The following is a 57671-nucleotide window of genomic DNA, read 5'->3' as shown; positions in this document are numbered from 1 at the left end:
GGAGCAGGCGCCCGGCACGCAGGTGCAGATACCGGAGGCGAAGGCACAGTCCGGACAGAGCGCGCCGGCGGCCAACCAGCAAGGCGGCGACGGCGTGCAGCAGGTGAAGGTGGTGGCCACCCGCGCCTCCCAGCAGTCCAGCATCGACCGCAAGAAGAATGCCGCCACCGCGATCGATTCGATCGTCGCCGAGGACGTGGGCAGCCTGCCGGACCGGAACGTCGGTGAGGCGATCTCGCGCATCGCCGGCATCGCGCTGGACCGCGGCGACTTCGGTGAGGGCGTCACCGTGTCGGTGCGCGGCAACGGCCCGGACCTGACGCGGGTAGAACTGGACGGCCAGGCGGTGCAGTCCGCCGGCGGCAGCGACATGGCCGGCGGCGGCGACGGCCGCGCCGTCGAATTCCGCCAGCTGTCCGCCGACCTGATCAAGAGCGTCGACGTGGTCAAGGGCTCGACCGCCGACATGACCGAGGGTTCGCTGGGCGGCGGCATCCAGATCAAGACCCGTACCGGCCTCGATTTCAAGAAGCCCTTCGCCTCGCTGCGCGTGGCCGGCAGCCAGAACAGCCTGAACAAGAAATGGCAGCCGGACGCCAACCTGATCCTGGCGAACAAGTACATGAACGGCCGCCTGGGCCTGCTGCTGAACGCATCGAGCACCACGCTGGACAACGAAGGCCACAAGACCGAGGTGTCGGGCGGCGGAAACAATGGCTGGCAGGGCTACTACCGCCTGTTCGACTTCGACAATTCGCCCGAGAAGACCTTCAGCTACCAGCCGGGCACCGTCAACACGGCCGATGCGACCAGCACCACCCCGCTGCTGCGCTCCGCCTTGGCGAACGGCGGCTTCTTCAACTCGGCCACGCCCCTGGAAATGGTCACCCGCTCGGCCGGCGCGCAGAGCAAGGACGAATGCCGTGCGATCTTCGCGCCGATCCCGGCCGCCCAGCTGAACCTGATCTCGTCGTCGGCGCGCACCGCCGCGCAGAACCAGCGCACCAACGAGCTCAATACCTGCCTGAACCAGTGGAACGACTACACCCCGTCCGGCCCGCGCTACGTGGTGCGGCGCGAGATCGACCGCCGCAAGAATCTCGACCTGCGCGCCGATTTCAAGCTCACCGACGAGCTGACCCTGTACTCGAAAGGCAGCTACAACAAGCGCCACAACGACATCAACACCCTGGCTTTCTCGCTGGGTAACATGTCGGTGCAGAACGGCAGCAGCAACGTGCAGCCCGGTTCCGCCGTGGTCGACGCCAAGCACCACCTGACCTCGTATACCTTCAACAATACCAACAGCAATGGCGTCGCCAAGACCAACCAGAGCCACGGCATCGGCGAGACCACCGCGCGCTACCTGCAACTGGGCGGCAATTTCAAGCGCGGCGGCCTGAACGTCGACTTCTTCGCCGGCGACGCTCAGTCCGACTTCAGGAAGGGCATCAAGGAACTCACGCTGAACGACTACTACGGCACCGGCTCGATGAGCGTGATGCCGAACGGCCTGTGGACCTACAGCTTCCCGAACGTCAATCCGATCACCTCGGCCGATCCCTCGCGTTTCGCCGCGCTGTTCCCGCGCGGCGCCAGCGCGGCCATCGTGCCGACGGTCTACACCACCAACTCGGCACCCGCCTACACCGCCGCCCAGCAGAATGCAGGTACCTCCTCGCCGAACCTGACCTGGGTGCCGACCGAGTACCACACCTCGGAGCGCACCGCCAAGGTGGACGCGACCTGGAACACGCCGGACCGCATCCCCTTCTTCAAGCGCTTCAAGACCGGCTACAACATGCGCGACACGCGCAACGACAACTGGAACCTGAACAACGGCGGCTATAACCTGCGCGACCCGCAAGGCACTTTCGGCACGCCGGGCTTCGTGGCGCCGATCGTGATGCCTTCGCCGACCCTGCGCAGCACCATGTACGGCTGCGCCGACACGCCGGGCTCGCTGGCGCCGGGCGGCAACAAGTGCCAGTACGGCTGGATTCCGAAAGGCGACATCCGCCAGTCGCTGGATGGCGCGATGGTCTACACCATCCCCCAGTTCGTCGACATGCTGAGCCAGGTCATGACGCTGAAAGCCACGCCGACCCAGTTCTTCAACGGCGCCAAGGACCGTCCCGCCGGCCTGATCGAGAACTGGACGCAGGTCGACGTGGAGAAGCTGTTCGCCATTTCCCAGGTCGGCAACACCAACTTTGATTGCGTGAAATCCTGCACCGCCAGCGACGGCAAGGTCTACGCGCAGCCGGCGAACCACCTGAAGGAACGCACCGACGCCTTCTACCTGATGGGCGACTTCGGCCTCGACCACCTGCCGTTCACGGATCGTTCGCTGCCCTTCGGCCTGGAACTGGAAGGCAACGTGGGCGTACGCTACGTGCGCACCAAGGTGCACGGCACCGGCATGATGAGCTTCACGGCCATCATGAAGACCCCCAGCTTCGACCCGAGCTTCCCGGATGCGGAGGGCGGCACGACCAGGATGCGGGTGCAGCAGGCCACCGCCATCAGCGCCAAGACCAGCGATCTCCTGCCGAGCCTGAACCTGGCGACCTGGCTGGTGCCCGACAAGCTGGTGCTGCGCTACAGCGCCGCCAAGACAGTGGCGCGGCCGCCGGTCTCGCGCCTGCTGGCCTCGGGTTCGTGCACCTACGATCAGGTAGCGGCCGACCTGGGCGAAGACGGGCAGTCGTGCTCGGGAACGGTCGGCAATCCGGAACTGGCCGCGCAGAAGAACTTCAACCAGAACCTGTCGATCGAGTGGTATCCGAACCGCGACACGATGCTGACGGCGACGGGCTTCCGCCAGGACGGCAAGATCGGCGGCGCGATCGCCCAGGGCGTGTCGCAGTCGCCGCTGTTCGCCAACTCGGACATGGTCAATCCCGTTACCGGCGAGACGCTGGCCGGCCAGCTGTTCGACTACTCCACCTGGATGAACGGCGCCACGACGGGCCGCCGCGGCGTGGAATTCAGCGGCAAGACGGCCTTCACCTTCCTGCCATGGCTGCTGCGCTACACCGGTTTCGACGCCAACTACTCGAAGATGCATTCGTCCACCTCGAAGGCGAACATCGTCGACCTGCTGACCGGCACGCCGCTGCCGCCGCAGAACGAGCCGAAGTACACCTACAACGCGGCCCTGTGGTACGACGACGGCAGGCTGTCGGCTCGCATCGCCCTGCAGGCCGTGGGTTCCTACTTCAACTGCATCGCGGCCTGCGGCAAGTCGACCAGCATGTACAACTACCCGAACGTGGGCGGCGGGCGTACCAACACCACCTACAACCCGGGTTCGCCCAACTTCACGGACGCCACCCGCTTCATCGACGCCAAGATCTCGTACCGGTATTCGCCGATGATCGAAGTGTTCGTCGAAGGACGCAACATCGGCAACGCAACCGTTTCGCACAGCCAGGGCCCGTACGCGCCGTTTGCCGACGGCACGCCGAACATCCTGGACTACGCGTATTCGGGTCGCCGCATCATGTTCGGGGTGAATTTCCGGACGATGTAATCAGGCCCCGAAGCAGGAAAACCGTCACTCCGCGCAAGCGGGCTGACGGTTTTTTTGTAGGGTGGGCGGCTACACCTTGCAATGGAAAGACACGCGACTTCAATGCCGCCCACCCTACGGGTTATAGCGACGGCAGGATGCCTTCGACCTTGACCTTCCACCCGGTTTTCGGGAAGCCGGGCGCGCTGCCGCTCTGCCCATCCCAGCCACCCGCCATCAGGGCCACCGCCAGCAGCAGGCCGCCGTTCGACGGGAAGTAGGTCTCGGCGGCGCGCTGGTAGCCTGGGCCGTCCGGACCCGCACCTGGCTGGGCGCCGGCGCCGGTGGCGGTGGGCACGAAGTGTGCAGCATGGGCGTCCAGGTGCACGCGCGGCGTCATGCCGCTTCTGCCGAACTGGTTGTTCCTGGCATCGAAGAACAGCCAGTCGACCGCTTCCTGCGGCGCGCCCAGGCGGGCCGCCGTCATGGCCATCATCGGGTAGTCCCAGCCCCAGGTCTGGCGCAGGTCCCAGTCGCGCTTCATGCGGTCGAGCGTGGCGCGCATGGTGGCCCGGTCGACGTCGCGGCCGGGCAGCCAGCCGAGCGGCATCAGGAACGACATGTGGTCGCGGTTCTGGCAGCGCTCGTCCAGCGCGTTGGCGCGGCAGCTGCCGGCCGCCTGATCCCAGAAATCCGGTGCCGAACGCACCGGCAGGTACAGACCATCCTTCTGCGGCAGCGCGGGCCACTTCGCCAGCAGCGCGTCCCAGTCGGCGCGACGGGGCTTGCCGATGCGCTCGCGCCAGGCCTGGGCCGTCTCGATGCCCCAGCGGTAATAGGCGATTTCGAAGGCAGGATCGAAGGTGTCGAGCGGCGCGAAGTTCTCCTGCACCGGGATGATCGGCGGGCCGAGGCGCAGCTTGCCGCTCGCCTCGTCGATCCGGGGGAAGCAGGCCAGCAGGTTCGCGGTCTCCTCGACCAGCTCGCCGTAGGCCTGCAGCACCCGTTTCCCGCCGCCGGCGCGGTACAAGAGCTCGCTCATGTAGATCGGGTGCGGCTGCTGCCACATGATGAAGGGCGAGACCTTGGACGGGCTGTCGACCCCGTCCGGGCCGATCATCTTCGGCCACCATGCGCCCTTGACACCCTGCTCCTGCGCCCTCGCCTTCGCCTTCGGGAGGAAGCCCACGTACCAGCCCAGGCTGCGCTCCAGCAGCTGGGGCCGGCCCCACAGGGCGAAGTGGGCCGCATGCCAGGGATGCATCTCGAGGTGCGACTTGCCGTTCCAGCTGTTCGAGAACAAACCTTCTTCCTGGGGCGCGAAGCTGCCGGCAGCGTTCACCGCCATCAGGTACTGCGACAGGATCACGCGGCGTTCCAGTTCCGCAGCGCGCGGGTCGGTGGAGCCCGAGAAATCGACCATGCCGCCCTGGGTCCAGTAGCCGGTCCAGTGGCGCGCGACGGCGGTGGCGCCCGCCGCCGGGGCGGGCAGCGCAGGGCCGGCCTGGCTGGAGAACTGCAGCATCACGCTCAGGGTCGCGGCCTTGGTCGCCACCCGATAGGCATGCGGGCCATTCTCTTCGATGCTCGCGCCCGGTGCGCCGATGGCCGCGTGGTAGACGGTGGCGTCGACCTGGCGCCGCAGGCGCAGCTCGCCGGCCTTGCGCGACAGCGCGGTCGTACTGTGGGCGCCGGGATTGCTCCAGTCCGATGGATCGGGGTTGAGCGTCTTCGACACTCCCGGGAAGCGTACCGCCACGGCCAACCGACCCTGCGCCAGCAGCGCCGAGCTGAGCTCGGCCATGATGGTGTCCTGGTCCGGCAGCACGCGGGTGACGACCTTGACCGGCACGCCGTCGTAGACGAAGCGGCTGGTGAGCGTTCCGGTCCACAGGTCCAGCGTCTGCTGCGTGTCGCGGATGTCTTCGAAGCGTGCGGGCGAGCCGTCGCGCGCGCGCAGGTCGAGCGCCAGGCGGCCCAGCGAGAAGCGGTGCGGGTTCTCGCGGATCCAGGCCACCGCCGGGTTGTTCGCGGCGTCGGCCCAGTCCTTGATGTAGCCGTAGCGGCGGGTGTGGCCGCCGACCGCGATCTCGACCTGGGTGTCGCGCACGGTGTGGCCGTCCGGGTTCGGGAAGCTGTGCCAGGCCCATTGCGCTTCGGTCAACAGCGGCGCGATCTTGCTGTAGGGCTCAGTAAAGGTCTGCAGGCCGGTGATGTCGGCGGTGAAGCCGATGTTCCCGTTGCCCAGCATGAGCGGCGCGTGCGGATCGACCTGGCGCAGCACCGGGTTGTGGCCCGTGACCAGGGCCTTGCGGTCGATCCGGTCCCTGGCCGGCGCAATGCCGGGTACGGCCAGGGCCGCGCCGGTGGCGGCGGCGGTGAGCATCATGCGGCGGCGGGATAACAGAATCGGACCCATGGCGGTGAACTCCCCTTCATTGATTGGAATGGCGGGAAATTCAACCATACGCCACACCAAAAAGCGACGCTTTCCATGCGCCGCGCACCCATTCAGTCATCCGCGTGCGCGTTTTTTGTTTTTCGCCTCCGGAGCCGAGGAAAAAGGCGCGTCAATAGTCATAGTCCTTACGGGGCCGCACAGCTTCGCATAACACCAACGATGGAGACAGCATGAAAACTACCAAAGGGACGGCCCTGCTGGGCGCCGTGTGTCTCGCGCTCGCCGCATCCGCCACGCCCGCCCACGCCACGGTCATCGGCACCAACACGCCCGCGCTGCAGGTCAGCCTGGAGCGCCTGGCGGAGCTGCCGGCCGCGCAACGCGCCGCCTGGGCCGGGTACATCGCCCGCTCGGAGAAGCAGCGGCAATACGACCGCGACATCCTGGCCGCCGAGCTCAGGGCAGGCGAAGCCGCCCCGCCGGCGCCGACCGCCGGCAGCGGCAAGATGCCGCTGAATAAGGAAGCTGCGTGGTACGCCACGCCTGAAGCGCGCGCCATCGCCGACACCATCGTCAGCTTCCAGACCCCGTCCGGCGGCTGGAGCAAGAACCAGGACCGCAGCAAGCCGCCGCGCCTGCGCGGCCAGCGCTATGCCAACGATGCCGAGACCATGGTGGCCGACCCCACCAATTTCGACGTCCCGCAAGACCGCTTCTGGACCTTTGTGGGCACGCTCGACAATGGCGCCACAACCACCGAGATGCGCTTCCTCGGCAGGGTGCAGGCGCAAGCGCCCGGCAAGGAAGGCGAGGGCTACCGCGCCAGCATCGTCAAGGGTGCCCAGTACCTCCTGATGGCGCAGTACCCGAACGGCGGCTGGCCGCAGAACTATCCGCTCGAGGGAGGCTTCCATGACGGGATCACCTTCAACGACAATGCCGTCGCCGAAGCCGCGATGATCCTGGAAGACATCGCCGAGGGCCACCCGGACTTCGCCTTCGTGCCTCAAGCGCTGCGCGAGCAGGCCGGCGCCGCCAGCGCCCGCGCGGTCCGCCCGATCCTCGATGCCCAGGTGGTCGTGAACGGCAAGAAGACGGTGTGGCCGCAGCAGGCCGACGCCATCACCCTCAAACCCATCTCCGCGCGCAACTACGAGATGCGCTCGCTGGCCAGCGCCGAAAGCGCCGAGGTGTTGATGTTCCTGATGCGCCAGCCCGAGCAGACGCCGGAGATCCGCGCCGCGATCGAGGCCGGCATCGCCTGGCTGAAGGCCAGCGCCATCTACGGCAAGGCCTTCACCAAGCTGAGCGAGGAAGAAGGCCGCAAGCTGGTCGACCGCCCGGGCGCGGGCCCGATCTGGTCGCGCAACTATGACATCCAGACCGGCAAGCCGATCTTCGGCGATCGCGACAAGTCGATCCACGACGACGTCAACTACATCTCGAAGGGCCGCCGCAACGGCTACTCCTGGTACACCAACGCGCCGCAGAAGGCGCTCGACGCGTATGCCGAGTGGTCGCGCTCGGGCAAGCTCGCCGTGGGCGCACGCGGGGCCGCAGCGCTGGAAAGCGCCCAGAACGTCAGCGGCAAGCCTTGATCCGAGCGACCAACCTACCAGGATACCGATCGATGACCTATCCCGTCCTACGCAAGGCCGCCCTGCTGGGCGCCCTGTCCTGCCTGCTGGCCCTGCCCGTGCTTGCCGCCGAGCCGTCCCAGGTGGCAGGCATCGAAGCCAGCTGGCTCACGCCGCCGCCCCGTCCCGCCATGGATTTCGATCCCGGCAGGCTGCCCAGCCGCGCAGCGGTGCTGCCGGTGCTCGACTACGTGGCCATGTCGCAGATCGCCGACATGAGCCGCCGTCCGATCCAGATGGCGACCGGCTCCAACTTGTCGGAGATCTCCTCGAACTGGGTCGCCGCCACCTTCTACGTCGGCACCGCGCGCCTGGCACGCGTGACGCAGAACCGCGAAGTGCTGCGCTTCCTCACCGCTACCGCCGAGCACTACAACTATTCGCTGCGCGGCGCCCGTTCCGAACGGACCCTGCTCAATGCCGACGAAGTCGCCATCGGCGACCTGTACCAGGAGCTGTATGCGCGCCGCGGCCAGGTCGGCACCATCATGCCGCTGCAGCAGCGCCTCGACTTCATGCTGCCGCACCTGAACCGCCAGCAGGAAACGCCGACCCTGGTCTGGTGGTGGTGCGACGCGTTGTTCATGGCGCCGCCGGTGCTGGCACGCCAGGCCAGCCTGACGGGCGACTTGAAGTACCTGCAGGCCATGGACAAGGAATGGCGCCGCACCGCGGCCCGCCTGTGGGTGGAACAGGACCGCCTGTTCCTGCGCGACGAGCGCTTCAAGGACCGCGACCACCTGGGCGCCGGCGGCAAGCCGGTCTACTGGGCGCGCGGCAACGGCTGGGTGATGGGCGGCCTGGCGCGCACGCTGGAATCCATGCCGGCCGGCTTCGAGGGACGCAGCTTCTATACCGACATCTTCCGCAAGATGGCCAGCCGCATCAATGAACTGCAACAGCCGGACGGCCTGTGGCGCAGCGACATGAACGACCCGAACAGCTTCCCGGAAGCGGAAACCTCGGGCTCTGGCTTCTTCGTCTACGCACTGGCCTGGGGCATCAACCATGGGCTGCTGGACCGCCAGACTTACCTGCCGGCGGTCACGCGGGGCTGGGCGGCGCTCAACCGCCAGGTCCTTCCGAACGGCCTGGTCGGCGCAGCCCAGAAGACCGGCGACCGTCCGGTGCCGACCCGCGCGGACGACGTCGGCCCCTATGCCACTGGCGCCTTCCTGCTGGCCGGCCTGGAAGTGATGGACCTGCACGGCCCGGTGCAGGCGCTCCCGGAGCCGGCGCCGGCGCGCGACGACGAGGCGACCATCGCCGCCACCACACCGACCCCGCCGCCGCCGAAAACCATCGTCGGCGACGCCGAGAAGGCCAGGCGCGAGCAGGAAATGCGCGCGACCCGGGCGCTCGCCTACGACCCGGCAACCCTCAAGACACCCGCAAGGAGCAGCAAGTGAGCCAGACCAGCCGCCGTACCGTATTGAAGCGCCTCGCGGGCGCATCCGCCCTGCTGCCGCTGGCGATCTCGTCCACGGGCGCCCAGGCACAATCTCAGCCGGCGCCGGCCCCGTTCAAGGGCCCCGCGCCGAAGGAATGGACCGACCCGAAGACCGGGCGACGCATCGTCCGCATCTCGGAAGAATCGGGCTCCGGCGTGCTCTACTTCTACCGCCATGCCTACACGCCCGAAGGCGACGTCATGGTGATCAAGTCGCCTTCCGGGATCATGGGCGTGCGCCTGAAGGACTGGAAGCCCACGCTCCTGGTGCCGGGCCGCGAGAACGACCTGCTGTTCATGATGCGCACCACGCGCGAAGCCGTCTACTCGGTGACCGACCCCGGACAGGGCGAAGCAGCCGACCGGCCGAAGACTATCTACGCCGTCAACGTCGACACGAAAAAGGTGCGCCAGCTGGCCCGCATCGCGGCCGGCGGCGTGACCGCCTCGAACGCCGACGACAGCCTGCTGCTCGGCCAGGTCGCCTACGGCGCCAAGCCGCTGCAGCCGAAGGATGCCGCCAGCGTCGCAAAATTCGGCAATACCGAATACGCCGCCCTCGGCCCGGACGGCAAGCCGCTGAACTTCGCCAAGGCCAAGGGCGTGCGCATGCTCGAGCGCTGGTCGGCGCGGGTGCCGGCGGAGCTGTTCACCATCGACCTGAGGAGCGGCAAGCGCAAGGTGATCTACAAGACCGAGGAATGGATCGGCCACGCGCAGTTCTCGCCGACCGACCCGAACATGATCCGCTTCTGCATGGAAGGCCCGTGGCACCGCGTCGACCGCATCAAACTCATCCAGGCCGATGGCAGCGGCCTGCGCAGCGCCCATACGCGCACCATGAACTTCGAGATCTGGGGCCACGAATTCTTCAGCCACGACGGCAAGTGGCTGTGGTACGACCTGCAGACCCCGCGCGGCCAGGTGTTCTGGGTCGCCGGTTTGGAACTCGCCACCGGCCGGCGCATCTGGAAGCGCATGGAAGCGAACGACTGGGGCGTGCACTTCAACATCGCCCCGGACAACCAGACCTTCGCCAGCGACGGCGGCGACGCCGACATGGTGGCCCACGCCCCCGACGGCAAGTGGATCTCGCTGCTGCAGGCGGAAGACATCGTCGACGCCGACAAGCCGTCCTATGACGACAAGCTGATCACAGTGGAAAAGTTCAAGGCGACGCGGCTGGTCGACCTGTCAAGCCACGACTACCGGCTCGAGCCCAACCTGCGCTTTACGCCGGACGGCAAATGGTTGGTGTTCGCGTCCAACATGCACGGCGCCCAACACGTCTACGCCGTCGACGCCTCGCTGCCCAAACCATAAGAACCAAGGAGGAGACATGCTCACCACCGCAATCGCGGGCGCCGGCGTGCGTCCGCCCCGGCTGCGCCGCATCGCGCTGGCCGCCGCCGCACTCGCAGCCGCGACCCATTCGCATGCCCAGACCCAGCCCGCCAGCACCGAGCCGGCCGCCGAGAACACCGTGGTGGTCACGGGTTTTCGCGAGAGCCTGAACAGCGCGCTGAACATCAAGAAGAATTCCGACGGCATCATCGACGTCATCAAGGCCGAGGACATCGGCAAGTTCCCGGACGCGAACCTGGCCGAATCGATGCAGCGGGTGCCTGGTGTGTCGGTGGCCCAGGGCGACGGCGGCGAAGGCAAGCAGATCACCGTGCGCGGCCTGAACGCCGGCTTCACCCGCGTCCGCATCAACGGCATCGAGGGAACCACTGCCACCGGCGCCTCCGACATCAACGGCAGCACCAACCGCGGCAGGGCTTTCGACTTCAGCGTCTTCTCGGCCGAGCTGTTCAATAGCCTGGCGGTGCGCAAGACCTCGGAGGCGAGCGTGGAGGAAGGCTCGCTCGGTGCCACCGTCGACCTGCGCACCGCGCGCCCCTTCGATTTCAAGGGTCGTACCGTCAGCTTCGGCGCGGAGGGTTTGTACAACACCGTGTCGGAGAAAACCCAGCCGCGCCTGACCGCGCTGTATTCGAACCGTTGGGATACCGGCATCGGCAAGGTCGGGGCCCTGGTCTCGGTGGCCTACGCCAAGCGCGCCGCGATCGAGGAAGGCTACGAGGCCGTGGACATCGTCGCCTCGACCGTCAACGGCGGCTTCTGCTCGCCGATCGGCGCCGCCGTGCAATACCCGGCGACCAATGCCGCCAAGGGCATCGATGCACGCAACTGCGGCTATGGCGTACCGCGCTCGGGCGACCTGGGCGTCTACAACCGCATCCTCGGGCGCCGCGACGACTTCGGCGGCACCGTCGCCAACCCGCTGGCCGGCTCGGGCGCTTTTCACCCGCGCATTCCGCGCTACCGCCGCTCGCAGACCGAGTACGAGCGTGCCGGCCTGACCGGCACCGTGCAATGGCGCCCGGACCGCGACACCGAACTGAATCTCGACCTGATGGGCGGCCGCTACAGCAACAAGCGCTATGACAACTACATCCAGGCGATCTCCTTCGGGCGCGACATGGTCGAAAACGGCAAGGGCCAGACCTCGATCGTGGACGCGCGCTTTGACGAGAACGGCAGCTGGACCTACGGCAAATTCAACGGCGTCGACATCCGCAGCGAAGGCCTGCTCGACGTCTACACCACCCTGTTCCGCCAGGGCGTGCTGTCGGCGCGGCGCGACATCAACGAACGGCTCACGGTGGACGCGATGATCGGCGTGTCGGATTCGCGCCTGAACAACCCGCAGCGCACTACGGTGCAGATCGACGCGCCCAACGTCAACGGCTTCTCCTGGGACTTTTCGAAGGGCGGCTTGCCGGTGCTGGACTTCGGCATGGATGTGTCGGACCCGAACCGCTTCTCCTTCGGGCCGCAGGATGCCGACGGCACCGTGCACGGCAACTTCGTCGGCCGCTACCTGCGCACCTCGAACCGCCTCAAGACCAGCGCCGTCAACCTCAGCTACCAGCTGAGCGACAACTTCACGGTGCGTACCGGCCTGTCGGCGCGCCGCAACAGCTGGTTCAACTACGAGGTTCCCTCGGGCGGCATCCCGACCAGGGGCCTGCCTGCGGGTGTCAGCCTGGCCAGCCTCACGCGCCAGCTACCCGGCTTCGGCGGCGCACCCAACTCATGGGCCGCGATCGACCTCGACAAGTTCCTGAACATCTACAACATCGAATGCCACTGCAGCGAGGTGCCGCTGTCGGAGTATGTGCTGGCGAACCAGGTCAAGCGCCAGGTCGACGAGAGCATCGATGCGCTCTACCTGTCGGGCGACTTCAAGTTCGATGCCTGGGGCCTGCCGCTACGCGGCAATGTGGGGGTGCGCGGCGCGGATACCTCGACGCGCGCCATGCAGCTGATCCGCGATCCGGCCGGCCAGCTGGTGCCGCGCCTGGTCGAGCACTCCTACCGCGACTGGCTGCCGGCCTTCAACATCACGGCGACGCTGCCGAAGGACCTCTTGGTGCGCTTCTCGGCCAGCAAGAACCTGTCGCGCGCGGAGTACGTTGACCTGTCGCCCTCGGCCTCGATCAACATGAACGCGCAATCGGTCTCGGTCGGCAACCCGACCCTCGACCCGATCCGCGCGAATACCTTCGACCTGCAGGCCGAATGGTATTACGCGAAGAACGCGATGATCTCGGTCGGGTACTTCCACAAGGACATCAAGACCTTCATCCAGCGCACCAACGAGCTGATGCCCTACACGGAGACGGGCCTGTCGAACGCTTATCTCACCGCCACCGGCTGCTCGATCACGGGCGGCACGCCGGCCTGCCTCATCCAGCCGGACACCCAGGTGAGCGTCAGCCGCATGGTCAATACGAAGGGAGGGCCGCTGGATGGCGTGGAAGTGAACTGGCAGCTGCCCTTCACCTTCCTGCCTGGGGTATGGAGCAATTTCGGCGCGCTGGCCAACTACACCCACGTGAAGTCGCGCATCACCTACATCACCCGGGTGGACAATCCGCGCACGCCGGCCAACGAGCAGCTGACCCAGGAAGCCAACTTCATCGGCCTGTCGCCGGATGCCTACAACCTGACCTTGTATTACGAGGACAGGAAATTCAGCGCGCGCGTCTCCGCGACGCACCGCTCGAGCTTCATCCGCGACGTGCTGCGCAATGCGAACGGCAGCGACCATTCCTTTGCCGTGCCGATGACCCGGGTCGGGCTGTCGATGTCGTACAACGTGACGCCGCAGTTGCGGGTGTCCTTCGAGGCGCAGAACCTGACCGACGAGCCGCTACGCTACGGCAAGGACACGGAGCGCGACGACACGCTCCTGTACGGGAAGTCCGGGCGGACCTATGTGCTGGGGGCGAACTACAAGTTCTGAGACCGGAGTTTCATCACTGCGCATACCAGCGCAGTCTCCTTTGTGCGCCCTGCGGGGCGCACTTTTTTTTTACAGGTAGCGGTAGCCGATGTCGCTGTACGGAGCGCCGGAAAGCTCGAATGCGCGGCGCAGCACGGCTTTGATGCGGCGGGCCAGGTGGCGGAAGGTGTCGGATGCGTCAGGACGGCTGGCGTTGATGGCGATGGCGTTCATGCTGGTTTCCTTCGTTTGATGGTGCGTTGAGCGATGAAGACAGCATAGACCAGCAGCAGATATAAATCCAATTTAGAATTCCGATTTCACTGATAAGCTAAGCCAATATCTTGCGCGCAGAAGACATGACGCCCTGAATGCAAGATATGAGCTCAACTTATATTAGGGGCAAGCGCTATGCGGCACGGCGCACCCGTTGCCCCCGCGCGAAATCGCGCAGCACCTCGCGCGCCGCATTGTGCCCCGGCGCACCGGTGACGCCCCCGCCAGGATGAGTCCCCGAGCCGCAGGTGTACAAGCCGGCCACCGGGCCGCGGTAATCCGCATGTCCCAGCATCGGTCGCGCCGCGAACAGCTGGTCGAGTCCCAGCGCGCCGTGGAAGATGTCGCCGCCCACCAGGCCGAAGGTCCGTTCAAGGTCCAGCGGAGTCAATATCTGGCGGCCCAGCACCGAGCGCCTGAAGTTGGGCGCATAGCGGTCGACGGTCGCGATCATCAGGTCGGCCACCTCCTCGCGATGCGCGTCCCAGCTGGCGCCGTCCGGCAGCTGCGGCGCCACGTGCTGGCAGAACAGGCTGGCCACGTGCTGGCCTGGCGGCGCCAGGCCGGGATCCAGCGTGGACGGAATCAGGAGCTCGACGATGGGTTCGCGCGACCAGCCGTGGGCGCGGGCGTCATGGTAGGCGCGCTCCATGTACTGCAGGCTCGGCGCGATGATGATGCCGCTGCCGTGGTGCTCGGCGGCTTGCGTGCCCGGCAAGCAGCTGAAGCTCGGCAGCTCCGACAGCGCCACGTTCATGCGGAAGGTGCCGGAGCCGCAGCGCCAGGCCTGCATGCGCCGCAGGAAGTCGCCCGGCAGCGCACCCGGGTCGACCAGCCGGGTGTACAACAGGCGCGGATTCAGGTTCGACACGACCACCCGGGCATCGACACGCTCGCCGCCCGCGGTGACGACGCCGCAGGCCCGCCCCTTGTGCAGCAACACCTCTTCTACCCCACACCCGGTGCGGATCTCCACGCCTTTCGCCTGCGCGGCCTTGGCCATCGCCTGCGTGATGGCGCCCATGCCGCCGATGGCGTGGCCCCAGGCGCCCTTCTTGCCGTTGACCTCGCCGAACACATGGTGCAGCAGCACGTAGGCCGATCCGGGCGTATAGGGGCTGGCGTAGTTGCCCACCACGCTGTCGAAACCATAGGCCGCCTTGATCGGTGCGCTCTCGAACCAGCCGTCCAGGTAGTCGCCGGCCGATTTGGTGAACAGATCGAGCAGCTCCCGCTGGCTGGCGAGGGACAGCCCGCGCATCCGGTTGCCCAGCTTGCCCGCCTTGATGAGCTCCGGGAGTGCCGTGAGCCAGCTGCCCTGCACCCGGTTCGGCGGGGTCTGCAGCACCAGTTCGCGCAGCAGGTCGGCCGCACTGTCGAGATGACGGTTGTAGTCCTCGAGGCGATCGGCGTCGCGCTGCGAGAATCGGGCGACTTCAGGCGCGGTCCTGCCGGCGCCGAGCTTCAGGTAGCGGCTGTCGTCGAGCGGGAGGAAGTTCGAGAGGGGCCGCTCGACGATGCGCAGGCCGTGTCCGGCCAGGTGCATGTCGGCCATCACCTTGGGGTTGAGCAGCGACACCGTATAGGCGGCGACGGAATTACGGAACCCGGGATAGAATTCCTCCGTGACCGCGGCGCCGCCCACGACCGTGCGGCGCTCCAGCACGGTGACTTTCAGCCCGGCGCGGGCCAGGTAAAAGGCGCATACCAGGCCGTTATGGCCACCCCCGATGATGATCGCGTCGCGCATCTGCTGTCTCCCCGGATAACAGGACCATTATGTCCCAAGGGCACGACGGATGCACCTCGCAGATGTACAAGGGTTTGGGGCGCATCGAAGGAAGCGGGCGAAGCCCGCCGGCTTCAGCAGCCGGTCTGCTTCACGCGCTCGACTTCGAGGCCGAACAGCGGACGCAGGCGCGTCCCGAACACGTTGCCGGCGAAGGCCGCGACGAGCCAGAGCCAGCCATGCACGCTGCCGGACAGGATGCCGCTGAAATAGGCGCCGATATTGCAGCCGTAGGCCAGGCGAGCGCCATAGCCGAGCAGCAGGCCGCCGACCACCGCCGCAACCAGCGAGCGCAGGGGCAGGCGCCATACCGGGGCATAGCGGCCGGCGAGCGCCGCGGCCAGCATCGCCCCCAGCACGATCCCGATGTCCATTACGGACGTGACGTCGCGCCACAGCGGCGCGGCCAGGGCGGCGGCGTTGGCCTTGGTCGACCAGTAGGGCCAGCTGGCGATGTCAACGCCGACCGCCGCCAGGGTCTTCGCGCCCCACAGGGCAAAGGCCGAGGTCACGCCCCAGGGACGCCCGGCCAGGGCCAGGGTCGCGAAATTCAGGACCACCAGCGCGACGGCGCCGGCCACCAGGGGCCAGGGGCCATGCAGCCAGCGCGGACCAGCCGCCTTCTGCAGCTGCGGCGCCACCAGCCGTCCGTGGCGGCGCTTCTCGACCGCCACCGTGATAGCGGCGATCAGCGCGAACACGCCCAGGTTCAGCAGCAGCGCGGGAACGAGGCCCAGCGCGCTCACCAGCGACAGCGGCGCAAGCTGCGGCTGTGCGGTCCAGAATGGCATGTGCGCGGTGGCGATCACCGAGCCGGCGATGAAGGCCGCCAGCGTCACCAGCATGCGCGTGCTGCCGCCGCCGACCGTATACAGTGTGCCGGACGCACAGCCGCCGCCGAGCTGCATGCCGATGCCGAAGATGAAAGCGCCGACGATGACCGAGGTGCCGGCCGGCGACACCAGTCCGGTGACCGGGGCGCCGAACAGGGTGCCGCTGGAGAGCACCGGGAAGAACAGCAGCACGCCGAGCGCGAGCATGAGCATCTGCGCACGCAGGCCGGCGCCGCGCCCGTCGGCGATGAACACCCGCCATGCCGAGGTGAAGCCGAATGCCGCGTGATACAGCGTGACGCCAAGCAGCGCGCCGACGGCATAGAGCGCGGACTGGCGCCAGCCGGCAGCCTGCGCCAGATACCAGCACCCCGCTGCGATGAGCAGGAGCGAAATGGCGAAGGGCTTCAGGTTGATGTCCGCGCGCGGACGAGGAGACAGGGAAGACAGGGATGCTGGACCGGACATGGCGAATCGATGACAGAGTCAGGAAGCCTGCCATTGTCGCGCGTTTTCGTGGTTCCTGCAGAGGACTGCGCAATACGGAAAGGGGCGCATGCTATGCTGCTTGCCTCTTTATCCATAGGATGGGCGATGCTTGCAAAATTCAGTGTGGCGGTGACCGGACTGGCAATGCTCCTTCCAGCGTCTGCCGCCCAGCAGCAGCCGGATCCCAAGGCGACCGAGGTGTGGGCGCCGGAGCCTGCGCGCGTCATCCCCGGCTCCCCGGCGTCGGCGCCGTCGGACGCGATCGTGCTGTTCGACGGGAAAGACCTGCGCGAATGGGTGTCGGCTGCGGCGCCCGACCAGCCGGCCGGCTGGACCGTCGCCGGCGGCAGCTTCACCGTCCGCGGCGGCAGCGGCGACATCCAGACCAGGCGCCTGTTCACCGACTACCAGATCCACCTCGAATGGCGCGTGCCCACGACGCTCGTCGGCGCCGGCCAGGCCCGCGGCAACAGCGGCCTGTTCCTCGCTTCAACGGGCAAGGGCAGCGGCTACGAGATCCAGATCCTCGACTGCGCCGACAACAAAACCTATGCCAACGGGCAAGCCGCGAGCATGTACAAGCAGCACATCCCGCTGGTGAACGCTTGCGCCGCGCCGGGAGAATGGCAACGCTATGACGTGATCTGGACCGCGCCGCGCTTTGCCGCCGACGGCACCCTGGTATCGCCCGCCTACGTGACTGCCCTGCACAACGGCGTGCTGGTGCAGAACCACGTCGCCCTGCAGGGCGAAACCGTGTACGTCGGCAAGCCGGCCTACCGCAAGCATGGACCCGCACCGATCATGCTGCAGGACCACGGCGACGCGGTCAGCTTCCGGAATATCTGGGTGCGGCCGCTCTGACGGCCGCGGCTCAGGACACCATGCCGGCGACCGACCCGATCAGGAAGGCCACGACGTCGGCCATGAGCTTCGCGCCGATCGCTCCGAGCACGACCAGCACGGCCAGTTGCACCAGGCGCAGCGCTAGTTCGTGACCGCGCCAGGCGCGGCCGAAACGCAAGGGACCATGGAAGCGGCTCGCAAAGGCAGGGGTTGCCAGTCGAAGTTTCATGATTGTCTCCGTTGTATGCATGTCTGTTGTGACTCCAGCATACTCTTCGACCAGCCTGCCTGCAAATGCGGCAGGCCATGCGTGTGCGCGGCCTCTTATGCGGCGGCGGCGCGCGCCTTGTGCAGCTTGCGATAGCTGTCGATCAGGCGCTGGTGCCGCTCGAGGCCTTCCAGCTTCATGCTGGTCGGCGTCAGGCCGGAGAAACGCACGCTGCCGTCCACCGAGCCGAGTACTGCATCCATCCGCTCATTGCCGTACATGCGGCGGAAATTGGCGACGTAGTCCTCCAGCTCCAGCTCGTCGTCGAGCACCACCTCCAGCACCACGCTCATCGCCTGGTAGAACAGGCGGCGCTCGACGGTATTGTCGTTGTACTGCAGGAAGGCGCCCACCAGTTCCTGCGCATCCTCGAAGCGCTGCAGCGCGAGGTTGATCAGCAGGCGCAGCTCGAGCACCGTCAGCTGACCCCATTCCGAGTTCTCGTCGAACTCGATGCCGATCAGGCTGGCGATGTCCGAATACTCGTCCAGCTCGTTGTTCTCCAGGCGCTCGAGCAGGGCCGCGAGCGCGTCGTCGTCGAGGCGGTGCAGGTTCAGGATGTCTTCCCGGAACAGCAGGCTCTTGTTGGTGTTGTCCCAGACCAGGTCTTCCACCGGATAGATCTCCGAGTAGCCGGGCACCAGGATGCGGCAGGCATTGCTGCCCAGTTGGTCGTACACCGCCGTGTAGACCTCCTTGCCCATGTCCGTCAGGATCCCGAGCAGGGTGGCGGCTTCCTCGGCATTGGAATCCTGGCCCTGGCCTGAAAAGTCCCACTCGACGAAGTCGTAGTCCGCCCTGGCGCTGAAGAAGCGCCAGGACACCACGCCGCTCGAATCGATGAAGTGCTCGACGAAGTTATAGGGCTCGGTGACGGCCTCGCTGGCGAAGGTCGGCTGCGGCAGGTCGTTCAGGCCCTCGAAGCTGCGCCCCTGCAGCAGCTCGGTCAGGCTGCGTTCCAGCGCCACCTCGAAGCTCGGGTGCGCGCCGAAGGAGGCGAACACGCCGCCGGTGCGCGGGTTCATCAGGGTGACGCACATCACCGGGTAAGTGCCGCCCAGCGAGGCATCCTTGACCAGCACCGGGAAGCCCTGCTCTTCCAGGCCCTGGATGCCGGCCACGATGCCGGGGTATTTGGCCAGCACTTCCTGGGGCACGTCCGGCAGCGCGATCTCGCCTTCCAGGATCTCGCGCTTGACGGCGCGCTCGAAGATCTCGGACAGGCACTGCACCTGGGCTTCGACCAGGGTATTACCGGCGCTCATGCCATTGCTGGCATAGAGGTTTTCGACCAGGTTGGACGGGAAATACACGGTTTCCCCATCCGAATGCCGGACGAAAGGCAGCGACACGATGCCGCGCTCCACGTTGCCGGAATTGGTATCGATCAGGTGCGAACCGCGCAGTTCGCCATCCGGATCGTAGATGCCCAGGCAATACTCGTCGAGGATCTCGCCCGGCACCGCATCGTCCGGGCCGGGCTTGAACCAGCGCTCGTTCGGATAATGGACGAAAGGCGCGTTGGCGATATCCTCGCCCCAGAACACGCCCGCATAGAAGTGGTTGTTGTTCAGGCGTTCGATGTATTCGCCCAGGGCCGAGGCCAGCGCGCTTTCCTTGGTCGCGCCCTTGCCGTTGGTGAAGCACATCGGCGAATGCGCGTCGCGAATATGCAGCGACCAGACATTCGGCACGATATTGCGCCACGAGGCGATCTCGATCTTGATGCCCCAGCTGGCCAGCATGCCCGACATGTTGGCAATGGTCTGCTCCAGCGGCAGGTCCTTGCCCGGAATATAAGTCTGCGCAGCGGCGTCCGGCTGCAGGGTCAGCAGCGCCTGGGCGTCGGCGTCGAGGTTGTCCACCTCTTCGATCACGAATTCCGGTCCCTGCTGGACCACCTTCTTCACGGTACAGCGCTCGATCGAGCGCAGGATGCCCTGGCGGTCCTTGTCGGAGATATCGGCCGGCAGCTCGACCTGGATCTTGAAGATCTGCTTGTAGCGGTTCTCGGGATCGACAATATTATTCTGCGACAGGCGGATATTCTCGGTCGGGATATTCCGGGTATTGCAGTAGAGTTTGACGAAATAGGCCGCGCACAAGGCCGACGAAGCCAGGAAATAGTCAAATGGCCCGGGCGCGGAGCCATCGCCCTTGTAGCGGATGGGTTGGTCGGCAATGACCGTAAAGTCGTCGAACTTCGCTTCCAGACGAAGCTTGTCGAGAAAGTTGACCTTGATTTCCATAATAAATCCTTCACACCTGCTTGAAAAAACATGGCCAACGCCGACCATCCAAATAACAAGGCCCTGTAAGAACAGGGCCTTTACCGACATTATCCGCGACGTTCGAAGTGCGCGCAATCGACGTTGACGTTGCGTGATACACGACGGTATTATGAAATCGATTTCACAACAATATCAGGAGACAGCATGCACCACCCTGCGCCACAGTCCGGCACTCCCCTATCCTTGCCCCCGCTCCGCCTGGCCGCTGCCTGCGCCGCGCTGCTGCTTGCCGGCGGCGCGCATGCCGCCGGCCCGGCGGCGAGCGTCAAGCTGAACCAGGTAGGCTACCTGCCGGCCGCGCAAAAGCTGGCCGTGGTGCCCATGTCCTTGCCGACCGACGCGCAGGTGCGCTTCGCCGTGGTGGAAGCAAGCAGCGGCAAGCAGGTGTTCGAGGGCAGCCTGGGCAGCGCCGCCACCTGGGATGCGTCCGGCGAACGGGTGCGCCTGGCCGACTTCACGGCCCTGCGCACGCCCGGCAGCTACCGTCTGCGCGTGGCGGGCCTGCCGGACTCGGCGCCCTTTGCCATCCAGCCCGGCGTCTACCGTGAGCTCGACATCGCGGCGATCCGCAACTTTACCCTGAACCGCACCGGCATCGCCCTCACGCCGGCCATCGCCGGCCCCTACGCGCGCCCGCTGGCGCACCCGGACACGCGGGTGCTGGTGCACGCCTCGGCCGCATCGACAGCGCGTCCCGCCGGCACCGTGATCTCGAGCCCGAAGGGCTGGTACGACGCCGGCGACTATAACAAGTACATCGTCAATTCGGGCATCAGCACTTACACCCTGCTGGCGGCCTACGAGCACTTCCCCGAGTGGTTCGCCAAGCTGCCCCTGAACCTGCCGGAGTCCGGCAACGGCCTGCCCGACATCCTCAACGAGACCCTGTGGAACCTCGACTGGATGCTCACCATGCAGGACCCGAACGACGGCGGGGTCTACCACAAGCTGACCAACAAGGTCTTCGACGGCATGGTCATGCCCGAGAAAGCGCTGGCTCCCCGCTACGTGGTGCAGAAGACCACCACCGCCACGCTCGACTTCGCGGCCGTGATGGCAGCCGCCAGCCGCGTGCTGAAACCATTCGACAGCCAGCAGCCGGGACGCTCGGCGCGCTACCTGGCCGCGGCCGAACAGGCCTGGCGCTGGGCCGAGGCCAACCCGAAGCTCTTGTACGAGCAGCCGGCCGACATCCAGACCGGCGCCTATGGCGACAAGAGCACCGAGGACGAATTTGCCTGGGCCGCCGCCGAGCTCCTGATCACGACCGGCAAGAGCGACTACCGCAGCCGCGCCTTTGCCCATGCGGGGGGCGCCGCCAAGGGCACCGAGCCGGGCTGGGCCGACGTCGGCATGCTGGGCTGGATCTCGCTCGCCCAGCACGCCGGACGCCTGCCGGCGGGCGTGGAGGCCGCCCCCGTGCGCAAGCAGCTGCTGGAGGTCGGCGACCGGCTGGTCGAGCGCTGGCGCGCTTCGCCCTACCGCGTCAGCATGGGCGCCAAGGATTTCGTGTGGGGCAGCAGCTCGACCATCCTGAACCAGGCCATGATGCTGGTGGCGGCCTACCGCGTCGAGCCGCGGCCGGACTACCTGAACGCGGCGCAATCGGCGCTCGACTACGTGCTCGGCCGTAACGGTCCGGGCATGTCCTTCGTCACCGGCTTCGGCGCACGTTCGCCGATGCATCCGCACCACCGTCCCTCCGAGGCGGACGGCGTCAAGGCGCCGGTGCCGGGCATGCTGGTGGGCGGCCCCAACCCGGGCCAGCAGGACGCCAAGGATTGCCCGGTCCCCTATCCGTCGAAGCTGCCGGCCCTGTCCTATATCGACCACGTGTGCAGCTACGCCAGCAACGAGATCGCGATCAACTGGAACGCGCCGCTGGTGTACGTGGCGGCGGCGATGGAGTCGCTGCAGCGATAAAACAGCGCAGCAACACCGATTGTTAGGCGCAAACATTTTTGTTGCCTGGCAATCGGAACCTGCTCTACACTTCCTGTCGTATGGACGCCTACTGCGCGGGCACGTGACAGCAAAAGAACAGGAGACAGAATGAATGACAAGCCGATCCGCCGGATCGTGATCGTGGGCGGGGGCACCGCCGGCTGGATGGCGGCGGCCCCGCTGGCGCAGCGCCTGCTGGGCCGCCCTGAGGCTCCCTGCGAGGTGATCCTGGTGGAGTCGCCCGACATCGGCACCATCGGAGTCGGAGAAGCGACCCTGCCGACCATCCGCTACTACAATGCCGCGCTGGGCCTCGACGCCGACGACTTCGTACGGCGCACCAAGGCCAGCTACAAGCTCGGCATCGAGTTCAAGGACTGGGGTCACCTCGGCAACCGCTTCTTCCACGGCTTCGGCGATTTCGGCCCCTCGCTCGACCGCCACCCGTCGCACTTGTTCTGGCTGCGCATGTCCACGCAATTCGACAACATGCCGGCGCTGGAGAACTGGTCGGTGTCCTCGATCATGGCGCGCAAGAACAAATTCGTACCGCCGCACAAGGGCACGCCCTCGATCACCGACGCGTATTCCTACGGCTACCATTTCGACGCCGGCCTGTACGCGAACTACCTGCGCGACTACGCCGTGGCGCACGGTGCGCAGCGCCTCGAGGGTACGGTGGTGGAGGTCGAACAGCATCCGGAGAGCGGCTTCATCACGGCGGTCAAGCTGCGCGACGGCCGCCGGATCGAGGGCGACCTGTTCGTCGACTGCTCCGGATTCCGGGGCTTGCTGATCGAAGGGGCATTGAAGGCCGGCTACGATGACTGGAGCGAGCAGCTGCCCTGCAACAGCGCGCTCGCCGTGCCCTGCGCCAGCGCGCCTGCGCTCACGCCCTATACCCGCTCCACGGCCAAGGAGGCGGGCTGGGTCTGGCGTATCCCGCTGCAGCACCGCACCGGCAACGGCCACGTCTACAGCAACGCCTTCACCAGCGACGCGCGGGCACGCGAAGTACTGCTCGACTCCCTCGACGGCGCCGCGCTCGACGAGCCGCGCCAGCTCCGCTTCGTCACCGGCCGCAGGCGCAAGTCATGGGTCAAGAACTGCGTCGCGGTGGGCTTGTCGGCCGGCTTCGTCGAGCCCCTGGAATCGACCAGCATCAGCCTGATCGAGACCGCGGTCGGCAAGCTGGTCGAGCTGTTCCCGGACCGCGACTGCCGTCCCGAACTGGCCGATGAGTTCAACCGCTACATGGGCGTGCGCTACGAATCGGTGCGCGACTTCATCGTCCTGCACTACAAGCTGACGGAGCGCGACGACTCGGAGTTCTGGCGCTACTGCGCCAACATGCCGATTCCCGATACGATTCGCCACCAGATCGAGCTGTTCCGCGAGACCGGGCGGGTCACGATCCTGGACCCGCACGGCTTCGCCGAACCTTCCTTCGTGGCCATGCTGATGGGGCTGGGCGCGGTGCCGAAGCGTTACGATCCTTTCGTGGATACGGTGGATATCCGCGAGGTGCATGGGCACTTCGCCGGCGTGCGCGACATGATCGTCCAGGCCGTGGAGCGGATGCCGACGCATGACGCCTACATCGCGAGCCAGGTAGTGGCGGCAAGCCAGCGCGCCGCCTGAGCGGCCCCTGATCTTACCAGCCCATCCGCGCCCGGACCAATGCAGTCAGCTTCGCTGCATTGGCCTGGTGGTGGTGCACCCGCGGATGCTGGCCATAACCCGTATGCTCGAAGAACAGGGTGTCGATGCGCTTGTCGCCATCTTCCTTGCGCATACGCTCCACGGCGGCCGTGACGTAGCCCGGCCAGGGTGAACCGGGCCGGGTCGCGTCCATGCTGCCCAGCGCGCAGACGATGTAAGCCTGCGGATAGAGGCGGCGGATGCGCTGCACGAACTGCTTGTAGGCCTCGACGCGCTGGGCATCGTTCGGCTCCGGATGCAGCTTGTGGTCGCGGCCGATCAGCCAGCTGTCGTTCTGCAGCAGGTTGACCACCACCACGTCCGGCGTCCAGCGCGAGAAATCCCAGCGGCTGTCGTTGTCGCCGACGGCGCTCAGCTGGTCGTAGAAGTCCGGCATGGTGAACGGGAACCAGCTGATCATCACGCCGATGCCGCTCTGCGAGGTCATGTGCATTTCCGCCTTGAGCTGCCTGGCGGCGATCGCCGCATAGGACAGGAAGCTGTTCTTGTCCTTGCCGGCGTCGTCGCGGCCGTTGAGTGCGCCCTCGTTGCCCATGCCGCTGGTGATCGAGTCGCCGAAGAACTCGATCCGGCGCTTGGGCCGCGGCGGTGGCGGCAGCAGCACGGCGCCGTCATCGAGTTCCAGGCCGCGGAACCTTGTTGCGCCCTCCTCGCCCTCGGTGCGCTTGGTGACCAGGAAGCTGTGACTTCCCGGAGCCAGCTTCTGCGCCACGACATAGGTCGCCTCGCCCTGCTTTGCTTCGATGACCAGGGGCGCCGACAGGTCGCCGTCCAGGAACACGTTGAAGTAATTCCGGCCGCGCTGGTCGTCGAGCTTGATGGCGAACGAGGTGCCGGTAAAGCGCCCGGCGATCGCGCTGTTCGGCCAGGAGATCACCGGCGCGGCCGGATCCGAGAAGTCGATGCGGCCGGTGTACTGCAGTTTCGCGTCGCTCGGCGCGACGGGCGTGCCCGCCGTCGCCAGGCCGGCATGCAGCATGGCCGCGAGAACCAGTGAGAGAGTAAGACGTTTCATTGTGGCGCTTTCAGGAATGCCGGCAGCTTGTCCAGCGTGATGACCTTCGGGTGGTGGTAGATCTTGTTCTTGTGCTCGGCCGTATTGTAATAGTCGCCAGACCAGAAGTTGCTCTTGTCGCGCACCCCGGCACCGGCCCGGGCGTCGTTCCAGACCGTGAACCAGAGCCAGGGAGCGCCTTCCGCCAGCATCTTGTCGGGGTCGGGGATGTAACCCGTTTCGGTGAGGGCCACCGGCTTGGCGCCGCGGCCGATCGCCAGCGCGCGGCGGTAGGTGGCGGCCTGGGAGCCGTAGCGCTTGCCGTCGCTGTCGTCGTAGATGTCCCAGCCGACGATGTCGACCACGTCGTCGCCCGGGTACCAGGCTTCGTCCTGTCCGTTCCACACCCAGATCAGGTTGTGCAGCCCGTGTTTTTTTACCAAACGGTCAAACATGTGGCGCCACAGCAGGATGCAGGCACGGGCGGGCGACTCGCCGTCAGTGCGCGCGCGGCCCCACCAGAACCAGCCATTGCCCTGGTGGCCAGAGGCTTCGTGCAGCGGACGCCACAACACGGTGACGCCGGCGTCCGCCAGCTCTTTCAGTTCCGCCGCGACCAGGTCGATGCCCTGGTTGATCTGGCGCCAGCCCGGGCTGGCGGTATCGAGCCTGCCTTGGGCCATCGGAATGGTGAAGCCGGTGTTCTTGCCCGCATCTGGCTCGCGGACGTAGAAATTGGCCCGGTTGCGGCTGTCGGTTGCGAGCAGCGCCGGGTCGCGCCAGTGCCAGCAGAAACTCACCAGGCCACCGCGCCGGGCCCAGGCCATCGCCTCCTCGACCTGACGCAGGCCGGAGGTATTCGGTCCGTTCATCCCGGTGTTCATGAAGTCGTAACCCATCAGCGCCGGATACCTGCCGGTGTCGTCGAACACCCGCTGCGCCATGTCGACGCCGTCGTCCCAGCTCAGGTCCTGCTGGCCGGCGATGACTTGCCGGCCCCAGATGCCGTGCAGCCAGGCATGCACGGCCTGCGCATGGGCGCTGGCCTGCGGGTCCGCCAGCGCCGGGGCCCTGCTCGCGGCGAGCAGCGGCGGGCTGGCCGCCGATGCGCACAGCGCGGCCAGCCCCTTGAGCAGTTCCCTGCGTGCCGTCACAGCTTGATGGTCACCGCACGGCCATCGTAGCTGACCGACTTGTCGTAGGCATCCAGATTGCTCGCAGCCGCGGTGCCGGGACGCAGCACGCGCACGCGGATGTCGCGTTTCACCGGCATGCCCTTGTACTGGCCCACGCGCGCGCCGATGGTGACCACGCCCTTGCGGTCGTCGTAGCTGAACGGGATGCGGCTGTACTCGCCGCGCGCGTAGGCGTTGGTGACGCCGTCGTCCTCGTACAGGCTGGCCTGGCCGTCGGCCCCGGCAACCACCTGCAGCACCAGCGGCGCATCCGGCTTCTCGTCCACGTACTGGGTGACCGGCCCGGTCGGGATCACGGATCCGGCGCGCAGGAACAGCGGGATGCGCTCGCGCGGCGCCTGCACGGTGATGGTGTTGCCGCCCGTGTGGCGTTCACCGGTATCGAAGTCGACCCAGTCGCTGCCCTGCGGCAGGTAGACCTGGCGCGAGCGCGCGCCGTAGCTGGTGACCGGCGCCACCATCAGGCTGGGGCCGAACATGTACTGGTCCTTGATGTTCTTCACCCGGTCGTCATGCGGGAAGTCCATCACCAGGCCGCGCATCATCGTGCCCGAGTGATAGTGGGTGTCGGCCGCCATCGTATAAATATAGGGCATCAGGCGGTAGCGCAGCTTCAGGTAGCCGACCATGGCGTCGCGCATGCTGTCGTCGCCGGCCGCGATGTTGTAGATCTCGCGCTTGACCACCTCGCCGTGCGAGCGGAACAGCGGCGAGAAGGCGCCGAACTGGAACCAGCGCAGGTTCAGCTCGCGCCATTCCTTCATGTCTTCCGGATCGGCCTGTTTGGTGCCGGTCGCGCGGTTTTCCTGGGCCGAGCCGACGTCACCGACCTGGAAGCGCGTCTCCTGGGCGTAGCCGCCGATGTCGTGGGTCCAGTTGGGGATGCCCGACATCGAGAAGTTGACGCCGGAGGCGATCTGGTCGGCCAGGTTGTTCCAGCGGCCGACGATGTCGCCGCTCCACACCGCCACCGAATTGCGCTGGATGCCGGCAAAGCCCGAACGCGACAGGATGAACTGGCGCTTGTCCGGCTGGTCGCGGCGCAGGTTCTCGGCAAAGCCCTCGGAGTGCACCAGGCTGTAGGGGTTGAAGGTGACCTCGCCGGCGCCGTAGACGGTCGGGCCGATCAGCTGCTTGAAGTCTTCCAGGCGCGCGTTGGAGAGGATGTCCGGCTCGGTATTGTCCATCCACCAGGCGTCGAAGCCCAGGTCGACCAGCTTGTGCTTCATCTGGCGGTAGTAGATGTCGCGCGCTTCCTTCGTGTACGGGTCGTAGTGGCTGTTCTTGTAGCCCGGGCCGACCCAGTCGAGGTCGCCGTTCTCGACGTTCTTGGTCCACATATGGCCCTTGGCCGCCAGTTCCTTGTAGTTGTCGGTATTGGCGTAGAACTTGCCCCAGATGGAGAGCATGATGCGCGCGTTCTGCTTGTGCACCGCATCGACCATGCCCTTCGGGTCCGGGAAGCGTTTCTTGTCCCAGTCGTGCGAGCCCCAGCCGTCTTCCGGCCAGTAGAACCAGTCCTGCACGATGTTATCCAGCGGCCAGCCGCGCTTCCGGTATTCCGCCACGGTGTCGAGCAGCTGCTGCTGGGTCTCGTAGCGCTGGCGCGACTGCCAGTAGCCGTAGGCCCATTTCGGCATCATCGGCTGCTGCCCGGTCAGGTGGCGGTAACCGGCGATCACCCGGTCCATGCTGTCCGCGCTGATGACGTAGTAGTTGATCGCCTCGGCGATTTCCGAGGACATCGTGAGCGAATGGCGCTCCGGCTGCGGCAGCGGGTTGTTATGGGTGATGGCGATCATCCCGCTCGATACCTTCCAGTCGAGGTGCAGCTTGACCGGCTTGTTCTTCTCGAACTTGACCTCGAAGTTGTGGTACCACGGGTTCCAGCCCATGCGCCAGACATCCATCACTTCCTTGCCGTCGATGGACAGGCGCGCGTAGTCGGACGAGTACAGCTGCATCTTGTGCACGCCGGGCTTGTCGCTTACCAGGCTGCCTTCCCAGACCACGCGCGCGTCCTTGAGATCCTTGAGCGGCGGCAGCTCCTTGGGCCAGTTCTCCGCCACGTCCTTCAGGTGCTGGTAAGCGATGTCCTTTTCCTTGCGGGTGAGCGCCAGCTTGCCGTCGACGTAGTAGCGGGCGGTCAGCCCGCCGGGCTTGCCTTCGGCGTCGCGCAGGACCAGGTCGCGCGACATCCAGGCGTAGGGCGTGGCGTCGCCGAAGCGCGAGATGCTGTTGTTATCCCACAGCAGGCCGTAGTTCTTGTCCGAGACCACGAAAGGCACCGAGGCGATCATGTTGTGCTGGGCCAGCAGCACGTCTTCGCCGTTGTAGTTCATCTGCGAGTTCTGGTGCTGGCCCAGGCCATAATAGGCGTCGCGGGTGCCGTGGCTGAAGCCCTGCTTGATCGCGAAGAACGGCTTGCCGCCCACCGTGACCGGCTTCATGCTCTCGGCGTCCTGCTGCAGGATCAGCTTGCCCGCCGCGTCGAAGAAAGACACGCGCCCGTCCTTCAGGGACACCGTAGCAGAAATCCTTCCCGCCTTGAGCAGCACCGCGTCGTCCTTGCCGACCCGGGTGCCGTTCACGGTGAAGCTACAGGTGCAGGGCGTGGCGACCGTCATCAAGGAAGGCGTGAGCGCCTTGCCGGGCGCATCGAACTTCACCACCTGGATGATGTTGTCGCTCATCAGGTTCAGGCGCACCAGCTTGGCGGCGCCGCGGTCGGGCTTGACTTCGATGCCGGTGGCGGTCTTCTGGTAGCTGCCGGCGAGGGCCTGGGTGGCTGCGCACAGCAGCAGGACGGCGCTCGCCATTCGGGTGATTTGCATTGCGGGTCTCCTGGTTATCGTTTTTTATCGGTCAAGGTTCGTAGGTGCCCATCCTGACCTTCAGCACGGTAGGCAGAGCGGGCAGGTTCAGGCCGTAATCGGTCTGGTCGCCGTTCCAGTTGCGTTCCATGATCCACTTGCCGGCGGCGTCGAAGCGGCCCTCCTCCACCCGCGCATACATCGCCGGCTTGTCGCCCGCGGAGGACAGTTTTATGCGTGCGCGCTGGCCGACCAGCACGAACTCGGCGGGCCCGATCTGCGCGATCGCCACGCCGCCGCCGGGCTGTTCCGTGCCCTCGGCGTATTCGTTCTTGTCACGCAGGTACTGGCGCTCGCCGAACTGGAATTCACGGAAGGACACGGTGGCCTTCCACCCATCCAGGGCGAGGGTTTGCGGCGCGCGGTCGTCGCCCTCCGCCACCCCGTGGGTGCGGCCCTCGAAGGCCCAGCGCGCCCACAGGCGCGACATCGGCGCAAGGGCTGCATACACCTGGGCGAAGGGCTCGACCATGCGGCGGTCCGTATGCTTTGAACCGAGCGGATAATTGCTGTAGCTGGCGTAGTCGATCCCGAACGGCACGACGCCGAGGGCGCCCTTGCCGACGATCTGCCAGACGTAGCGCGCGTAGCCGGCCGCGTTACCCATCTCCGCCACCAGCAAGGCATTGTCCGGACGCTGGAAGCTATCCAGTACGGCGCCCACCTTGCCGGACTCCGGCATGTAAATGTCGGGCGCGGCGAAATCGATGTGGGGCGCGGCAGCCTTGTAGATGCCGAGCACGTCCCAGGTCGGGCCGCCGCTGGCGAAGTCGCCTTTCCACGGTGTGGCCGGCTGGCCGGGCTGGCCCGGTTCGCGCAGTGCATTGTTGACGAACATCGGCAGGTCGTAGACGGCGCGCCCGGCTTTCGCGATCTCCTCGATATAGCTGGCAATCGCCCAGGTATGGAAATACTGCTCTGCATAGTCGCCGTATACCTCGCTCCAGCTGCCCTGTGACGGGCGTCCCGCGGGTGCGGGCTGGCGGGCCAGCACCGCGCCCGGTACCGCCTGGCGGAACGCCGCTTCGGCGCGGGCACCATGGTCGCGCGCCAGGCCATAGGTGCCGACCTCATTCTCGACCTGCACCATGATCACGGTGCGCTTGCCCGCGTCGATGTTGCGCAGGTGGCGCATCAGGGCCACGAACGCCTTCCTGTCGGCGGCGAGCGTGGCTTCGCCGAAGGGCGACAGGCAGTAGCTGGCCTTGCCTTCCTGGTCGCGCATGCGCGGGAAGCGCGCGTTGTCGAATTTGACCCATTCCGGCGTATAGGCCGGGCCGGTGTTCTTCCAGGTGCCGAACCACAGCAGCACCAGGCGCTTGCCATGCGCCCTGGCCTGGGCCACCAGGGTATCCACGTAACTGAAGTCGAAGCGCCCTTCTTTGGGCTCCACCTGTTCCCAGGCGACCGGAATCGCCAGCGTGTTCGCTTGCGCATCATTGAGCGCGGCCCAGACCTTGGGCAGGGCTGCCGGGTAATTGCTGGAGTTGTGGGCCTGGCCGCCCAGGATCAGGAAGGGTGCACCGTCCACCAGCAGCGCGTGGCGCCCCTCTCGTTCCACCATGCGCGGCAGATCGGCATCGGCTGCGCCGGCTGGCGCCACCTGCAAAAGCTGCACCAGCGCCAGCGTTGCTGCCAGCTTCCTGAATCGGTTCATGCTGTCTCCTGTCGGGCCCTTGCAGGGCTTCTCAATCGGTATTGGGTCGGCAGTTCGTGCCAGCATCGTAAGTCAGCCGTACACAGCATTGCAAGCAAAATGTTCACGCTAACATATCAGTGCCGATATGCTTGCCGCTGTTTGCCTCGGAAAAACTTATCCGGCAACCGGATTAGCAGTGAGGAGCAGCATGCTTATGCCGGCCAGAGGGTGCTTCAGTCAAGCTGGATTCGACCTCACTGCACTGGATGAATCCACCTTGCGGGGCGATTCGCGTATCGAGCGCAAGAAAAATTTTCAAGTGATGAAATCGATTTCTTGACCTTGCGCAATCTATTGCGTACTGTATAGAGATGGTGTGACATCGATTGCAGTGATACAGACGCCTGGCGGCGGATCGCACCCTCCGGTAATTCGATCGCCAGCGCGTTTCGCATGTCGCCACGTGGCCACTTCGCCGCATTAAGTGTTGTGCATTAACAAAACTTACAGGCTCGTCAGGTTTCGGCTGTAAATTTATGGTAGCGTACAACATCCAGTGTTAGCAGGGGCGTCGATGCAGTCGCGGCGCATGGCGGCCTGGCAAATAAAAAAATTACCTACATCAGGAGACAACGTGAGGAAGTTCCAGAAAACAGCGATCGCTGCAGCGGTCGCGCAGATCGCCGTCGTCTATAGCGGCGCAGCATGGGCCCAGACCACCAATACCAGCGCCGAGGAGCCGGTCGTCCCTGCGACGGCGGTGGTCAAGGTGTCCGGCCAGCGCGCAGCGCTGCAATCGGCCCAGAAACTCAAGCAGAATGCCGACGAAGTGGTCGACTCGATCGTCGCCGAAGACATCGGCAAGCTCCCGGACCGTTCGGTCACCGAGGTGCTGCAGCGTATCGCGGGCGTCACCATGGACCGCAACATGCCGGGCGACCCGAATCGCCAGGCCGTCGAAGGTTCCGGCATCTCGGTGCGCGGCCTGACCTACGTGCGCTCGGAAGTCAACGGCCGCGATGCATTCTCGGCCGGCGGCGGCCGCTCGCTCGGCTTCGCCGACGTGCCGCCGGAGCTGATGGCCGGCGTCGACGTCTACAAGAACCCGTCCGCGGAACAGGTTGAAGGCGCCCTCGCCGGTCTGGTCAACCTGCGCACGGCCATGCCGTTCGACTTCAAGGGCCTCAAAGGCTCGCTGGGCGCGTCGCAAACTTATTCCGAGCTGAACAAGGCCAAGGGTCCGACCGGCACCGTGCTGCTGTCGAACCGCTGGAACACCCCCATCGGTGAGCTCGGCGCCCTGGTCAATTTCGCCTACGCGAAGAACCCGACCCGTACCGACGCGATCGGCATCGATCCGTACTTCCCGCACGTGAATTCCCGCAATCCGGCCCAGTACAACCGCGACGCGACCAAATGGCTGCCGCTCGGCGGCGGCCTGCGTTCGCAGGACTTCGAGCGCGTGCGCCGCGGCGACTATGCCGCGTTCCAGTGGCGTCCGACCCGCGACGTGACGGCTGGCCTGACCTATTTCAAGACCGATTACCAGGAAGACCTGAGCGAGCGCGTGGTCGCCTCGTCCGAAGACAAGTGGTACCAGCAGGTCGCCGGCGCCGACACCGTCTATGACGACAAGGGCGCCTTCCAGAGCGGCACGATCGCGAACCCGAGCTACGGCGGCTCGCCGTTCAACAGCTCGCGCCGCATCAACCAGCGCACCTCCGGCACGCGCGACCTCGCGCTGAACGTGCAATGGCGCGTGACGCCGGACCTGACCTGGACCAATGACATCCAGCACGTCCGTTCCACCACCGAGGGCTTCGACGCCGACGTCTCGACCGGCTTCATCCTGCCGAACCAGTCGATGGACCTCAGGGGCAGCATTCCGAAGATCGGCCTCGGCTCGGCGCAGTTCATGGCCGACCCGAAGAACTACTACTGGGCCTATACCCAGGAAGCGCTCGACCGCGCCAAGGCCGAGCAGAAGACCTGGCGCAGCGACATCAAGTTCTCCTTCGACGATCCGGTGCTGCGCGACATCCGCTTCGGCGTGCGCATGGCTGACCGCGAAGGCGAGAACAACAAGGCGCAGAAGTTCTACAACTGGTCGTCGATTACCTTCCCGTGGATGGAAGGCTGGCAGATTCCGGGCGTCGCACGCCTGAGCGACCCGCGCTTCTCGGGCGGCACCGAACTGGCGCAGATCGACAATTTCTTCGGCGGCAAGGTATCGATCCCGGCGATGCTGTATCCGACCGATGCGCTGGCACGCGACTTCCCGAACGGCTGGACCAAGCTGCACGGCTACCACACCATCCTGTGCCAGGAGCAGGCGGCCGCCCAGGGCTGGGGCACCTGCGACACCTGGAAACCGTCCACCTTCGACACGCCGTCGGCACGCAACCTGCAGACCGAGAAGACCCGCGCCGCCTACACGCAGCTGCGCTTCGGCTTCGACGACCTCAAGTATCCGATCGACGGCAACATCGGCGTCCGCTACGTGAAGACGACGAACACCACGAACGGCTACATCGCGTATGACCCGACCAATGTCAGCATTCCGGGCGACGTGCCGGTGGAAGGCGTGAATACGCTGGTCAACATCGCCAAGTTCGAGACCCCGCGCAGCACGGATACCGGCTACCACAACTGGCTGCCGAGCCTGAACCTGCGCATGAAGGTCAGCGACCAGCTGCAGTTCCGTTTCGCCTGGGCCAAGGCGATGTCGCGTCCGGACTTTAACCAGTTGCAGTCGCTGACCACCCTGACCTCGCCGGCGAACCAGCTGACGATCAAGGATCCGGTCACGCTCGCGGACCAGCGCGTCGTCTTCAGCGGCAACAACCTGACCGGCACCAGCGACGGCAACCCGCTCCTGAGGCCGACCACCGCGACCAACATCGACCTGACCGCCGAGTGGTATTTCGCGCCGGGCGGATCGCTGACCTTCTCGGCCTTCGACAAGGACATCAAGAACATCGTCGTGAACACCACCTACGGTTACACGGTGAAGGATGTCAACGGCCAGGACCGGACCTTCGCGGTCACCCATCCGATCAACGGCGCCCACGGCTTTGCCCGCGGCTTCGAGATCGCCCACCAGCAGTACTACGACTTCGTGCCTGACTGGCTGCGCGGTATCGGCACCCAGGCCAGCTGGACCTATGTGTCGAGCGAGCGCAAGCTGGACAAGCCGGTGCCGGCCGCGTTCTGCGCGGGCAGCGACCAGTCGAACATGAACCTGTCGATCAACGGCTGCGACACCGACGGCCGCCCGTTCGGCAACACGCCGCTGCAAGGCCTGTCGCGTCACACGGTCAACTTCGCGGTCATGTACGAAAAGAACGGCCTGTCGGCGCGCCTGGCGTATAACTGGCGCTCGCGTTACCTGGTTGCCGTCAACACCTGGGGCAGCCGCGGCAACAACGGCCTGAACACGAATCCGGACGCCGGCTCACGCTTCCTGATCCCGACGCCGAACAACGACCAGGCCTACGGCCTGCCGCTGTGGCAGGACGACTACGGCCAGCTGGACGGTTCGATCTTCTACGACTTCACGGACAAGTTCCGTATCGGCCTGGAAGCCCAGAACCTGAACAACGCCAAGACGCGCCAGGTCATGCAGCAGCACGCCGGCATGTTCACCCGCCAGCTGTTCATGAGCGGTCCGCGCTACACGATCCGGGCGCAGTACTCGTTCTAAGCCGCGCTTCCCGGTTCGGTAAGTTCGTCTCTCCTGAAGTCGCGGTACCGCCATGCGGTCCGCGGCTTTTTTTATCCTCCGTTCCCCCACTTTTCTCAGACAAGGAGCATCCCCATGCAAATCCAAGGCGACATGATCATCGGCAGGCGCAGCGTGCGCGGCGCCGCAGGCGTCGTTCACGCCATCGACCCGGCGCGCCACGCCACCCTCGAACCGGGCTTCGGCCTGGCCTCCAGCGCAGAGCTGGACGCGGCCTGCGCGCTGGCCGAGCAGGCCTTCGACAGCTACCGCGCCCTGCCCCTCGAGCGGCGCGCCGCTTTTCTGGAGGCCATCGCCGCACGCATCCTCGACCTCGGCCCCGCCCTGATCGAGCGCGCCGGCCTTGAATCGGGCCTGCCGCAGGCCCGCCTGGAGGGCGAGCGCATGCGCACCGTCAACCAGCTGCGCCTGTTCGCCAAGGTGGTCCGCGACGGCCACTTCCTGGCGGCGACGCTCGATTCGGCCCTGCCCGAGCGCACGCCGCCGCGCCCGGACCTGCGCATGCGCAAGATCCCGCTGGGCCCGGTCGCGGTCTTCGGCGCCAGTAACTTCCCGCTCGCCTTCTCGGTGGCCGGCGGCGATACCGCGTCAAGCCTGGCAGCCGGCTGCCCGGTGGTGGTCAAGGCCCACAACGCCCACCTCGGCACCTCGGAACTGGTGGCCCGGGCGGTGCAGCAGGCAGCCATCGACTGCGACATGCCGGAAGGCGTGTTCTCGATGCTGATTGGCGAAGGCAGGACCATCGGCGCCGCGCTGGTGGCCCATCCCGCGATCAAGGCGGTGGGCTTCACCGGTTCGCGCCAGGGCGGCCTTGCCCTGATGCGCACAGCTAGCGCACGCCCGGAACCGATTCCCGTGTATGCCGAAATGAGCAGCGTCAACCCCTTCTTCCTGCTGCCGAACGCGCTCGAGGGCAAGGCTGCCCCGCTGGCGCAAGGCTTCGTCGATTCGCTCACGCTCGGCGTCGGCCAGTTCTGCACCAATCCGGGCCTGGTGGTCGGCCTGGAGGGTGAGGCCTTCAATGCATTCAGCGTAGCGGCTGCGGAGGCCCTCCAGCTCAAGACCGCCGGCACCATGCTCACCCCCGGCATCCACAAGGCCTATGTCGAGGCGATCGAAGCCCGCTCCGCCGTGCCGGGCGTCCAGCTGCTGGCGCGCGGCGCGGCAGCCGGCGCGGAAGGCCCGGCATGCGCAGCGCAGCCCGCCCTGTACGGCTGCGACGCCGCCACCTTCCTCGCCACCCCTGCGCTGGAAGAAGAGATCTTCGGCCCGGCCGCGGTGATGGTGCGCTGCCGCGACGAAGCCGAGCTGCTGGCCGTGGCCGGCCACGTGGAGGGCCAGCTGACCGCGACCGTCCACGCGACGGCGGCGGACAGCGCACTGGCGGCAAGCCTGCTGCCCCTGCTCGAGCGCAAGGCCGGCCGCATCCTGTTCAACGGCTTCCCGACCGGCGTCGAGGTGTCGCACGCCATGGTGCACGGCGGCCCCTTCCCCGCCACCTCGGACAGCCGCACGACCTCGGTCGGCGCCACCGCGATCGACCGTTTCCTGCGTCCGGTGTGCTACCAGGCCGTACCAAGCGAACTGCTGCCGGAAGCGCTGCGCGACGACAATCCACTGGGCCTGGCCCGGGTGGTCGACGGGGTATTGAAGACCGCTGGCTGAACGGCGCAGTTGTAGGGTGGGCGGGTCTTCCCGCCCACGCGGTGATAGGTGGCTTCTAAATAGGCGCACGGGCTGCAGCACCGTGATTTGAACGCGTGGGCTTCGTCGGTGAGGCCACTGGCCTCACCGACCCCGCCCACCCTACAAAAGTCCAAGGCCAAATCAAAAAGCCAGACGCATGCGCCTGGCTTTTTTACATTCAACGGCAGCGCGCCAGCGCCGCCTGGATCAACGACGGCCGGTCCGGGTCGCCACGTCCAGCCACACCGCCAGGGTCAGGATCAGGCCCTTGACGATCATCTGCCAGTAGGTATCGACGTCCAGCATCGACATGCCGTTGTCCAGGCTGGCCATCACCAGGGCGCCCACCAGCGCGCCGTGCACGGTGCCGGCGCCACCGCGCATCGAGGTGCCGCCGATGAAGCAGGCGGCGATCACGTCCAGCTCGGCCGACATGCCGGCCGAGGGCGAACCGGCTGCCAGGCGCGCAGTGTTGATCAGGCCGGCCAGTGCGCACATCAGGCCCATCAGGCCGAAGATCCACAGCTTCACGGCGCGCACGTTGATGCCCGACAGGCGCGTCGCTTCCATATTGCTGCCGACGGCGTAGATGCGGCGGCCAAACACGGTCTGGCGTGCGATGTAGCTGAACACGCCCAGCAGGACCAGCAGGATCAGCACCGGGAGCGGGATGCCTTCGTAGCTGTTGAAGGTGGTGATCAGGCCAGCCAGCACCACGCCGATGATGGCCACCCGCGCCACGCTGCGCCACAGCGGCATGACCGGAAGATTGTGGCGCGCCTGGCTGGCACGCTGGCGCCAGGCCAGCACGCAGGCCAGCACGAACAGGCCGGCGCCGAGCAGCATGCCGAAGCTTGGCGGCAGGTAGGCCTGGCCGAGCTGCTCGAACTCCGGCGAAATCGGCGCGATGGTGGTGCCGTCGGTGAGCCCCAGCACGATGCCGCGGTAGGCCAGCATGCCCCCCAGCCCGACAATGAATGACGGTATCCCCGCATAGGCTGTCAGGTAGCCGTTCAGGAAGCCGAGCAGCATGCCGCCCGCCAGCACGATCGCCATCGAGATCGGTAGCGGCAGGTGGTGGACCACGTCAAGCACCGCCGCCAGCCCGCCCAATAGCCCGAGGAGCGAACCGATCGACAGGTCGATCTCGCCGGCGATGATGACGAACACCATGCCGCAGGCCAGGATGCCGGTCACCGACATCTGGCGCATCAGGTTGGACAGGTTGCGCGCGGAGGTGAAGCCGCCGTCGGTCTTCCAGCTGAAGAAGGCCCAGATGATGGCGATCGCGACCAGCAGGGCCAGGATTTTATACTGCGTGAAAATCTGCTTGAAGCTGATTCCCGTGTTTGTCGCCGCCCGTGCCGCGCCGCCCTGGGCCGCCACTGGTGCGTGTACTTTGTCTAGCATCATTTCACCTGTCCGATTGCAGCGCCCAACACCATTTCCTGGGTCAGGCCTTGATTAAGGAAATTCCCACGCAGCTTGCCCTCGCCCATCACCAGCACCCGGTCGGAGACCCCGAGCACCTCGGCCAGTTCGGACGACACCATGATGATCGAGATTCCCTGGGCGGCCAGTTCGAGGATCAGCTTGTAGATCTCGAACTTGGCGCCGACGTCGACACCGCGGGTCGGCTCGTCGAGGATCAGCACCTTCGGCTGGGTCAGCAGCATCTTGGCCAGTACCGCCTTCTGCTGGTTGCCGCCCGAGAGCGCCGTGATCGGCAGCGCCGGGCTGGCGGTCTTGAGCGCCAGGCGGCGGATCTGCTCGCCCACCTCGCGCGCTTCCAGGCCCTCGTCGATGCGCGAGAGCTTCGAGAAGCGGTCCAGCACCGACAGGGTGATGTTCTCGCCCACCGACAGGTCGCGCACGATGCCGTGCTGCTTGCGGTCTTCCGGCACAAGGGCGAAGCCCGTCCCGATCGCCTTGAGCGGTGTCGAGGTGTCGGCGCGCTGGCCGTTCAGCCACACCTCACCCTCGTAGGCGCCTTCGTAGGAGCCGTAGATGGCGGTGACGAGCTCGGTGCGGCCCGCGCCCACCAGGCCGGCGATCCCGAGGATCTCGCCGCGGCGCAACTCGAGCGACACGTCGTCGACCTTCTTGCGCTGCGGCTGGTCCGGATCCCAGCAGGTGATGTGGCGCGCCTCCATCACCACCTCGCCCACCTCGTGCGGGAGCGATGGATACAGCTGGTTCATCTCGCGCCCGCACATCTGGGCAATGATGCGGTCCACGTTCATCTGCTGCATCGGCGTGGTGGCGATGTGCTTGCCGTCGCGGATCACCACGATGGTGTCGCAGATCGCAGCGACTTCCTCGAGCTTGTGCGAGATGTAGACGCAGGCCACGCCCTTGGCCTTGAGGTCGCGGATGATCTCGAGCAGGACGTCGATCTCGCTGGCCGTCAGCGAGGCCGAGGGTTCGTCCAGGATCAGGAGGCGCGCCTGCTTGTTCAGGGCCTTGCCGATCTCGATCAGCTGCTGGTGGCCGCCGCCGTAGTTCTTCACGGGCAGCACCACGTTGACGTCGGGGAGCTTCAGCTCGCGCAGGATTTCCTCGGCGCGGCGGTTCATGGCCGGGTAATCGAGGCGCCCGCCCGGCAGGGTCAGTTCGTTACCGAGGAAGATGTTCTCGGCCACGGACAGTTCGGGCACCAGCATCAGTTCCTGGTGGATGATGATGATGCCGGCGTCCTCGGTCTCGCGCACCGAGCGCGCCCGCAGCGGCTGGCCGTCGAGCAGGATCTCGCCGTCCCAGCTGCCGTGCGGGTAGACCGCCGACAGGACTTTCATCAGGGTGGACTTGCCGGCGCCGTTCTCGCCGCACAGGCCGATGCACTCGCCGGGACGGATCGCCAGGTCGATCCCGTCGAGCGCGGGGACACCGTCGAATCGCTTCGCGATGCCCTTCATTTGGAGAAGATAGGGTGACATTCAAGACTCGTTCATGCGCGCCGCCACGCCGGTCATGTCCGACCGGCGCGGCTGGCGCAAAGTGCCGACAGTTGGCGAATTACTTGCCGGCCAGCTGTGCCTGGGTGTAGAAGCCGTCCTTGACCAGCAGGTCGACGTTCGACTTGTTCAGCAGGACAGGCTTGAGCAGCAGGCTGTCGACGTTCTTGACGCCGTTGTGCATCTGGGCGTTGTAGGCCGGCTTCTGGTTGCGCACCAGCTGCACCGCCACGTTGGCCGCGTTCGATGCCAGGGCGCGCAGCGGCTTGTAGACGGTCATGGTCTGGGTGCCGGCGATCACGCGGCGCACCGCCGCCAGGTCGGCATCCTGGCCCGACACCACCACCTTGCCTGCCAGCTTCTGGGCCGCCAGCGCCTGGATCGCGCCGCCGGCGGTGCCATCGTTGGAGGCGACCACGGCATCGATCTTGTTGCCGCTCGCGGTCAGCGCGTTCTCGACGATGGCCATCGCTTCGGAAGCGCTCCAGTCCTTGACCCATTGCTTGCCGACGATCCTGACGTCGCCCTTGTCCACCAGCGGCTGCAGCACCTTCATCTGGCCTTCGCGCAGGATCTTGGCGTTGTTGTCGGTCGGGGCGCCGCCCAGCAGGTAGTAGTTGCCCTTCGGCTTGAGGTTGACCAGCGACTGCGCCTGCAGCTCGCCGACCGCCTTGTTGTCGAACGAGACGTAGGCGTCGACGTCGGCATTCAGGATCAGGCGGTCATACGACACCACCTTGATCTTGGCCTTCTTCGCCTCGCGGATGGCGTTGTTCAGCACCGTGGCGTTGTAGGGAACGATCACCAGGACGTCCACGCCGCGCGAGATCAGGTTTTCGATCTGGGCGATCTGGCGCTGCTCGCTGGCGTCGGCCGACTGTACGTACACCTTGGCGCCCAGTTTCTGGGCGGCGGCCGTGAAGTAATCGCGGTCGCGCGCCCAGCGCTCCAGGCGCAGGTCGTCGATCGAGAAACCGATCTTGGGATTGGTGGCGTCCGCGTGGGCAACGCCGACGCCGCCGGTGAACAGCATGGCGCAAGCCAGGCTGACGGCCTTGATCATCTTTTTCATTTGTTACGTCTCCTATTGATTTCTTATGTTGCCTTGCGGTCCAGCGCTGCAGCGGCTCCTGCCATTCTGATCAAAATCCCGCCGCCGCGCCAGCCCGTTTCAACCTTAGTGGTTATGGCGCGGCATGTCGTGGCCCACGCCCCGATAAGGCAGCGCCAGTTCCATACAGGCGCCGGTATGCAGCTGACCCACGGTGGCGCGGTAGATCTGCTGCCACGGCGTCTGGTTCGGCGGGATCGCCGGCGGGTCGTCCCTGCGGCGTGCGTCCATCTCTTCGCTTGATATCAGCACGTCGCAGCGTCCCGCGTTCAGGTCCACGCGCACGATGTCACCGGTGCGCAACAGCGCCAGGTTGCCGCCGGCCGCGCTCTCGGGCGAGGCATTCAGGATCGACGGGCTGTCCGAGGTGCCGGACTGGCGGCCGTCGCCCAGGGTCGGCAGCGCCATGATGCCGCGCTTGATCAAGGCATCGGGCGGCTGCATGTTCACCACCTCGGCCGAACCGGGCCAGCCGATTGGGCCGGAGCCGCGGATCACCAGCATGGTCCGCTCGTCGATCTCGAGTGCCGGATCGTTGATGCGGTGATGGTAGTCGTCCGAACCGTCGAACACGACCACGCGGCACTCGAAGCGGTTTTCCGCGCCGGGCTCCGACAGGTAGCGCTCGCGGAAAGCCGGGGAGATCACGCTGGTCTTCATGATGGCGAAGTCGAACAGGTTCCCCTTCAGCACCATGAAGCCGGCGCTGTGCTTGAGCGGATCGGCAAACGGGCGGATCATCTCGCGGTCCCAGCTTTCCTTGTCCACCAGGTTCTCGGCCATGATCTTGCCGGTGACGGTCGGCCGCTGCGAGCGCAGCAGGCCCTGCTGCTCGAGCTCCCACATGATGGCCGGCACGCCGCCGGCGCGGTGGAAGCGCTCGCCCAGGTATTTGCCGGCCGGCTGCATGTTGAGCAGCAACGGCACGTCGTAGCCGTATTCCATCCAGTCTTCCGGCGTGATCTCGACGCCGGCGTGGCGCGCCATGGCGACGATGTGGGGCTGGGCGTTGCTGGAGCCGCCGATCGCCGCGTTGACCACGATCGCGTCCAGGAAGGCCTCGCGCGTCAGGATGGTCGAGGGACGGACGTCTGCATGGGCCAGTTCGACGATGCGGCGGCCGGTGTCGTAGGCCATCTGACCGCGTTCGCGGTACGGGGCGGGAATCGCCGAGCAACCGGTCAAGGACATGCCGAGCGCTTCGGCCACGGCGTTCATGGTCGAGGCGGTGCCCATGGTGTTGCAGTGGCCGGCGGACGGCGCCGAGGCAGTCGCGATCTGAATGAATTTCTCTTCATCGATCTCGCCGGCTGCCAGGCGCTTGCGCCCCTTCCACACGGCGGCGCCGGAACCGGCCAGTTCGCCTTCGAACCAGCCGTCCAGCATCGGGCCGCCCGACAGCACGATGGCCGGGATGTCGACCGTGGCCGCTGCCATCAGCTGGGCCGGAGTGGTCTTGTCGCATCCGGTGGTCAGCACCACCGCGTCGATCGGGTAGCCGTGCAGGATCTCGACCAGGCCCAGGTAGGCCAGGTTGCGGTCCAGCGCCGCGGTCGGGCGGCGACAGTTCTCGAAAATCGGGTGCAGCGGGAATTCCATCGGGATGCCGCCGGCGTCGCGGATGCCGTCGCGCACGCGCTTGGCCAGGTCCAGGTGGATGCGGTTGCAGGGCGCGATGTCGCTGCCGCTCTGGGCGATGCCGATGATCGGCTTGCCCGAGCGCAGCTCGTCCGGGGTAATCCCGTAGTTCATGAAGCGCTCCAGGTAGAGCGCGGTCATGTCGATCCGCTCGGGGTTGTCGAACCAGTCCTGGGAGCGGAACCGGCGTGGCTTCTGTTGTTGGTCGTCGTGATTCATGTTCTCATTTCTCCAGCCGCAAGAGGCGCTGCGGCAGTCCCGGGGTCTGCACGCGGAAGCTGAACAGGCCGCCGGCCAGCGGCTGCGCCGCCAGTTCTTCGTTCGACAGGCCCTTGCGGGCGGTGGTGGCGTAGACCGTGCGCAGGTCCTCGCCGCCGAAGGCCAGCTTGGTGACGTTGGCGCAAGGGAAGCGTACTTCGCCGACTTTGCGCCCTTGCGCGTCGAAGCGGTCGATGCGCCAGCCGCCGAAGGTGGCGATCCACACGCAGCCATCCGCGTCCACAGCCATGCCGTCCGGATAACCGCCGTCCTGCAATTCCACGAAGGGGCGCTTGTTCGACAGGCTGCCGTCCGCCGCCCGGTCGAAGGCGTAGGTGCGCTTTTCCAGGGTGTCCGTGTGGTACAGGGTGCGCCCGTCGGGGCTCAGCGCCGGGCCGTTGGTGATGACGTAGCCGTCGTCGTGGCGTTCGGCCTTGCTGCCGTCGAAGCGGTACAGCGCGCCGGTGGGCTGCTCCTCGGCATCGTCCATCGAACCGAACCACAGCGCGCCGTCGGCGTCGACGTGGCCGTCGTTGAAGCGGTTGCCCGGTACCTCGGCCTCCACCGCCAGCAGCGGCGCGAAGGCGCCGGTCTCTTCATGGAAGCGGTACAGGCCGTCGTCCAGCGAGCAGACCATGCCGCCGTCGCCGGCGCGCACGATGAAGCTGACCTGGCCCGGTGCATCCCAGCTCCGCTGGTTTGCGCCATCGGCGTCGCAGCGATGGACGCGCCGGCCCTTGATGTCGACGAACCAGACCTGCGCGCCGGCGGCGTCCCACAGGACGCCCTCGCCCAGCGTGGCGCCGACCTGCCACAGGCAGGCCGGGCTGCTTGCGATGTCGTTCGGACCGCTCATGCGCCGTACCAGCCCGCGTCGACGAAGTATTCGCGGCCGCTGCAATGGCGCGCGTTGTTCGAGGCCAGGAACAGGGCCAGCGCGGCCACGTCCTGCATCTCGACGCGCTCCGGGATGCACTGGCCGGCCAGGATGCGCGCCTCTTCTTCCTCGGTATGCCACAGCGCCTGCTGGCGCGGGGTGCGTACCGCCCCCGGCACCACGGTGTTGGCGCGGATGCCGTACTTGCCGACATCGCGCGCCAGCGCGCGGGTCATGCCTTCGATGCCGGCCTTGGCCGTCATGTACAGGTGCAGCTGGGTGTGCGGCAGGTGCCAGGAGATCGAGCCGAAGTTCAGGATCACCCCGTCGCGTCGCGCTTTCATGCCCGGCAGGACAGCCTGGGTGCAGAAGAACTTGTGGCGCAGGTTGACGTTCATGCGGCTTTCCCAGTACTCCGGGGTGACGTCCTCGATCTCGTGGCGGTCGTCGTTCGCCGCGTTGTTGAGCAGGATGTCGACGCCGCCGAGTTCTTCCTCGATGGCGGCGAACACGGACTTGAGCTGGTCCAGGTCGGTCAGGTCGCAGCGCATGAACTTCGGCGGGTGCCGGGAAGCGGCCAGGCTGGCCTCCAGCTGGCGCGATGCATCCTCGGCGATGTCGAGGAAGATCACGCGCGCGCCCTGCCCGGCGAAGGCCGTGGTCAGCTCGCTGCCGATGCCGCTGCCGCCGCCGGTGATGACGACGCGCTTGTCTTTCAGGTCGGGATAGGACGCGTAGGCGAATTCTTGTTGTTTGTTGTCAGACATGAAAATCTCGTGAGGGAATGGCGTCCTAGCGGGCGCCGGCGGCAGCCAGCAGGCCGCGCCGCGCCAGGTTGTTGTAGAGGGCCCGTACGCCGAAGGTCCAGGGTTCGATGCCGTCGCTGCGCTGGACCGTGTTGACCAGCGTGCCGAGCGAGGGCGTGGAGATGCTGACGCGATCCCCGAGGTGGTGGGTGAAGCCTTTGCCCGGCGCGTCGCGGTCCTTGATCGGCGAGAACATCGTGCCGAGGAAGAGCATGAAGCCGTCCGGGTACTGGTGGTGGGCACCGCAGGTCTGGCCGACCAGGTCGAGCGGATCGCGGCTGATCTCGCGCATGCGGCTGTGGCCCGCCAAGGTGAAGCCGTCGTCCAGGCCTTCGATCAGCATGCCCACTTCGGCTTCGCGCAGGGTATCGAGCGAGAAGCCGCCGTCGAACAGGCGGATGAAGGGGCCGATCGCGCAGGAGCCGTTGTTGTCCTTGGCCTTGCCCAGGAGCAGAGCGCTGCGGCCTTCGATGTCGCGCAGGTTGACGTCGTTGCCGAGCGTGCCGCCGACCACCAGGCCGCGGCTGTTCACGGCCAGCACGATTTCCGGTTCCGGGTTGTTCCAGTGGGATGCCGGGTGCAGGCCGACCTCCGCGCCATGGCCGACCGCCGACATCGGCTGCGACTTGGTGAACACCTCGGCATACGGCCCGATGCCCACTTCCATGTACTGCGACCACAGGCCGCGGCTGGACAACTCGTCCTTCAGGCGCAGCGCGGCCTCGGAGCCCGGCTCGATCTGCGACAGGTTGGTGCCGATCGAGGCCTGCAGCTGGGCGCGCAGTTCGCCGGCGCGCCCGGGATCGCCCTTGGCCTGCTCTTCGATCACGCGCTCCAGCAGGCTGACCGCGAAGGTCACGCCGCAAGCCTTGATCGCCTGCAGGTCGCAGGGAGCGAGCAGCCTGACGTCCTGGTCCGCTTCGCCGCTGGCCGCCGCCTGCACCAGCGCCAGGGCGTCACCCAGGTCTTCGCCTTCGGCGCCGCGCACGATGGCCAGCATGTCGTCGCGCTCGAACAGCTCGGCCACCGTGGCGGCGTGCCGCGTGATGTCGACCAGGCGGCCGCGGCGTACCGCCACCACGGCGGGGCCGTCGACTGGCGCGCCGCGCCAGACGCGGCCGACCAGCAAAGCGTCGTTCAGGTCGGCGGGCAGCAGATTGGTTTCTTGTTTCATGATCTTTCTCTTTTCCTTATGCCACGGTGAGGGTCGCCTTCTTGAGGTCGACGCTGTTCGGTCCCACGAAGATGCTGAACGTGCCCGGTTCGACGACGCGCTTCATGTCGGCGTTGAAGAACCACAGGTCGCTCGGCTTGATGTCGAAGTCCAGGGTACGGCTGGCGCCCGGCTCCAGGCTGACGCGCTGGAATCCCTTCAGCTCCAGCAGTGGCCGGGTCACCGAGCTGACCTCGTCGCGGATATACAGCTGCACGACCTCGTCGCCGCGCAGCTTGCCCACGTTGCGAACGTCCACCTGGACCCGGGTACTGCCGTTCACCCCGATGCGCGCCTGCGTCAGGCGCGGCGCCGAGATCTCGAAACGGGTATACGACAGGCCGTAGCCGAACGGGAACAAGGGCGTGGTCACGCCGTCGATGTAGCCGCGCCGGGTGCTCGGCTTGCGGTTGTAGTACATCGGCAGCTGGCCCGGGTCGCGCGCGATCGTGACCGGCAGCTTGCCGCCCGGGTTGGCGCGGCCGAACAGCAGGTCGGCCACGGCATGGCCGGTTTCCTGGCCCAGGTACCAGCATTCGAGCAAGGCGCCGGCGCGTTCGGCCAGCAGCTTGGCCGAGAGCGGACGGCCGTTCAGCAGCAGCACCACGGTTGGTTTGTTCAGCGCAAAGATGGCGCGCGCCAGGTCGTTCTGCTGGCCGAGCAGGTCCAGCGTGATGCGGTCGCCCAGGTGGTGGTCGGCCCAGGCTTCGCGCGCGGTCATCTCGTTGTCGCCCAGGACCATGACGATGGTGTCGGCCGACCTGGCGGCTTCCACGGCATCCTGGATCAGGCGCGCGTTGACTTCCGGCTTGGTAAATTCGATCTCGTCCTTGCCCCAGATGCGCTGTTCGGTCAGGCGCACGCCCTCGCGGTAGTCGAACGAGAAGCCCTGGGCGCGCGCTTCCTTCTCCAGCGCCTCGTGGATCGAGACCACGTGGCGCGGGATATCGGAATAGCCGCCGATCGGGGTGTCCTTCGCGTGGGTGCCGAGCAGCAGCATCTTGCCGACCCGGTTCGGCTGCAGGGGCAACAGGCCCTTGTCGTTCTTCAGCAGCACCGCGCTGCGTCGCGCCGCTTCGCGCGCCAGTTCGATCGCATCCGGGGTGGCGGTCAGGGCCTCGGCCCGGGCCGCGTCCGCGTACGGGTTCTCGAACAGCCCGGCGTCGAACTTCAGCTTCAGGATACGGCGCACGCTGGCGTCGATCTCCTTGACCGAGATCCGGTTTTCGCGGACCAGTTCGGCCAGCGTCAGGTAGCCCAGCGGATCCGGGGTCTCGACGTCGACGCCGGCCTTGACCGCCTGCAGCGCAGCCTCCTTGTCGCTGGCGGCCAGGCTGTGGCGCGTGACCAGTTCCTTGACTCCCATGTAGTCCGACACCGTCGCGCCCTGGAAGCCCCACTCCTTGCGCAGGACGTCGGTCAGGAGCCAGCGGCTGGCGTGCGACGGCAGGCCGTCGATCTCGTTATACGAGGGCATCACCGCCGCAATCTTCGTTTCCTTGATGATCTTCTCGAAAGGCGGGAAGAAATCCTCGCGCAGAGTGCGCTCGCCCACGTGGGCCGGACCGATATTGGTGCCGCTCTCGGGCTGGCCGTGGCCGGTCATGTGCTTGAGGGTCGCATGCACCTTGTCGGCCGCCAGCGGCAGGGTCTCGCCCGAGAAGCCGATCACGGCCGCCTTGCCCATCACGCCGCACAGGTGCGGATCTTCGCCATAGGTTTCCTCGATGCGGCCCCAGCGCGGATCGCGCGCCACGTCGACCACCGGCGCCAGCGCCAGGTTGGCGCCGCGCGCACGCATCTCGCGCGCCGCCACCGAAAACACTTGCGTCACCAGGGCCGGGTCGAAGCTCGAGGCCAGGCCGATCGCCTGCGGGAAGCAGGTCGCCTCGCGTGCCGTGTAGCCGTGCAACGCTTCCTCGTGCATCAGCACCGGAATGCCCAGGCGGGTGCGTTCCACTGCCCATTTCTGCACCGCGTTCACGTACTCGGCGGTCTCGCGCGGACCGCGGTTGGCGGTCGCGCCCGAATTGCCGGCCACGTTGGCGTCCCGGCCCAGCAGGCGGTCGGACGGGCGCGCCAGCATGCCCATGCCGTTTGGGTAGGCGGCCTGCGCCTTCTCCATCGAAAAACTGCTGTCCTGGTTCTGCACGCCCGGCTTCTTCTGCCACAAGCATTGCATCTGAACGATCTTTTCTTCCAGCGTCATGCGCCGCAGCAGGTCTTCGACCCGCGCATTGACCGGTGCACCTGCCTGCTTGTACAGCGGCACGCCGCCCTGCCCGCCCTTGGGGGCCGCTGCGGCGAGGGCCGGGACGCTGCCCAGGCCCGCCATGCCAGCCATGCTCCCTACCGAGGCCAGGAATTCCCTGCGTTTGATACCCATCGATGTCGTCTCCGCTGCTTGTTGTTATGTCCCGCTCGTGAACGGCGGGTAATTGCATTCAAACATTCGTATAACAGAAATGTTACCGCAACCATTCCAGTCTAAACGGCGGAATTATCAGCTGTCAATCAAATACTTGCCGAATGTTCAGCGAGCGCGACGAAAGGCGATGGGAACCCGCCCGGAGGGGCCTCGAAGGCGGGGGGTGTCAGAAAAGAGGAAGGGTGCCGCGGGCGCGCCGGAACGGCGCGCTGCGGGGACGGGAACGAGCGCGGAAACTGCCGCGGGTGCAGCTCAGCGTGTTGCCTGGGCGCGGCGCGCACCCGCAGGCGCGGCTTTGGCGCCGGCCTTGACGGAGGGCAGCCGCGCCGGCGGCCGGGTGCGCGGGGCGGCGTCCGACTGGCGGCGCACCAGTTCAAATACCATCGGCACGCGTTCCGGCGGCGCCTCTTCACCCTCGCGCAGTCCGCGCACGCGCCGCACCAGCGACTGCACGGCCTCGCGCGCCATCTCGGCGATCGGCTGGCGCACGGTGGTCAGTTCGGGCCAGATGGTGGTGGCCAGGGCCGAGTCATCGAAACCGGTGACGGTCAGGTCGCCCGGCACGTCCAGGCCCAGGCGATGCGCGACCGCGACGGCAGCCGCGGCCATGTCGTCGTTGCTGGCGAAGATCGCGGTCGGGCGCTCCTCGAGGGCCAGCAGGTGTTCCGCCGCATCCAGGCCGGAGCGGTAGGTGAACATGCCCTGCACCACCAGGTCTTCGGCCTTGTCGGCGCCCTTCTCTTCGATGGCGGCGCGGTAGCCCGCCAGGCGGCGGCCGCTGGCGGTCTGGTTCGGGTGGCCGACGATGAAGCCGATGCGCTGGTGGCCGAGGGCGATCAGGTGGCGCGTCATCTGGTAGGCGGCATCGTAGTCGTCGATGCTGACGGCGCCCACACGTTCGTCCGGAGAACCGCAGGCGACCACCACGGCCGGGATGTCGGCCTCGGCCACGCACGCGATCACGGCTTCGCTGTCGCACAGCGGCGGCGGCAGGATGATGCCGTCCAGCCCGTTGCCGATCAGGCGCCGGGTCTGCTCTTCTTCGTGCTGCCCGGCTTCGCACTTCTCGACGAACAGCTGGACGTTGTTCAGGCCGGACTGGCTGAGCAGGCCGACCAGGAATTCGCTGAGGTAGGCGGCGCTAGGGTTGCTGTACAGGAATCCGACCCGGATCGGCTTGGAGCCAGCCAGGTTGCGCGCCTCCTGGTTGGGGGTGTAGTTCAGGGCGGCGACCGCCTCGGCGACCTTGCGCCGCGTGCTCTCGCGCACCAGGCCCTTGCCGTTCATGACGCGCGACACCGTCATCGGCGAAACGCCGGCGAGCTTGGCGACGTCGGCCATGGTCGGCTGGCCGCGGCGCTCCACGTCTTCCTGGATGGCTTTCACGTTGGCTTTACTCATGTTCTCGCAGACCCCTGTATGGACATTCAACCCTGTTGTTTGCGCTATCTTAACACAATCGCAAATGGGAAAGCGCGTCCCTCCCTTGGTCGGCGAAAAAGCGATGTTTGCTTCGAAATCGATTTCAATCTCGAAAAGATTGCGCTACCATTCCGGAGCCACAATCACAACACGGAGACACAGAACAACATGACGACACGACGCACCATGCTGCAGGCCCTTGCCGGCGCCGCCCTCCTGCCGGCGGGCTTTCCCGCACTGGCAGCCGCCCCCGCGGGCGAGGCCCTCAAAGACATCGCGAAGCGCAAGGGCCTGCGCTTCGGCACCGCGGTGGGAGCCGGAGCGAACCAGTTCGGCAACGCGGCCTACCGCGCCCTGGTCGAACGCGAGTGCAACATCATCGTCGCCGAGAACGAGATGAAGTGGCAGGCGCTCGAGCCGACGCGCGACGCCTACCGCTTCGGCCCGGCCGACGCGATGCTGGCCTGGGCCGAGAAGAGCGGCATGGCGATGCGCGGCCATAACCTGTTCTGGCAGCCCGAGAAGTGGCTGCCGGCCTGGGTCGCGAAGGAGAACTTCGGCAAGGACAGGGCGCGCGTGGAACGCCTGATGCGTAAACACGCCCAGACCGTGTGTGCGCACTACGGCACCCGGATCCAGAGCTGGGACGTGATGAACGAAGCGGTCGACCCGGCCGACGGCAAGATGCGCCAGAACGCCCTCACCCGCCCGTTCTCCGGCCCCGCCGGCGCGATCGAGCAGGTCGACCTGGCATTTCGCCTGGCGCAGGAGTATGCGCCGCACGCCCAGCTGGTCTACAACGACTACATGCGCGAAGATTCGGGCAGCGCCAAGCACCGCGCCGGCGTGCTGACCATGCTGGCCGAGTTGAAGAAACGCGGCACCCCGGTCCACGCGCTCGGCCTGCAGGCCCACATCGGCTCCTGGGACGAGAGCAAGAAGCGCGGCCGCGCAGACATGCTCGAATGGCGCAAATTCCTGGACGAGGCCACCGCCATGGGCTTCGACCTGTTGATCACCGAATTCGACGTCAACGACCGCGCCCTGCCCGCCGACATCGCCAAGCGCGACGCCGGCGTGGCCGCCGCCGCGCGCGAATTCCTCGACGTGACGCTTTCCTATCCGCGCCTGAAGGACTTCCTGCTGTGGGGCATGGCCGACCACATCAGCTGGTTGCAGACCTGGGACGAGGCGCCGCGCAAGGACAAGCTGGCGCAGCGTCCCCTTCCCTACGACGCGCAGTTGCGCGCCAAGCCGCTGCGCCAGGCGATCGCGGACGCCATGCGGGCGATGCCGGCTCGCCAGGCTTGACTCGCGACGGCAGCGCACCTGTCATGTAGGGTGGTCGGCTCCGCCGACCGCGCGTTCAGCTCCGGCATGCGTAGCCACAGCGCAGCCGAAAGTTGAACGCGCGCACGGCAGAGCCGTGCACCCTACAGGGCGCGCACCGACTCCCGCACCACGAGGGTCGGTTCCGGCACTTCGAGCTCGAGCGGCTGCTGGCGGATCATCCGAAGGATCGCCCGTCCCAGCCGCTGGCCGACGTCGAACAGCGGCTGGCGCACCGTCGTCAAGGGCGGCGTCGTGTACATCGAGCTGTGCAGGTCGTCGAAGCCGACCACGGACACCTCGTCCGGCACCGCGATGCCGCGCCTGAACAGGGCCAGCCGGGCGCCATAGGCGGTCAGGTCGTTGGCCGCGAAGATGGCCGTGAAGCGCTGGCCGGAAGCGAGCAGGCGCTCGACCGCCTGCAGGCCGCCGGACTCCGAGAAGTCGCCGGGCAGTACCAGCTTGCGCTGCGGCTTGATCCCGTGCCTGGCCAGGGTGTCGCGGTAACCGGCCAGGCGCGCCAGCGCATCGCGGTGCTCGGAAGGGCCCGCGATGAAGGCGATGTCGCGGTGGCCGTGTTCGACCAGGTGCTCGACCGCGTCGCAGGCGCCGCGGTAGTTGTCCAGGCAGAAGCCATAGGTGCGCGGGCCCTGCAGGTCGCGTCCGAAGGCAACGATCGGCACCTGCTCGGACAGCGCCAGGATCTGCTCGTCCTTCAGGTTCCCGCTCAGGATCACCAGGCCGTCCACCCGGCGCGCGATCAGGAGTTCGATCCGCTCCGCCTCTTCGTCCGCATGCCAGTGGCCGGACACGATCAGCGGCGCATATCCGGTGCCCTGCAGGGCTTCGTCGACGCCGGCCATGGCGTCGGCAAAATAGCCCGAAGCCAGCGACTGGGTCAGGATGCCGATGGTGCGCGAGCTGCCGGTCTTGAGGTTCTGGGCGAGCACGTTCGGCTTGTAGTTCAGCCGTTCGATCGCCTGTTCGATCGCCTGGCGCTTGTCGTCGGAGACCTTGGCGGTGCCGTTCAGCAGGCGCGACACCGTCGCCGCCGACACCCCGGCCACGCGGGCGACTTCATGGACAGTGGCCGTCGGCTTGTCGGATGCTTTTCTCATGCATGCTTTCGGCCGGAACGGCAACTGGGGGCCGCGGCCAGGGGTGGAAAATTGCCAGTATAGCAGCAGCCACCACGCTACTACCCGCCAAAATATCGTTGACACCCGCTCCGGCGCACGCATATCATGAAATCGATTTCATACACGGGTTCGGAGTGGCTGCGCAGGCACGCCGCCGGGCCTCGCCGCCAACCTCGATACCAGCCGCCATGACCGATTCCACGCAATTCCCTCCTGATTTCACCTGGGGCGTCGCCACCAGCGCCTTCCAGATCGAAGGAGGCGCCGACGCCGACGGCAAGGGCCCCTCGATCTGGGACACCTTCTCGCGCAATCCCGCCAACATCAAGGACGGCAGCAACGGCGATGTTGCCTGCGACCACTACCACCGCTACCGCGAGGACGTCGGCCTGATGGCCGCCCTGGGCGTGGATGCCTATCGCTTCTCGATGGCCTGGGCGCGCGTGCAGCCGGCTGGCAAGGGCGCGTGGAACGAAAAGGGCTTCGACTTTTACGCGCGGCTGCTCGATGCGCTCGAGGAAAAAGGCATCGCGCCGCACCTGACCCTGTACCACTGGGACCTGCCGCAAGGCCTGCAGGATGTGGGCGGCTGGCTCGCGCGCGATACCGCCTACCGCTTCGCCGATTACGCAGAGGAAGTGGCGCGCCGCTTCGGTGACCGCCTGGCCAGCATCGCGACCCACAACGAACCCTGGTGCACCGCCAACCTGGGCTACGGCAATTCGCAGTTCGCCCCCGGCGTCACCGACGCCAGGCAGGCGATCCAGGTATCGCACCACCTGCTGCTCTCGCACGGCCTGGCGATGCGCGCGATGCGCTCCTTGCGTCCGCGCGCCGCGCTCGGCATCGTGCTGAACCAGTGGACCTCGGACCCGGCCACCGATAGCGAGGCCGACCGCGCGCTGGCGGAGCTCGAGTGGGCGCGCTCGGTGCAGTGGTTCATAGACCCGATCATGAAGGGCCACTACCCGGAACTGGCGCTGCGCGCGCACGGCGCCGACGCGCCCCAGGTCGCAGAGGGCGACCTCGACATCATTCAGGGTCCGCTCGACTTCCTGGGCGTGAACTACTACTTCCGCCACTACGCCAGCGCCGAGACGCCGCCGCGCACGGCGCCGGCCGTGCTGGGCACCACCGACATGGGCTGGGAAATCTACCCGCAGGGCCTGACCGAGCTTCTCCTCAAGCTCAAGGATGAATATACTCTGCCACCCATCTACATTACCGAGAACGGCATGGCCTCGGCGGACTGGGTCGAGGCGGGACAGGTGAACGATGTCGCCCGGATCCGCTTCGTCGAGCAGCACCTGGCGGCCCTGAAAAAGGCCATGGACGCGGGCGTGGACGTGCGCGGCTATTTCATGTGGAGCCTGATGGACAACTTCGAGTGGAACTCCGGCTACGCCAAGCGCTTCGGCATCTACCACGTCGATTATGCTACGCAGCAGCGCACGCCGAAGGCCAGCGCCCACTGGTACCGCGACTTCGTCGCGGCCCAGCGCGGGCAGCGCCGCGCGGCATGACGCGCACTGCAGGCAAATAAAAAGAAACACGGAGGAGACAATGAACGACGAACAATACCGGGACGGACCGCGCCTGGTGGCCGACATCGGCGGCACCAACGCACGCTTTGCCCTGGAGCGCGGCCCGGGCTCGATCGAAGCGACCGAGACCCTGGCCTGCGCCGACTACCCGCGCTTCCAGGACGCCGCCCGCGCCTACCTGGAACGCCACCGCACGCCCGCGGCGCCGGTGCGCCATGCGGTGATCGCCATCGCCAACCCGGTCGAAGGCGACTACGTCAAGATGACCAACCACTGCTGGGAGTTCTCACTGCAGGCGGCGCGCGCCGAACTGGAACTCGAGACCCTGCTGGCGGTAAACGACTTCGCGGCGCTGGCGATGGCGCTGCCGCAGCTGGGCGCCTCGGAGCTGGTGCAGGTAGGCGGCGGCGCCCCGGCGCTGGACGGCGCGATCGGCCTGGTCGGCGCCGGCACCGGCCTCGGCGTGGCGGGACTGCTGCCCGCGCACGGGCGCTGGACCGTCCTGCAAAGCGAAGGCGGCCACGTGGCCTTTTCGCCCGCCGACCGCCGCGAGCAGGACATCCTGGCCTACTGCTGGCAGCGCTGGGACCACGTCTCGGCCGAACGCCTGGTCTCCGGGCCCGGCCTGGCGCTGATCCATGAAGCGCTGCGGGCACGCGCCGGCCTCGCACCCGCGCCGCTGGAGCCAGCCGTCATCGTCGAACGGGGCCTGATTGGTGCCGACCCGCTGTGCGCCGATACCCTCGACAGCTTCTGCGGCATGCTCGGCACCGTGGCGGCCAACCTCGCCGTGACCCTGTGCGCGCGCGGCGGCATCTACATCGGCGGCGGCGTGGTGCCGCGCCTGGGCGAATGGTTCGCGCGCTCGCCTTTCCGCGCGCGCTTCGAGAACAAGGGGCGCTTCTCGAGCTTTGCCGCACGCATCCCCTGCTTCGTGATCCATGCGCCCTACCCGGCCCTGGGCGGCGCCGCCGCCATGCTGGCGGAACACCTGGATGAGCGACCGGCCGCGCACGGCTTGCCGCAAGCGACGCTGGAGGTGCAGCATGGGCACGCCTGAACGCAGCCGCCACCCGCTGATGTGGGTGCCGAGCGGTTACTTCACGATGGCGCTCGGTTACGTGATGCTCACCAGCGTCACCGCCATCATGTTCAAGAACCTGGGCATGGACAACGGCCGGGCCGCGCAGTATTCCAGCCTCCTGATCCTGGCGTATACGATCAAGCCGCTGTTCGCACCGTTTGTGGAGATGTACCGCACCAAGAAGTTCTTCGTGCTGTGCGCGCAGGTGGCGATCGGGCTCGGTTTCGCCGGCGTCGGCCTGGCATTGGGCCTGCCAGGCTACATGGGCATCCTGATGGCGGTGTTCTTCGCGCTGTCCTTCATCGGCGCCACCCAGGACATTGCCAGCGACGGCGTCTACGTCACCTCCCTCGACGCGCGCGCCCAGTCGCTGTATTGCGGCATCCAGAGCCTGTCCTGGAACATCGGTCCGATCGTCGCCGCGGGCGGCATGGTGTACCTCAGCGGCTACCTGCACAGCAACGTGTTCGGCCACGATCCCAAGGTCTTCGGACCTGACTGGGTCGAGTCCTGGCGCATCATCTTCTTCCTGGTCGGCGGGCTGACCCTCCTGATGGCGCTGTGGCACGCGCGCGCGATGCCGGAAGGGGCGCGCGCCGCGGACACGCCGTCGAGCGTACGCGACGCCGGCCGCATCCTGGTGGATGCCTTCGTCACCCTGTTCCAGAAGCGCGACATCTGGAAGATGATCGCCTTCGCCTTCCTGTTCCGGCTCAGCATCGGCTTCCTGGAGAAGATCGGTCCCTTCTTCATGGTGGATCCGGCCTCCAAGGGTGGGCTGGGACTGTCGAATGAGATGCTCGGCCTGATCTACGGCACCTACGGCCTGGCCGCGGTGCTGCTCGGCTCCCTGCTGGGCGGCTGGTACGTGGCGCGGCGCGGCCTGAAGTCGACCCTGTTCGTGCTGTGCTGCGCGGTGAACATCCCGAACGTGACTTTCCTCCTGATGAGCATCTACCTGCCGGACAGCCTGCTGGCCATCACGGCTGGCGTCGTCATCGAGAAGTTCTTCTTCGGCTTCGGCGCGGTGGGCTTCATGATCTACCTGATGCAGCAGCTCGCGCCCGGCAAGTACACAACCACGCACTACGCTTTCGGCACCGGCCTGATGGGGCTGTGCGGCATGGTGACCGGCGTGGTGAGCGGCCACCTGCAGGAAATGATGGGCTACATCGGCTACTTCACTTTCGTGATGGTGGCGACCATCCCGTCCTTCCTGGCCACCTGGTTCGCGCCTTTCCACCATGACGACGGGAGCCAGCCTACCGGGGTGGTAGAGCAGGAAGGTGCGCCGCCTGCCAGTTCGCCCCACCCCGCCGCCTGAGCGTCGCAACGGCCGGGCCCGCGCGCCCGGCTGACTTTCTTCTTTCGAACAGCGCCGAATCACTCCGGTGCCGATCCCTTCACGCAATCTACGTTATGCTCGCGTGTTCGACAGCTCGGACACAAGGCACGATGGGTATTTACCTCGCACTATCTTGGGGCGCCACCACGCCCCTGCACGGCAATCCGGCCGACTCCAGCCGCAACTCGAAGCGAATGGAGCGCACCTGATGTTTCATCTGATGTTCAGTTTGCCCTGCGTGGTCGTGCTGATACGCTGGCTATTGCCCTTGCCCTTGGCCGGACGCACGAAGCTGGCTGGCGCGGTGGTGTTGGCGCTGGCCTCGCAATATCACCTGTGGTCGCGCTTTTCTTCTGGCAGCGTGTTTTCGCCGGAATTTCCGAAATCCCTCATCATCCTGTTCAATTGGGCGTTTGGCGCCATGTTGTTGCTGGCTGTGTTCCAGCTATTGCTCGATGTTGGGACCCTGGTGCTCGCACTGGTCCGGCGCGACCGCGTGCCGATCCCTGCGCGCCTGCGCGCTGCGATCGGCATCACCGCCATGCTGCTGGCCGCGCTCGGCGTCATGCAGGCGATCAAGCCGCCACCGCTGAAGGACGTACAGATCGCAGTGAAGGGCTTGCCACCCGAATTCGACGGCTATCGGGTGCTGCACCTGACCGACCTGCACATCAGTCGCCTGTTCGACGCAGCATGGACACGCAAGCTCGTCGACGATGCCAATGCGCTCGGGGCGGACCTGATCGTCATCACCGGTGACCTCATCGATGGCAATGTCGCGAAGCGCGAAGCCGACGTGGCCGCGCTGCGTGACTTGCGCGCCCAGGACGGCGTCTGGGTCATTCCCGGTAATCACGAGTACTTTTTTGGCCATAGCGCATGGATGGCGTATTTTGCCGGGCTCAACATGAGGCCTCTGGACAATAGCCATACCATCGTCAAGCGAGGTAGCGGCCAACTGGTGCTCGCCGGCGTGAACGACCTGACCGCCCCGCGCACCGGCGCTCCCGCGCCCGACCTCGATGCGGCGCTGCGCGGCGCACCAAGCGGCGTTCCTGTCGTGCTGCTCGACCACCAGCCCAGGAATGCCCGCTTTTCAGCCAGCCGTGGCGTCGCGCTGCAATTGTCCGGCCACACGCACGGCGGCATGATCCTCGGGCTCGATCGGGTGGTGGCGCGGGCGAACAATGGCTTTGTCTCGGGCCGCTACGAGGTCGAGGGCATGACGCTGTACCTGAACAATGGCACGGCGCTGTGGCCGGGCTTTGCGCTTCGGCTTGGCGTGCCTGCAGAGCTGACGCGGATTACGCTGCGGCGTCAGGGACATTGAGCGCGCTGCGGTAGCAAAGGCGCAAGGGCGGCGTCGACCGGTTTCCCGCATCGGGAGGGGTGTGTTGACGCCGGCACCACGGATGGCTTCGTGGCTGAGCGGAGACCCGACGCTTGTCGCGCGCTTCCTGCTCGATCGAACGTGCTTCCCGGCAGGATGAATGACACACGCCTGTCAACGCTGAACATCATCCGGTAAGGTCGGACTCCCATAATGATACGGGCGCGAAGAAGCGGCCCGTATCCTTTTTCTTGGAGCAAAGACGGAGTCGAACCCATCTGGACGGACTTGCGGGCCGTTATGAGCTCTGGGAATCGATAACATCGCGTTGAACCGACGTCAGCACTCTATCGGATCGTCAAAGTGCAAATGGGAACCTCATCGGATAAATGCGCCTCTCTCCTGCCGCAGAGGCCGCTTTTAACGCCTTGCAGACGTATCTTCAGCGAAGCACAGTCAAGGCAAGCAAAGGGGAAATCGCCAGCACTGGAAATATGCCGCAAACAGTAGCTCGACGGAGCCAAGCCGAACAACGAGTATTGATATTGAAAGACTTCGTCAATGAGTGCGACCACAGGGACGCAGGGTAGGCGATGACTAGCGCGACTATGTACGCTACAGCGATACCAAGAATCGTTTTGAGAACCGCAGCCATAGCTGCGTCCCAGTCGACTGACTCATTACAACCATATAACTGAGGACGGCAATACATGGAAGCAGTCCTATAAGCATCAAACCGTTTGACGATGCTGTTCATCGTCGTGGAGATCGGTCGTATTGAGAGCGTTGAGGTAGCGTTCGGCAAAAACGGTTCCCCTGTAAATATTGATGAGTCGAACTTAGCATTCGAAGATCAATCGTCTTGCCTGTCCGAACCTTTCTTTATGACAACCTTCGGAATTTCTGCAGAAATCTTAATGCACTAGGCATAAACGCAAGCTCCCACGGTTGTACGTATTTACTTTGCAACAACAGAAGTGCAAGATTGAGTTTCATAAACCATAACATTGAGGGAAAAATGAAAGGCCAACTTACTCTAGCAGCGGCGGTCTCAAGAACCAACTGCAACACCGGATTAATGAATCGAATCGGCCTGCAATTGTAGCCGAACCATATGCTCGGTATAAACGGCGAGTGGAGTCTTCCATCCGAGCGTTTCTCGAGGGCGCGTGTTGAGCGATAGCGCGATGGCATCGAGCTCGTCTTGGGAGTAGATCGACAGGTCCGAGCCCTTGGGCATATATTGGCGCAGCAGACCATTGGTGTTCTCGTTTGACCCTCGCTGCCAAGGGCTGTGCGGGTCGGCGAA

Annotated in this window: 35 protein-coding genes and 1 pseudogene (1 of these 36 running past the window's edge); 15 read left to right on the top strand and 21 right to left on the bottom strand. The window is 66.2% G+C overall.

The window, feature by feature from the left end; all coding sequences use genetic code 11:
• Positions 1–3535, top strand: partial view of a TonB-dependent receptor gene (locus YWC_RS0102265; RefSeq protein ID WP_027863924.1) — the 3' portion only. The gene continues 464 nt to the left of window position 1, outside the view; only the last 3535 of its 3999 coding nucleotides appear in the window; the start codon falls outside the window, past its left edge; it ends in the stop codon at positions 3533–3535.
• 121 nt (positions 3536–3656) lie between these two features.
• Here the strand turns inward: YWC_RS0102265 and YWC_RS0102260 are convergent, their stop codons facing one another.
• Positions 3657–5933 (bottom strand): hypothetical protein, encoded by a 2277-nt coding sequence (locus YWC_RS0102260; RefSeq protein WP_027863923.1) that lies wholly within the window; start codon positions 5931–5933, stop codon positions 3657–3659.
• Between the two features lie 212 nt (positions 5934–6145).
• Between YWC_RS0102260 and pelA the strand changes: the two genes are divergently transcribed.
• From pelA to YWC_RS0102240, 4 genes are read left to right on the top strand one after another with little or no spacing between them, the layout of a single operon-like run.
• Positions 6146–7513, top strand: a complete 1368-nt coding sequence (gene pelA, locus YWC_RS27920) for a pectate lyase (RefSeq protein WP_084416256.1) — start codon at positions 6146–6148, stop codon at positions 7511–7513.
• A 32-nt stretch (positions 7514–7545) separates the two neighbouring features.
• The gene (locus YWC_RS27915) at positions 7546–8961 is read left to right on the top strand and encodes a glycoside hydrolase family 88/105 protein (protein ID WP_084416255.1); all 1416 of its coding nucleotides are present in this window, start codon (positions 7546–7548) and stop codon (positions 8959–8961) included.
• Positions 8958–10325, top strand: a complete 1368-nt coding sequence (locus YWC_RS0102245; protein WP_027863922.1) for an oligogalacturonate lyase family protein — start codon at positions 8958–8960, stop codon at positions 10323–10325. Before YWC_RS27915 ends, YWC_RS0102245 begins: the two co-directional genes overlap by 4 nt.
• A 16-nt stretch (positions 10326–10341) precedes the next feature.
• The gene (locus YWC_RS0102240) at positions 10342–13317 is read left to right on the top strand and encodes a TonB-dependent receptor (protein WP_051306153.1); all 2976 of its coding nucleotides are present in this window, start codon (positions 10342–10344) and stop codon (positions 13315–13317) included.
• Positions 13318–13386: 69 nt separating this feature from the next.
• Here YWC_RS0102240 and YWC_RS32595 read toward each other — a convergent pair whose 3' ends face one another.
• The 3 genes from YWC_RS32595 to YWC_RS0102225 all read right to left on the bottom strand — a co-directional run bounded on the left by YWC_RS32595 (position 13387) and on the right by YWC_RS0102225 (position 16662).
• On the bottom strand, positions 13387–13530 hold the full coding sequence (locus tag YWC_RS32595) for a hypothetical protein (protein ID WP_156923443.1): 144 nt from the start codon (positions 13528–13530) through the stop codon (positions 13387–13389).
• 175 nt (positions 13531–13705) lie between these two features.
• Entirely contained in the window at positions 13706–15322 is a 1617-nt protein-coding gene (locus YWC_RS0102230; protein WP_027863920.1) for a phytoene desaturase family protein, read from the bottom strand.
• 113 nt (positions 15323–15435) lie between these two features.
• A complete protein-coding gene (locus YWC_RS0102225) occupies positions 15436–16662 on the bottom strand; it encodes a YeeE/YedE family protein (protein WP_036212723.1) in 1227 nt (408 codons plus the stop codon).
• 126 nt (positions 16663–16788) lie between these two features.
• On the opposite strand from YWC_RS0102225, the gene YWC_RS0102220 reads away from it, so the two are divergent.
• The gene (locus YWC_RS0102220; protein ID WP_027863918.1) at positions 16789–17547 is read left to right on the top strand and encodes a 3-keto-disaccharide hydrolase; all 759 of its coding nucleotides are present in this window, start codon (positions 16789–16791) and stop codon (positions 17545–17547) included.
• Between the two features lie 10 nt (positions 17548–17557).
• Here the strand turns inward: YWC_RS0102220 and YWC_RS32590 are convergent, their stop codons facing one another.
• A complete protein-coding gene (locus YWC_RS32590; protein ID WP_156923442.1) occupies positions 17558–17758 on the bottom strand; it encodes a hypothetical protein in 201 nt (66 codons plus the stop codon).
• A gap of 95 nt (positions 17759–17853) precedes the next feature.
• Positions 17854–20046: an OsmC domain/YcaO domain-containing protein gene (locus YWC_RS0102210; RefSeq protein ID WP_027863917.1), complete on the bottom strand. Its 2193-nt coding sequence runs from the start codon at positions 20044–20046 to the stop codon at positions 17854–17856.
• A gap of 186 nt (positions 20047–20232) precedes the next feature.
• Here YWC_RS0102210 and YWC_RS0102205 point away from each other — a divergent pair, with 186 nt between their 5' ends.
• Positions 20233–22011 (top strand): glycoside hydrolase family 9 protein, encoded by a 1779-nt coding sequence (locus YWC_RS0102205; protein ID WP_051306152.1) that lies wholly within the window; start codon positions 20233–20235, stop codon positions 22009–22011.
• A 129-nt stretch (positions 22012–22140) separates the two neighbouring features.
• A complete protein-coding gene (locus tag YWC_RS0102200; protein WP_027863915.1) occupies positions 22141–23673 on the top strand; it encodes a tryptophan halogenase family protein in 1533 nt (510 codons plus the stop codon).
• A 13-nt stretch (positions 23674–23686) separates the two neighbouring features.
• On the opposite strand, the gene YWC_RS0102195 is transcribed toward YWC_RS0102200, so the two are convergent.
• From YWC_RS0102195 to YWC_RS0102180, 4 genes are read right to left on the bottom strand one after another with little or no spacing between them, the layout of a single operon-like run.
• Positions 23687–24769: an SGNH/GDSL hydrolase family protein gene (locus YWC_RS0102195; RefSeq protein ID WP_084416254.1), complete on the bottom strand. Its 1083-nt coding sequence runs from the start codon at positions 24767–24769 to the stop codon at positions 23687–23689.
• Positions 24766–25902 carry a glycosyl hydrolase gene (locus YWC_RS27910; RefSeq protein WP_051306151.1) on the bottom strand — a complete coding sequence of 379 codons (1137 nt, stop codon included), beginning with the start codon at positions 25900–25902 and terminating at the stop codon, positions 24766–24768. Before YWC_RS27910 ends, YWC_RS0102195 begins: the two co-directional genes overlap by 4 nt.
• The gene (locus YWC_RS0102185) at positions 25899–28778 is read right to left on the bottom strand and encodes a glycoside hydrolase family 31 protein (protein ID WP_027863913.1); all 2880 of its coding nucleotides are present in this window, start codon (positions 28776–28778) and stop codon (positions 25899–25901) included. Before YWC_RS0102185 ends, YWC_RS27910 begins: the two co-directional genes overlap by 4 nt.
• A gap of 31 nt (positions 28779–28809) precedes the next feature.
• Positions 28810–30474 carry a DUF5597 domain-containing protein gene (locus YWC_RS0102180; RefSeq protein ID WP_027863912.1) on the bottom strand — a complete coding sequence of 555 codons (1665 nt, stop codon included), beginning with the start codon at positions 30472–30474 and terminating at the stop codon, positions 28810–28812.
• 616 nt (positions 30475–31090) lie between these two features.
• Here YWC_RS0102180 and YWC_RS0102175 point away from each other — a divergent pair.
• Complete coding sequence (locus YWC_RS0102175) at positions 31091–34159, top strand: TonB-dependent receptor (protein WP_027863911.1); 3069 nt, start codon at positions 31091–31093, stop codon at positions 34157–34159.
• Positions 34160–34273: 114 nt separating this feature from the next.
• Positions 34274–35863, top strand: coding sequence for an aldehyde dehydrogenase (NADP(+)) (locus YWC_RS0102170; RefSeq protein ID WP_027863910.1), 1590 nt, complete (start codon positions 34274–34276; stop codon positions 35861–35863).
• A 228-nt stretch (positions 35864–36091) separates the two neighbouring features.
• On the opposite strand, the gene YWC_RS0102165 is transcribed toward YWC_RS0102170, so the two are convergent.
• The 9 genes from YWC_RS0102165 to YWC_RS27905 all read right to left on the bottom strand — a co-directional run bounded on the left by YWC_RS0102165 (position 36092) and on the right by YWC_RS27905 (position 48570).
• Positions 36092–37294: a sugar ABC transporter permease gene (locus YWC_RS0102165; protein ID WP_169728074.1), complete on the bottom strand. Its 1203-nt coding sequence runs from the start codon at positions 37292–37294 to the stop codon at positions 36092–36094.
• Positions 37294–38820, bottom strand: coding sequence for a D-xylose ABC transporter ATP-binding protein (gene xylG, locus YWC_RS0102160; RefSeq protein ID WP_027863908.1), 1527 nt, complete (start codon positions 38818–38820; stop codon positions 37294–37296). Before xylG ends, YWC_RS0102165 begins: the two co-directional genes overlap by 1 nt.
• A gap of 79 nt (positions 38821–38899) precedes the next feature.
• Positions 38900–39910 (bottom strand): D-xylose ABC transporter substrate-binding protein, encoded by a 1011-nt coding sequence (gene xylF / locus YWC_RS0102155; RefSeq protein WP_027863907.1) that lies wholly within the window; start codon positions 39908–39910, stop codon positions 38900–38902.
• A 105-nt stretch (positions 39911–40015) separates the two neighbouring features.
• Positions 40016–41806, bottom strand: coding sequence for an IlvD/Edd family dehydratase (locus tag YWC_RS0102150; protein WP_027863906.1), 1791 nt, complete (start codon positions 41804–41806; stop codon positions 40016–40018).
• 4 nt (positions 41807–41810) lie between these two features.
• On the bottom strand, positions 41811–42701 hold the full coding sequence (locus YWC_RS0102145) for an SMP-30/gluconolactonase/LRE family protein (protein ID WP_036212720.1): 891 nt from the start codon (positions 42699–42701) through the stop codon (positions 41811–41813).
• Positions 42698–43489 carry a D-xylose 1-dehydrogenase gene (xylB, locus tag YWC_RS0102140; protein ID WP_027863904.1) on the bottom strand — a complete coding sequence of 264 codons (792 nt, stop codon included), beginning with the start codon at positions 43487–43489 and terminating at the stop codon, positions 42698–42700. Before xylB ends, YWC_RS0102145 begins: the two co-directional genes overlap by 4 nt.
• Positions 43490–43514: 25 nt before the next feature.
• A complete protein-coding gene (locus YWC_RS0102135) occupies positions 43515–44702 on the bottom strand; it encodes a fumarylacetoacetate hydrolase family protein (RefSeq protein ID WP_027863903.1) in 1188 nt (395 codons plus the stop codon).
• Between the two features lie 16 nt (positions 44703–44718).
• The gene (locus tag YWC_RS0102130; protein ID WP_027863902.1) at positions 44719–47127 is read right to left on the bottom strand and encodes a glycoside hydrolase family 3 N-terminal domain-containing protein; all 2409 of its coding nucleotides are present in this window, start codon (positions 47125–47127) and stop codon (positions 44719–44721) included.
• 294 nt (positions 47128–47421) lie between these two features.
• Positions 47422–48570 (bottom strand): LacI family DNA-binding transcriptional regulator, encoded by a 1149-nt coding sequence (locus tag YWC_RS27905; protein WP_051306150.1) that lies wholly within the window; start codon positions 48568–48570, stop codon positions 47422–47424.
• A 189-nt stretch (positions 48571–48759) separates the two neighbouring features.
• On the opposite strand from YWC_RS27905, the gene YWC_RS0102120 reads away from it, so the two are divergent.
• Complete coding sequence (locus tag YWC_RS0102120) at positions 48760–49902, top strand: endo-1,4-beta-xylanase (protein WP_027863901.1); 1143 nt, start codon at positions 48760–48762, stop codon at positions 49900–49902.
• Between the two features lie 122 nt (positions 49903–50024).
• On the opposite strand, the gene YWC_RS0102115 is transcribed toward YWC_RS0102120, so the two are convergent.
• Positions 50025–51038, bottom strand: coding sequence for a LacI family DNA-binding transcriptional regulator (locus YWC_RS0102115; protein ID WP_027863900.1), 1014 nt, complete (start codon positions 51036–51038; stop codon positions 50025–50027).
• A 209-nt stretch (positions 51039–51247) separates the two neighbouring features.
• On the opposite strand from YWC_RS0102115, the gene YWC_RS0102110 reads away from it, so the two are divergent.
• The 4 genes from YWC_RS0102110 (at position 51248) to YWC_RS0102095 (ending at position 56362) form a co-directional block, all read left to right on the top strand.
• On the top strand, positions 51248–52582 hold the full coding sequence (locus YWC_RS0102110; protein ID WP_027863899.1) for a GH1 family beta-glucosidase: 1335 nt from the start codon (positions 51248–51250) through the stop codon (positions 52580–52582).
• 40 nt (positions 52583–52622) lie between these two features.
• Positions 52623–53663 carry a glucokinase gene (locus YWC_RS0102105; protein ID WP_027863898.1) on the top strand — a complete coding sequence of 347 codons (1041 nt, stop codon included), beginning with the start codon at positions 52623–52625 and terminating at the stop codon, positions 53661–53663.
• The gene (locus tag YWC_RS0102100) at positions 53650–55011 is read left to right on the top strand and encodes an MFS transporter (RefSeq protein WP_027863897.1); all 1362 of its coding nucleotides are present in this window, start codon (positions 53650–53652) and stop codon (positions 55009–55011) included. The genes YWC_RS0102105 and YWC_RS0102100 overlap by 14 nt, the downstream gene beginning before the upstream one ends.
• Before the next feature lie 229 nt (positions 55012–55240).
• The gene (locus tag YWC_RS0102095) at positions 55241–56362 is read left to right on the top strand and encodes a metallophosphoesterase (protein ID WP_027863896.1); all 1122 of its coding nucleotides are present in this window, start codon (positions 55241–55243) and stop codon (positions 56360–56362) included.
• Between the two features lie 1075 nt (positions 56363–57437).
• Here YWC_RS0102095 and YWC_RS27900 read toward each other — a convergent pair.
• Positions 57438–57671, bottom strand: a pseudogene (locus YWC_RS27900) (IS30 family transposase); the annotation flags it as partial.

The sequence above is a fragment of the Massilia alkalitolerans DSM 17462 genome (genome assembly GCF_000427785.1).
Taxonomy (GTDB): domain Bacteria; phylum Pseudomonadota; class Gammaproteobacteria; order Burkholderiales; family Burkholderiaceae_D; genus Telluria; species Telluria alkalitolerans.
Note: the sequence above shows the minus strand (reverse complement) of the source record. Positions and strands in the feature narration are given on the sequence as shown.

Excerpts from the sequence above, each read along its gene's own strand:
- YWC_RS0102205 (WP_051306152.1), top strand. The coding sequence starts at position 20,233 with ATGCACCACCCTGCGCCACAGTCCGGCACTCCCCTATCCTTGCCCCCG.
- YWC_RS32595 (WP_156923443.1), bottom strand. The coding sequence starts at position 13,530 with ATGAACGCCATCGCCATCAACGCCAGCCGTCCTGACGCATCCGACACC.
- YWC_RS0102095 (WP_027863896.1), top strand. The coding sequence starts at position 55,241 with ATGTTTCATCTGATGTTCAGTTTGCCCTGCGTGGTCGTGCTGATACGC.
- xylF (WP_027863907.1), bottom strand. The coding sequence starts at position 39,910 with ATGAAAAAGATGATCAAGGCCGTCAGCCTGGCTTGCGCCATGCTGTTC.
- YWC_RS0102185 (WP_027863913.1), bottom strand. The coding sequence starts at position 28,778 with ATGCAAATCACCCGAATGGCGAGCGCCGTCCTGCTGCTGTGCGCAGCC.
- YWC_RS0102110 (WP_027863899.1), top strand. The coding sequence starts at position 51,248 with ATGACCGATTCCACGCAATTCCCTCCTGATTTCACCTGGGGCGTCGCC.
- YWC_RS0102260 (WP_027863923.1), bottom strand. The coding sequence starts at position 5,933 with ATGGGTCCGATTCTGTTATCCCGCCGCCGCATGATGCTCACCGCCGCC.
- YWC_RS0102145 (WP_036212720.1), bottom strand. The coding sequence starts at position 42,701 with ATGAGCGGTCCGAACGACATCGCAAGCAGCCCGGCCTGCCTGTGGCAG.
- YWC_RS32590 (WP_156923442.1), bottom strand. The coding sequence starts at position 17,758 with ATGAAACTTCGACTGGCAACCCCTGCCTTTGCGAGCCGCTTCCATGGT.
- YWC_RS0102150 (WP_027863906.1), bottom strand. The coding sequence starts at position 41,806 with ATGAATCACGACGACCAACAACAGAAGCCACGCCGGTTCCGCTCCCAG.
- YWC_RS0102130 (WP_027863902.1), bottom strand. The coding sequence starts at position 47,127 with ATGGGTATCAAACGCAGGGAATTCCTGGCCTCGGTAGGGAGCATGGCT.
- YWC_RS0102115 (WP_027863900.1), bottom strand. The coding sequence starts at position 51,038 with ATGAGAAAAGCATCCGACAAGCCGACGGCCACTGTCCATGAAGTCGCC.
- YWC_RS0102100 (WP_027863897.1), top strand. The coding sequence starts at position 53,650 with ATGGGCACGCCTGAACGCAGCCGCCACCCGCTGATGTGGGTGCCGAGC.
- xylB (WP_027863904.1), bottom strand. The coding sequence starts at position 43,489 with ATGTCTGACAACAAACAACAAGAATTCGCCTACGCGTCCTATCCCGAC.
- YWC_RS0102240 (WP_051306153.1), top strand. The coding sequence starts at position 10,342 with ATGCTCACCACCGCAATCGCGGGCGCCGGCGTGCGTCCGCCCCGGCTG.
- YWC_RS0102210 (WP_027863917.1), bottom strand. The coding sequence starts at position 20,046 with ATGGAAATCAAGGTCAACTTTCTCGACAAGCTTCGTCTGGAAGCGAAG.
- YWC_RS27905 (WP_051306150.1), bottom strand. The coding sequence starts at position 48,570 with ATGAGTAAAGCCAACGTGAAAGCCATCCAGGAAGACGTGGAGCGCCGC.
- YWC_RS0102225 (WP_036212723.1), bottom strand. The coding sequence starts at position 16,662 with ATGTCCGGTCCAGCATCCCTGTCTTCCCTGTCTCCTCGTCCGCGCGCG.
- YWC_RS0102170 (WP_027863910.1), top strand. The coding sequence starts at position 34,274 with ATGCAAATCCAAGGCGACATGATCATCGGCAGGCGCAGCGTGCGCGGC.
- YWC_RS27915 (WP_084416255.1), top strand. The coding sequence starts at position 7,546 with ATGACCTATCCCGTCCTACGCAAGGCCGCCCTGCTGGGCGCCCTGTCC.
- YWC_RS0102220 (WP_027863918.1), top strand. The coding sequence starts at position 16,789 with ATGCTTGCAAAATTCAGTGTGGCGGTGACCGGACTGGCAATGCTCCTT.
- YWC_RS0102195 (WP_084416254.1), bottom strand. The coding sequence starts at position 24,769 with ATGAAACGTCTTACTCTCTCACTGGTTCTCGCGGCCATGCTGCATGCC.
- xylG (WP_027863908.1), bottom strand. The coding sequence starts at position 38,820 with ATGTCACCCTATCTTCTCCAAATGAAGGGCATCGCGAAGCGATTCGAC.
- YWC_RS0102135 (WP_027863903.1), bottom strand. The coding sequence starts at position 44,702 with ATGAAACAAGAAACCAATCTGCTGCCCGCCGACCTGAACGACGCTTTG.
- YWC_RS0102230 (WP_027863920.1), bottom strand. The coding sequence starts at position 15,322 with ATGCGCGACGCGATCATCATCGGGGGTGGCCATAACGGCCTGGTATGC.
- YWC_RS0102200 (WP_027863915.1), top strand. The coding sequence starts at position 22,141 with ATGAATGACAAGCCGATCCGCCGGATCGTGATCGTGGGCGGGGGCACC.
- pelA (WP_084416256.1), top strand. The coding sequence starts at position 6,146 with ATGAAAACTACCAAAGGGACGGCCCTGCTGGGCGCCGTGTGTCTCGCG.
- YWC_RS0102180 (WP_027863912.1), bottom strand. The coding sequence starts at position 30,474 with ATGAACCGATTCAGGAAGCTGGCAGCAACGCTGGCGCTGGTGCAGCTT.
- YWC_RS0102120 (WP_027863901.1), top strand. The coding sequence starts at position 48,760 with ATGACGACACGACGCACCATGCTGCAGGCCCTTGCCGGCGCCGCCCTC.
- YWC_RS0102165 (WP_169728074.1), bottom strand. The coding sequence starts at position 37,294 with ATGCTAGACAAAGTACACGCACCAGTGGCGGCCCAGGGCGGCGCGGCA.
- YWC_RS0102105 (WP_027863898.1), top strand. The coding sequence starts at position 52,623 with ATGAACGACGAACAATACCGGGACGGACCGCGCCTGGTGGCCGACATC.